Annotated in this window: 52 protein-coding genes and 1 pseudogene (1 of these 53 running past the window's edge); 32 read left to right on the forward strand and 21 right to left on the reverse strand. The window is 38.7% G+C overall.

From position 1 onward, the window contains the following. Positions 1 to 24: 24 nt before the first annotated feature. The 4 genes from KP713_RS01190 to pepN all read right to left on the reverse strand — a co-directional run bounded on the left by KP713_RS01190 (position 25) and on the right by pepN (position 6,727). Complete coding sequence (locus KP713_RS01190; protein ID WP_215769611.1) at positions 25 to 1,101, reverse strand: YadA family autotransporter adhesin; 1,077 nt, start codon at positions 1,099 to 1,101, stop codon at positions 25 to 27. A gap of 221 nt (positions 1,102 to 1,322) precedes the next feature. Beyond that, complete coding sequence (locus KP713_RS01195) at positions 1,323 to 1,472, reverse strand: ESPR domain-containing protein (RefSeq protein WP_215769612.1); 150 nt, start codon at positions 1,470 to 1,472, stop codon at positions 1,323 to 1,325. A gap of 176 nt (positions 1,473 to 1,648) precedes the next feature. Continuing rightward, a complete protein-coding gene (gene metE / locus KP713_RS01200) occupies positions 1,649 to 3,919 on the reverse strand; it encodes a 5-methyltetrahydropteroyltriglutamate--homocysteine S-methyltransferase (protein ID WP_215769613.1) in 2,271 nt (756 codons plus the stop codon). A gap of 198 nt (positions 3,920 to 4,117) precedes the next feature. Continuing rightward, complete coding sequence (pepN, locus tag KP713_RS01205; RefSeq protein ID WP_215769614.1) at positions 4,118 to 6,727, reverse strand: aminopeptidase N; 2,610 nt, start codon at positions 6,725 to 6,727, stop codon at positions 4,118 to 4,120. A 160-nt stretch (positions 6,728 to 6,887) separates the two neighbouring features. Between pepN and purE the strand changes: the two genes are divergently transcribed. From purE to hybG, 19 genes are all read left to right on the forward strand, one after another. Continuing rightward, positions 6,888 to 7,382, forward strand: a complete 495-nt coding sequence (purE, locus tag KP713_RS01210; RefSeq protein WP_215769615.1) for a 5-(carboxyamino)imidazole ribonucleotide mutase — start codon at positions 6,888 to 6,890, stop codon at positions 7,380 to 7,382. Positions 7,383 to 7,451: 69 nt separating this feature from the next. After that, positions 7,452 to 8,540: a 5-(carboxyamino)imidazole ribonucleotide synthase gene (gene purK / locus KP713_RS01215; RefSeq protein ID WP_215769616.1), complete on the forward strand. Its 1,089-nt coding sequence runs from the start codon at positions 7,452 to 7,454 to the stop codon at positions 8,538 to 8,540. Positions 8,541 to 8,679: 139 nt separating this feature from the next. Further along, entirely contained in the window at positions 8,680 to 9,870 is a 1,191-nt protein-coding gene (locus KP713_RS01220) for an amino acid aminotransferase (RefSeq protein WP_215769617.1), read from the forward strand. Between the two features lie 257 nt (positions 9,871 to 10,127). Further along, positions 10,128 to 10,901: a fumarate/nitrate reduction transcriptional regulator Fnr gene (fnr, locus tag KP713_RS01225; protein WP_048953226.1), complete on the forward strand. Its 774-nt coding sequence runs from the start codon at positions 10,128 to 10,130 to the stop codon at positions 10,899 to 10,901. Positions 10,902 to 11,036: 135 nt separating this feature from the next. Next, positions 11,037 to 11,966: a universal stress protein UspE gene (gene uspE, locus KP713_RS01230; RefSeq protein WP_215769618.1), complete on the forward strand. Its 930-nt coding sequence runs from the start codon at positions 11,037 to 11,039 to the stop codon at positions 11,964 to 11,966. A 155-nt stretch (positions 11,967 to 12,121) separates the two neighbouring features. Then, positions 12,122 to 12,958, forward strand: a complete 837-nt coding sequence (locus tag KP713_RS01235) for a DUF4198 domain-containing protein (protein WP_215769619.1) — start codon at positions 12,122 to 12,124, stop codon at positions 12,956 to 12,958. A gap of 188 nt (positions 12,959 to 13,146) precedes the next feature. Next, a complete protein-coding gene (locus tag KP713_RS01240; RefSeq protein ID WP_215769892.1) occupies positions 13,147 to 13,911 on the forward strand; it encodes a glycosyltransferase family 2 protein in 765 nt (254 codons plus the stop codon). A gap of 104 nt (positions 13,912 to 14,015) precedes the next feature. Further along, the gene (gene trpE, locus KP713_RS01245) at positions 14,016 to 15,566 is read left to right on the forward strand and encodes an anthranilate synthase component I (protein ID WP_215769620.1); all 1,551 of its coding nucleotides are present in this window, start codon (positions 14,016 to 14,018) and stop codon (positions 15,564 to 15,566) included. A 12-nt stretch (positions 15,567 to 15,578) separates the two neighbouring features. After that, positions 15,579 to 16,160 (forward strand): aminodeoxychorismate/anthranilate synthase component II, encoded by a 582-nt coding sequence (locus KP713_RS01250; protein ID WP_140536689.1) that lies wholly within the window; start codon positions 15,579 to 15,581, stop codon positions 16,158 to 16,160. Between the two features lie 48 nt (positions 16,161 to 16,208). Next, positions 16,209 to 16,595 (forward strand): tautomerase family protein, encoded by a 387-nt coding sequence (locus KP713_RS01255; protein ID WP_005636019.1) that lies wholly within the window; start codon positions 16,209 to 16,211, stop codon positions 16,593 to 16,595. A gap of 52 nt (positions 16,596 to 16,647) precedes the next feature. Next, positions 16,648 to 17,649, forward strand: coding sequence for an anthranilate phosphoribosyltransferase (gene trpD / locus KP713_RS01260; protein WP_215769621.1), 1,002 nt, complete (start codon positions 16,648 to 16,650; stop codon positions 17,647 to 17,649). Between the two features lie 40 nt (positions 17,650 to 17,689). Further along, positions 17,690 to 19,123, forward strand: coding sequence for a bifunctional indole-3-glycerol-phosphate synthase TrpC/phosphoribosylanthranilate isomerase TrpF (trpCF, locus tag KP713_RS01265; protein ID WP_215769893.1), 1,434 nt, complete (start codon positions 17,690 to 17,692; stop codon positions 19,121 to 19,123). 209 nt (positions 19,124 to 19,332) lie between these two features. Then, positions 19,333 to 20,478, forward strand: coding sequence for a hydrogenase 2 small subunit (gene hybO / locus KP713_RS01270; RefSeq protein ID WP_215769622.1), 1,146 nt, complete (start codon positions 19,333 to 19,335; stop codon positions 20,476 to 20,478). Between the two features lie 2 nt (positions 20,479 to 20,480). Further along, positions 20,481 to 21,521 carry a hydrogenase 2 operon protein HybA gene (gene hybA / locus KP713_RS01275; RefSeq protein ID WP_215769623.1) on the forward strand — a complete coding sequence of 347 codons (1,041 nt, stop codon included), beginning with the start codon at positions 20,481 to 20,483 and terminating at the stop codon, positions 21,519 to 21,521. Further along, on the forward strand, positions 21,514 to 22,740 hold the full coding sequence (gene hybB, locus KP713_RS01280; protein ID WP_005629305.1) for a Ni/Fe-hydrogenase cytochrome b subunit: 1,227 nt from the start codon (positions 21,514 to 21,516) through the stop codon (positions 22,738 to 22,740). Before hybA ends, hybB begins: the two co-directional genes overlap by 8 nt. After that, the gene (gene hybC / locus KP713_RS01285; protein WP_106013229.1) at positions 22,740 to 24,449 is read left to right on the forward strand and encodes a hydrogenase 2 large subunit; all 1,710 of its coding nucleotides are present in this window, start codon (positions 22,740 to 22,742) and stop codon (positions 24,447 to 24,449) included. The genes hybB and hybC overlap by 1 nt, the downstream gene beginning before the upstream one ends. Continuing rightward, entirely contained in the window at positions 24,449 to 24,922 is a 474-nt protein-coding gene (locus KP713_RS01290) for a HyaD/HybD family hydrogenase maturation endopeptidase (protein WP_215769624.1), read from the forward strand. Before hybC ends, KP713_RS01290 begins: the two co-directional genes overlap by 1 nt. 91 nt (positions 24,923 to 25,013) lie before the next feature. Further along, positions 25,014 to 25,523 (forward strand): hydrogenase-2 assembly chaperone, encoded by a 510-nt coding sequence (gene hybE / locus KP713_RS01295; RefSeq protein WP_215769625.1) that lies wholly within the window; start codon positions 25,014 to 25,016, stop codon positions 25,521 to 25,523. A gap of 29 nt (positions 25,524 to 25,552) precedes the next feature. Then, positions 25,553 to 25,828: a hydrogenase maturation factor HybG gene (hybG, locus tag KP713_RS01300; RefSeq protein ID WP_215769626.1), complete on the forward strand. Its 276-nt coding sequence runs from the start codon at positions 25,553 to 25,555 to the stop codon at positions 25,826 to 25,828. A gap of 84 nt (positions 25,829 to 25,912) precedes the next feature. Here hybG and fabA read toward each other — a convergent pair whose 3' ends face one another. After that, positions 25,913 to 26,446, reverse strand: coding sequence for a bifunctional 3-hydroxydecanoyl-ACP dehydratase/trans-2-decenoyl-ACP isomerase (gene fabA, locus KP713_RS01305; RefSeq protein WP_048952668.1), 534 nt, complete (start codon positions 26,444 to 26,446; stop codon positions 25,913 to 25,915). A gap of 164 nt (positions 26,447 to 26,610) precedes the next feature. Next, positions 26,611 to 28,377 carry an AAA family ATPase gene (locus KP713_RS01310; protein ID WP_179855774.1) on the reverse strand — a complete coding sequence of 589 codons (1,767 nt, stop codon included), beginning with the start codon at positions 28,375 to 28,377 and terminating at the stop codon, positions 26,611 to 26,613. A 121-nt stretch (positions 28,378 to 28,498) separates the two neighbouring features. Here KP713_RS01310 and matP point away from each other — a divergent pair, with 121 nt between their 5' ends. Then, positions 28,499 to 28,945: a macrodomain Ter protein MatP gene (matP, locus tag KP713_RS01315; RefSeq protein ID WP_048952670.1), complete on the forward strand. Its 447-nt coding sequence runs from the start codon at positions 28,499 to 28,501 to the stop codon at positions 28,943 to 28,945. A 65-nt stretch (positions 28,946 to 29,010) separates the two neighbouring features. Here the strand turns inward: matP and cspD are convergent, their stop codons facing one another. The 4 genes from cspD to KP713_RS01335 form a co-directional block, all read right to left on the reverse strand. After that, entirely contained in the window at positions 29,011 to 29,229 is a 219-nt protein-coding gene (gene cspD, locus KP713_RS01320; RefSeq protein WP_048952671.1) for a cold shock domain-containing protein CspD, read from the reverse strand. A gap of 149 nt (positions 29,230 to 29,378) precedes the next feature. Then, positions 29,379 to 29,531, reverse strand: coding sequence for a YoaH family protein (locus KP713_RS01325; RefSeq protein ID WP_048952672.1), 153 nt, complete (start codon positions 29,529 to 29,531; stop codon positions 29,379 to 29,381). Then, positions 29,524 to 30,243 carry a tRNA pseudouridine(65) synthase TruC gene (truC, locus tag KP713_RS01330; protein WP_048952690.1) on the reverse strand — a complete coding sequence of 240 codons (720 nt, stop codon included), beginning with the start codon at positions 30,241 to 30,243 and terminating at the stop codon, positions 29,524 to 29,526. The genes KP713_RS01325 and truC overlap by 8 nt, the downstream gene beginning before the upstream one ends. Beyond that, a complete protein-coding gene (locus KP713_RS01335) occupies positions 30,243 to 30,557 on the reverse strand; it encodes a YqcC family protein (RefSeq protein WP_048952673.1) in 315 nt (104 codons plus the stop codon). The genes truC and KP713_RS01335 overlap by 1 nt, the downstream gene beginning before the upstream one ends. A gap of 241 nt (positions 30,558 to 30,798) precedes the next feature. Here KP713_RS01335 and ytfE point away from each other — a divergent pair, with 241 nt between their 5' ends. Next, positions 30,799 to 31,470, forward strand: coding sequence for an iron-sulfur cluster repair protein YtfE (gene ytfE, locus KP713_RS01340; RefSeq protein ID WP_065264783.1), 672 nt, complete (start codon positions 30,799 to 30,801; stop codon positions 31,468 to 31,470). Positions 31,471 to 31,532: 62 nt separating this feature from the next. Here ytfE and KP713_RS01345 read toward each other — a convergent pair whose 3' ends face one another. Beyond that, on the reverse strand, positions 31,533 to 32,387 hold the full coding sequence (locus KP713_RS01345; RefSeq protein ID WP_048952675.1) for an OmpA family protein: 855 nt from the start codon (positions 32,385 to 32,387) through the stop codon (positions 31,533 to 31,535). 191 nt (positions 32,388 to 32,578) lie between these two features. Further along, positions 32,579 to 33,640 carry a protease SohB gene (sohB, locus tag KP713_RS01350; RefSeq protein WP_065264782.1) on the reverse strand — a complete coding sequence of 354 codons (1,062 nt, stop codon included), beginning with the start codon at positions 33,638 to 33,640 and terminating at the stop codon, positions 32,579 to 32,581. 118 nt (positions 33,641 to 33,758) lie between these two features. On the opposite strand from sohB, the gene asnS reads away from it, so the two are divergent. Both asnS and can read left to right on the forward strand, forming a co-directional pair. After that, positions 33,759 to 35,162 carry an asparagine--tRNA ligase gene (gene asnS / locus KP713_RS01355; RefSeq protein ID WP_140449917.1) on the forward strand — a complete coding sequence of 468 codons (1,404 nt, stop codon included), beginning with the start codon at positions 33,759 to 33,761 and terminating at the stop codon, positions 35,160 to 35,162. A 75-nt stretch (positions 35,163 to 35,237) separates the two neighbouring features. Then, a complete protein-coding gene (gene can / locus KP713_RS01360; RefSeq protein WP_215769627.1) occupies positions 35,238 to 35,927 on the forward strand; it encodes a carbonate dehydratase in 690 nt (229 codons plus the stop codon). A gap of 28 nt (positions 35,928 to 35,955) precedes the next feature. Here the strand turns inward: can and KP713_RS01365 are convergent, their stop codons facing one another. The 4 genes from KP713_RS01365 to KP713_RS01380 all read right to left on the reverse strand — a co-directional run bounded on the left by KP713_RS01365 (position 35,956) and on the right by KP713_RS01380 (position 40,618). Continuing rightward, positions 35,956 to 37,899, reverse strand: a complete 1,944-nt coding sequence (locus KP713_RS01365; protein ID WP_215767740.1) for an ABC transporter ATP-binding protein — start codon at positions 37,897 to 37,899, stop codon at positions 35,956 to 35,958. A 93-nt stretch (positions 37,900 to 37,992) separates the two neighbouring features. Continuing rightward, the gene (locus KP713_RS01370) at positions 37,993 to 39,378 is read right to left on the reverse strand and encodes an anti-phage deoxyguanosine triphosphatase (protein ID WP_502793465.1); all 1,386 of its coding nucleotides are present in this window, start codon (positions 39,376 to 39,378) and stop codon (positions 37,993 to 37,995) included. Positions 39,379 to 39,470: 92 nt separating this feature from the next. Further along, positions 39,471 to 40,166, reverse strand: a complete 696-nt coding sequence (locus tag KP713_RS01375; protein WP_065264778.1) for a CidB/LrgB family autolysis modulator — start codon at positions 40,164 to 40,166, stop codon at positions 39,471 to 39,473. Between the two features lie 20 nt (positions 40,167 to 40,186). Further along, the gene (locus tag KP713_RS01380; protein WP_048952682.1) at positions 40,187 to 40,618 is read right to left on the reverse strand and encodes a CidA/LrgA family protein; all 432 of its coding nucleotides are present in this window, start codon (positions 40,616 to 40,618) and stop codon (positions 40,187 to 40,189) included. A gap of 318 nt (positions 40,619 to 40,936) precedes the next feature. On the opposite strand from KP713_RS01380, the gene KP713_RS01385 reads away from it, so the two are divergent. The 5 genes and pseudogenes from KP713_RS01385 (at position 40,937) to queF (ending at position 44,661) form a co-directional block, all read left to right on the forward strand. Then, positions 40,937 to 41,425 carry a thermonuclease family protein gene (locus tag KP713_RS01385; RefSeq protein ID WP_502793466.1) on the forward strand — a complete coding sequence of 163 codons (489 nt, stop codon included), beginning with the start codon at positions 40,937 to 40,939 and terminating at the stop codon, positions 41,423 to 41,425. Continuing rightward, on the forward strand, positions 41,415 to 42,614 hold the full coding sequence (locus tag KP713_RS01390; protein ID WP_215769630.1) for a cysteine desulfurase: 1,200 nt from the start codon (positions 41,415 to 41,417) through the stop codon (positions 42,612 to 42,614). The genes KP713_RS01385 and KP713_RS01390 overlap by 11 nt, the downstream gene beginning before the upstream one ends. Then, complete coding sequence (locus KP713_RS01395) at positions 42,611 to 42,991, forward strand: SufE family protein (RefSeq protein WP_215769631.1); 381 nt, start codon at positions 42,611 to 42,613, stop codon at positions 42,989 to 42,991. The genes KP713_RS01390 and KP713_RS01395 overlap by 4 nt, the downstream gene beginning before the upstream one ends. After that, positions 42,982 to 43,767: pseudogene (locus KP713_RS01400) on the forward strand (Zn-ribbon-containing protein). Before KP713_RS01395 ends, KP713_RS01400 begins: the two are co-directional and overlap by 10 nt. 54 nt (positions 43,768 to 43,821) lie before the next feature. Then, on the forward strand, positions 43,822 to 44,661 hold the full coding sequence (queF, locus tag KP713_RS01405) for an NADPH-dependent 7-cyano-7-deazaguanine reductase QueF (protein WP_215769632.1): 840 nt from the start codon (positions 43,822 to 43,824) through the stop codon (positions 44,659 to 44,661). A gap of 29 nt (positions 44,662 to 44,690) precedes the next feature. Here queF and tyrA read toward each other — a convergent pair whose 3' ends face one another. The 3 genes from tyrA to rbfA all read right to left on the reverse strand — a co-directional run bounded on the left by tyrA (position 44,691) and on the right by rbfA (position 47,211). Next, on the reverse strand, positions 44,691 to 45,815 hold the full coding sequence (tyrA, locus tag KP713_RS01410) for a bifunctional chorismate mutase/prephenate dehydrogenase (protein WP_215769633.1): 1,125 nt from the start codon (positions 45,813 to 45,815) through the stop codon (positions 44,691 to 44,693). Between the two features lie 89 nt (positions 45,816 to 45,904). Continuing rightward, the gene (gene truB / locus KP713_RS01415) at positions 45,905 to 46,825 is read right to left on the reverse strand and encodes a tRNA pseudouridine(55) synthase TruB (RefSeq protein ID WP_215769634.1); all 921 of its coding nucleotides are present in this window, start codon (positions 46,823 to 46,825) and stop codon (positions 45,905 to 45,907) included. Beyond that, positions 46,825 to 47,211, reverse strand: coding sequence for a 30S ribosome-binding factor RbfA (gene rbfA / locus KP713_RS01420; RefSeq protein ID WP_005628626.1), 387 nt, complete (start codon positions 47,209 to 47,211; stop codon positions 46,825 to 46,827). The genes truB and rbfA overlap by 1 nt, the downstream gene beginning before the upstream one ends. A gap of 164 nt (positions 47,212 to 47,375) precedes the next feature. Here rbfA and KP713_RS01425 point away from each other — a divergent pair, with 164 nt between their 5' ends. The 4 genes from KP713_RS01425 to KP713_RS01440 are packed head-to-tail and all read left to right on the forward strand — an operon-like array spanning position 47,376 to position 54,641. Further along, entirely contained in the window at positions 47,376 to 49,055 is a 1,680-nt protein-coding gene (locus KP713_RS01425) for a class I SAM-dependent DNA methyltransferase (protein ID WP_215767749.1), read from the forward strand. Next, the gene (locus KP713_RS01430) at positions 49,045 to 50,442 is read left to right on the forward strand and encodes a restriction endonuclease subunit S (RefSeq protein WP_215769635.1); all 1,398 of its coding nucleotides are present in this window, start codon (positions 49,045 to 49,047) and stop codon (positions 50,440 to 50,442) included. Before KP713_RS01425 ends, KP713_RS01430 begins: the two co-directional genes overlap by 11 nt. After that, the gene (locus tag KP713_RS01435; RefSeq protein WP_111407363.1) at positions 50,435 to 51,472 is read left to right on the forward strand and encodes an SIR2 family protein; all 1,038 of its coding nucleotides are present in this window, start codon (positions 50,435 to 50,437) and stop codon (positions 51,470 to 51,472) included. Before KP713_RS01430 ends, KP713_RS01435 begins: the two co-directional genes overlap by 8 nt. Position 51,473: 1 nt before the next feature. Then, on the forward strand, positions 51,474 to 54,641 hold the full coding sequence (locus KP713_RS01440) for a type I restriction endonuclease subunit R (protein ID WP_215769636.1): 3,168 nt from the start codon (positions 51,474 to 51,476) through the stop codon (positions 54,639 to 54,641). Between the two features lie 131 nt (positions 54,642 to 54,772). On the opposite strand, the gene valS is transcribed toward KP713_RS01440, so the two are convergent. Together valS and KP713_RS01450 are read right to left on the reverse strand one after the other, a co-directional pair. Continuing rightward, positions 54,773 to 57,637 carry a valine--tRNA ligase gene (valS, locus tag KP713_RS01445; RefSeq protein WP_215769637.1) on the reverse strand — a complete coding sequence of 955 codons (2,865 nt, stop codon included), beginning with the start codon at positions 57,635 to 57,637 and terminating at the stop codon, positions 54,773 to 54,775. Between the two features lie 15 nt (positions 57,638 to 57,652). Further along, positions 57,653 to 57,671, reverse strand: partial view of a hypothetical protein gene (locus KP713_RS01450; RefSeq protein ID WP_215769638.1) — the 3' end only. Its footprint extends 884 nt past the window's final position; 19 of the gene's 903 nt are visible here — the last part of the coding sequence; its start codon lies beyond the right edge, outside the window; it ends in the stop codon at positions 57,653 to 57,655.

Consider the following 57,671-nt stretch of genomic DNA (forward strand, 5'->3'; position numbering starts at 1 on the left):
GAAAGTTAAAGGAAAATCAGGTTATTACCAGAAATATGCTACACCAGCACCAGCACCAACATTACCTTGTGTATTAGCACCTAGTGAGAATTTAACCCCATATTTTCCATTATCAGAAAGGCGACTATAACCAACAGCAACCGCAGATTGACCACGATATTGACCTACTGCAGCAGTAGCAGCTGACAAACCAGGGCGATAAGATTGGAGCAAGTTTGCCGTAGCAATTGCACTTGCCGTACCAGCATCTGCACGTTTGCCCATTTTATCGATGCGATGGTTTAACTTATCCATATTGACACTCAAACGGCGTTCAACGGCATGTAACTGACCACCATTCACAGCATCTTTACTGTCTTTAGCAACACGCCCATTAGCCACATTACGGATTACACCTTCCTCATTTAAGCTAATTGACTTATCTGCATTTTTAGTAAACGGTAAGTCGGCAGAAACAATATATTCATTGCCACTAGACGTGACTTTAATGCCACTACCAGCAACTACTTTAGTTTTCGCAGCCTTAATCGCTTCCGCTACTTCGCCAGCTTTCGCCAGTTTATTCGCATCAGCTGTAGCAACAGATGGAGTCTCTCCAGCTGTAATTGTACCCGTTACCGCTGAAACTTTACCTGACTTCAATGTGATTGTTGTGCCATCAGTATCGATAGAAAGACCTTCGCTTTGCGCGCTAATACCACCGTTTGGTTTGGTTTTTGCTGCAATCGTTAATGTATCATTTGCACTATCTACTGTAGCAGTAATACCGTGACCCTCAATTACTTGACGGCCAGGATCACCTTTTTCACCTTTGTCACCTTTTGCGCCTTGCTCGCCCGCAGCACCACCAGCAGTATCACCACCCGCCCAGCTAATTATGGTTTCACCATTTTTAGATTCCACTTTTATTTTGGAATCACCAGATTTGATCACAGATTTAATAATTGTATGACCTGCTTTCTCACCTTCCACAGGTTGTTCTATTGATATCGCACCGCTACCCTCAGCAGCCTCAACTGGCGCATCAAAGGTGATTTTATGAGCCGTATGTGTATCGTTATTTCTTGTAAGTCTAATCCCTTTATTCCCTTCTAAAACCAATCTGGAATGCTCGCTATTCTATGCTGTTGGAGCCGAATCTGCCCCTAATATGCCTATATTCATCTCTGTATCTGGGCACGCAATCTCTACATTTCCATTTTGGCATCCATTATAATGCTTAAGATCATCTGGCTCACCAGTGTTAGTAGTCGTAACACGAAAATAATAGTCTGTTCCCAACGCAGAAGGTTCAGGATTCGTAAGAGGTTCCGAATTAGTAGTTACAGCCTGAGGCCCGTAGACAACACCGTCGCCAATACGGCTGTTGCCACGGTTGCAGAAGCACGTTTTTTGTGTGTTTTAGTCAGTTCAGATACGGCGACCCAGGCTTGAGCTGCTTCGTTCCATACAATTCTAAAAATTTTATTCATAATTTTCCTCTTTAAATAGTCACATTAAAAATTGAGCACGGATTGTACACAATAAAAACAACAACATAATTATAACAATCATCTATTTTATTTATGTTTCACCATAAACATAAAGGACTGAATTTGTAAGATACAACTTCAGTCCTTAAGTTACAGTTAAGTAATAAACTTAAAATTTATGCTAATTCCGCACGTAATTTTTTCGTTACATCCACCATCACTTTTAATTGATCGATAGTTTCTGTCCAACCACGTGTTTTTAAACCGCAGTCTGGATTTACCCATAAGCGTTCTTTTGGAATGACATTTAACGCTTTGCGTAATAAGTGTTCAATTTCACCTGCGGTTGGTACACGTGGGCTGTGGATATCATATACGCCTGGACCGATGTCATTCGGGTAGTTGAATTTCACGAAGGCATCTAATAATTCCATATCTGAACGTGAAGTTTCGATGGTAATCACGTCCGCATCTAATGCAGCAATTGCTGGTAAGATGTCGTTAAATTCGGAATAACACATATGAGTGTGAATTTGCGTATCATCTTGCACGCCCATTGAGCTTAAACGGAATGCTTCGCCTGCCCATTGTAAATATGCATCCCAATCTGCGCGTTTAAGTGGTAAACCTTCACGAATTGCTGGCTCATCGATTTGGATAACTTTAATGCCCGCAGCTTCTAAATCTAACACTTCATCAGATAACGCTACGCCGATTTGTTTACATACGGTTGAACGTGGAATGTCGTTACGTACGAATGACCATTGTAAAATAGTTACAGGGCCTGTAAGCATTCCTTTCATTACACGGTTTGTGAGGCTTTGTGCATATTGAGACCAACGCACCGTCATTGGCTCTGGGCGAGTCACATCACCGTAAATCACTGGTGGTTTTACACAACGTGAACCGTAGCTTTGTACCCAACCAAACTTGGTGAACGCGAAACCGTCTAATAATTCCCCAAAGTATTCCACCATGTCGTTACGTTCTGCTTCACCGTGAACTAACACATCTAAATCTAATTCTTCCTGGCGACGCACTACATATTCGATCTCTTTTTTCATCGCTGCTTCGTAATCTGCAAGAGATAATTCACCTTTTTTGAAGCTTGCACGAGCATGACGAATTTCAGTCGTTTGCGGGAATGAACCAATGTTTGTGGTTGGCAGAAGCGGTAAATTTAACCATGCATTTTGCTTAACAATACGTTCTGCAAATGGCGATTTACGTTGATCCGCACCTTTTGGCAAGTTTGCTAAACGTTCTGCCACTTCTGGGCGATGAATTTCTTTTGAGGTTGCACGTGCATCTGCTGCCGCTTGGCTTGCATCTAATGCCGCTTGAACAGAGGCTCTGCCATTATTTAAGGCTTGTTTTAATACATTTAATTCTTCTACTTTTTGTAGTGTGAAAGATAACCAGCTATAAAGTGCGGTATTTTTTTCTTTTAATTGTACTTCCACTTCTAAATCAAATGGGGTGTGCAATAATGAACAGCTTGGCGCAATCCATAAACGCTCGCCTAATTTTGCTTTTAATGGCTCTAATACATCTAACACTTTATTTAAGTTTGCACGCCAGATATTACGGCCTTCAATCACGCCTGCTGAAAGCACTTTGCTGTAATCTTCAAATACTGCAAGTTGTTCTGGTGCACGCACTAAATCTAAATGCAAGCCCGCAACAGGTAAAGCTTTTAATAACTCAGCGTGTTCAGCAACTGAACCAAAATAAGTGGCTAACAATAATTTTGCGTTCACTTTGCTTAATTCAGCGTAAACAGATTTATAAGCTTCAACCCACTCTGCAGGTAAATCTAATGCTAATGCAGGTTCATCAATTTGAATCCACTCTGCACCTTCAGCCACTAATGCGTTTAAGATTTCAACATAAACAGGCACTAATTGATTTAACAAATCGAAACGGTTAAAAGCTTCGCCTTTTTCTTTACCTAACCATAAGAATGTTAATGGCCCAACAATCACCGGTTTGAAGTTTAAACCTAATGCTTTTGCTTCACGGATTTGGTTTACATAATGTGCTGGATTAGCCTTGAATTGTGTATTTTTATGAAATTCTGGCACGAGATAGTGATAGTTCGTATCGAACCATTTAGTCATTTCAATTGCGAATTGATCTTTGTTACCACGTGCAAGTTGGAAATATTGATCAAGGGTTAAATTTTGACTATCAAAACCAAAACGAGCAGGAATTGCCCCTGTTGCCACTTGTAAATCTAAAATATGATCGTAGAACGTGAAATCGCCCACTGCAACGAAATCCGCATTCGCCGCTGCTTGATGTTTCCAGTTTTTTTCACGCAACGCTTTCGCTAAATCTAATAAATCTTGCTCTGCTAATTCTTTACGCCAATAACGTTCCTGTGCAAATTTTAATTCACGTTTCGCACCCACACGAGGAAAGCCTAAAATATGTGATGTTGTCATAATAACTCCCGTTTTAAAGTAATCTTCTTAATCATTTAGACGGCTAAACGTCTATGCGGGTATAGAATGCGTCATCTCAGTGTATTATGCAAACTTATTATTTTCAGGATTTGTATGAAATTAATTAATATTAAAACCTCGTATAAAACGAAGGGGCATACTAAATGCCCCAAAACTATTGCAAAATTTACCGCACTTTTACTGCAATGCTTTCTCAATTTTTTCAAATAAGTCTTTTGAAAGATTTTCTACAATACTTAGGCGTTCTAAAGCTCGTTTCATGAGCGTTTGGCGTTGAGCATCAAAACGAGAAAAACGAATTAATGGCTCGATTAAGCGCGCAGCCACTTGTGGATTACTTTCATTTAAACGGATTAACACATCCGTTAAGAAACGATAGCCAGAACCGCTGACGTTGTGGAATGCTTTTAAGTTATGGTTAGCAAAACTACCCACTAATGCACGTAAACGGTTTGGATTATTAAAGTTAAAACTTGGGTGATCCATTAATAACTGAATAATTTCCAACACATTTTCATCTGGGCGAGTGGCTTGTAATGCAAACCATTTATCCATCACTAATCCATCATGTTGCCATTTTTGTTCAAAATCAGCTAATAACGCATCTCTGCAAGGTAATGCCGCTTTAGTCGCAACACTTAATGCAGCCAATGTATCTGTCATATTATTCGCATTATTGTAGTGTTTTTGGACTAAGTTATTACCCAAATTGGTGTAAGCCAAATAAGTTAAGCAAAGATTACGCATTGCACGCAAGGCGATGTCTTGTTGAGTAACTTGATAATCATCAAGACGAATATGGGTGTAAACGCGCAAGAAATCATCTTTTAAAGATTCTGCAATTTGCGCTTGCATAAATGCTCTTGCGGCTGAAATACCATCAGGATCGATGGTTTTGAAACCTTCAGCAAATTCCATTTCTTTCGGCAGCGTGAGAATTAACGTTGCCAGTTCAATATCCTTCTCATAATTGTTCAAAACATGAGAAAGTGCGGTCAACATTTCAGGCGAAATTGCTAGCGCCTCGCCTTGTTGGAAACGCACAACATTACGACGTAATTCTTGCGCAAATAACATCTGAGCCGCATCCCAACGGATAAATTGATTATCTGCAAATTTCAGCAAGCCTAATAACTGCTCAGTTTTATAATCATAATCCAGTTTGACTGGCGCAGAAAAATCACATAGCAATGCGGGAATAGGGCGACCATAAATGCCATGAAACTCGAAGACTTGATCTTTTTCAGTAACATTTAATACGTCACTCAACAATTCGCCATTATGTTGTAGCATTTGTTTCGTGCCGTTCGCATCATAAAGCGCCACTTTTAATGGAATATGTAAATTCACTTTTTCCATTTGATCGGCGGTTGGCTGTGTGGATTGTGAAACTGTTAAACGATAAGTATGCGTTTTTTCGTCATAAGCATCACTAATTAATAATTCTGGTGTACCTGATTGGCTATACCAACGGCGGAATTGGTTTAAATCGAGGTTATTTGCACGTTCCATAGCAGAAACAAAATCTTCACAGGTTGCGGCTTTGCCATCATTTTCAGCAATATAAAGCTGCATCCCTTTTTGGAAACCTTGCTCGCCTAATAAAGTGTGCAACATACGAATGACTTCTGCCCCTTTTTCATATACCGTCACGGTATAGAAGTTATTCATTTCAATCACTTTCTCAGGGCGAATTGGGTGCGACATTGGGCTTGAATCTTCGGCAAATTGTACGGTGCGTAAAAATTTCACATTATTAATGCGATTCACCGCACGCGAACCTGTATCTGAAGAAAATTCTTGATCACGGAAAACCGTTAAACCTTCTTTCAAACTTAATTGGAACCAATCACGGCAGGTTACACGGTTGCCTGTCCAGTTATGGAAATATTCGTGTGCGAGCACACTTTCAATGGTAAGATAATCTTCATCTGTTGCCGTTTGTGGATTGGCTAATACAAATTTAGAGTTAAAGATATTTAACCCTTTATTTTCCATGGCGCCCATATTGAAAAAATCGACGGCAACGATCATGTAAATATCTAAGTCATATTCTAAATTAAAGCGATCCTCATCCCATTTCATCGCTTTTTTCAGACTTTCCATTGCCCAAGTTGCACGATCAAGATTGCCTCTATCAACATAAAGCTCTAAGGCTACTTCACGACCACTTTTAGTAATAAATTTATCTTGTAATAAATCAAAATCCCCTGCCACTAAAGCGAATAAATAGCTTGGTTTTGGGAAAGGATCGTTCCATTCCACCCAATGGCGACCATCTTCTAATTCACCACTTGCAATGCGGTTACCATTCGAAAGTAAGAATGGATATTTAGTTTTATCTGCGGTAATTTTGGTTGTGTAACGCGCCAGCACATCAGGGCGATCAAGCATATAAGTGATTTGACGGAAACCCTCCGCCTCGCATTGCGTACAAATGCCCTCACCAGACTGATATAGCCCCTGTAATGAAGTGTTTTCTGCTGGTACAAGGAAGGTCACAATTTCAAGTTCAAATTCTTCCGCACTTTTACCTTTTAAATCGAGCGTTAAACTCTCACCATCTTGTTGATAGTCCGAAAATGGCTCACCATTAAATTTAATAGAGGAAAACTGGAAACTATGCCCATCTAAACGTAAAGAAGTCGCTTCATTATTTAAGCGTTGGAATTTTGTGGTTGCCGTCACCACAGTATGTTTTGGATCGAGTTGAAAATCTAAATAAATGTCAGTGACCGTAAAATCTGGTTGTTTGTAATCTTTTCTATATTTTGCTTTGGCTAACATAATTTGCCCTATTCTTATAAAAATTATGCTTAGGATAAAATTTTATCCTTAAAGTTGCAATGGTATTTTCCTATAAAACCGATTTAGCAAACGTTTGCTTGATATGCCCAAGATGTGCTATTCTACGCCACGTTTTTAATTAAAAAATTGAGAAAATAGCATGTCAAACACTGCACAAATTGCCGTTGTAATGGGTTCCAAAAGCGATTGGGCTACCATGCAAGAGGCAACTCAGATTTTAGATGAGTTAAAAGTACCTTATCATGTGGAAATCGTCTCTGCCCATCGTACGCCTGATAAACTTTTTGAATTTGCCGAAAATGCACAAAAAAATGGCTACAAAGTAATTATTGCTGGTGCTGGCGGTGCGGCACATTTACCCGGTATGATCGCAGCGAAAACACTTGTGCCAGTGCTGGGTGTGCCAGTAAAAAGTTCTATGTTAAGTGGTGTAGATAGTCTTTATTCGATTGTGCAAATGCCAAAAGGAATCCCAGTCGGAACATTAGCTATTGGCCCTGCTGGCTCGGCAAATGCGGGGTTGTTAGCTGCACAAATTCTAGCAGGTTGGGATTTAGAATTGCTTTCACGCTTGCAATCTTTCCGTGAAAGCCAAACTCATGCTGTACTGGATAACCCCGATCCACGCACATAAAAATATCTTCAGATCTGACCGCACTTTTAAAGTGCGGTTGTTTTTTTCGTAAATTTAACGAGAAATATTATGCAAAACTCCACCTTATATCCAACCGTTTATGTACTCGGCAACGGACAACTTGGCAGAATGTTACGTTACGCTGGTGCACCTTTAGATATTTATGTTGAACCGCTTGAGTTCAATGCGCCAGTTTTTGACTTACCTGAAAATGCAATCATCACGGCGGAAATTGAACGCTGGGAAAAAACGCCTTTGACTGAATTACTCGGCAATCATAAAAACTTCGTTAATCAACATGTATTTGGATTATTGGCCGATCGTTTTACTCAAAAATCCTTGCTTGATGAACTGAATCTTTCGACATCGCCTTGGTGTTTATTAAAAGATAAAAATCAATGGAATGATCTTTTCCAAACTGTTGGCGAGAAAGTCGTCGTTAAACGCAGAACAGGCGGATATGATGGACGTGGTCAATGGATTATCAGCGATGAAAACAAAGCGGACATCACCGATGATTTATTTGGTGAAGTGATCGCAGAAAAATTTATTCCTTTCGATTATGAGGTTTCGATTGTAGGCGCAAGATTTAAAAATGGCGAAAAACGTTTTTATCCCGTTACGCATAACCTGCAACAAAATGGTATTTTGCGTTACAGTGTGGTTGATATTGCGTTTCCTCAACAATCCGAACAACAAAAACAAGCAGAAACAATGCTCGGCAAAATTATGGATAAATTAGGCTATGTGGGAGTCATGGCAATGGAATGTTTTGTTGTAGGCGACAAATTACTGATTAACGAACTTGCGCCTCGCGTACATAACAGTGGACATTGGACACAACTAGGATGCTCGATTAGCCAATTTGAATTACATTTACGTGCGCTACTCAATTTGCCAACACCTGAATTACAAACATTCGCCCCAAGTGTGATGGTGAATTTAATCGGCACAAACCATAATCCCAAATGGCTTAATACACCGTTTGCACAACTTCATTGGTATGGTAAAGAAGTGAGAACTGGACGTAAGGTTGGGCATATCAATCTTTCTCATCCTAATAAAGCGGTCATTGTTCAACAATTAGAAAAACTCCGCGCTGAGTTACCAGAAGATTATCAATCGGGATTAAATTGGGCGATTGAAAAACTAAAATAATATAAAAAATAACCGCACTTTTTGATGAATATTTAAAAATATCAAAGTGCGGTTAATTTTTATAAAAATCTTTCTTGATAAAATAAAACGGCTGAAGTATAAAATTATCCACCACACAACACATACATAAGGAAAAGCTATGTTTGAACATATCAAAGCGGCACCAGCCGATCCAATCTTAGGCTTAGGCGAAGCATTCAAATCCGAAACTCGCGAAAATAAAATCAACTTGGGTATTGGCGTTTATAAAGATGCGCAAGGCACAACCCCAATTATGCGTGCAGTGAAAGAAGCCGAAAAACGCTTATTTGATAAGGAAAAAACGAAGAATTATCTGACTATTGATGGTATTGCTGATTATAACGAACGAACAAAAGCACTACTTTTCGGTAAAGATTCTGAAGTCATCCAATCTAATCGAGCAAGAACAGTACAAAGTTTAGGTGGAACAGGCGCATTACGCATTGCGGCAGAATTTATTAAACGTCAAACCAAAGCACAAAATGTTTGGATCAGCACACCAACATGGCCAAACCACAATGCCATTTTCAATGCGGTGGGTATGACAATTCGTGAATATCGTTATTATGATGCTGAACGTAAAGCCCTTGATTGGGAACATTTACTCGAAGATTTAAGCCAAGCAAGCGAAGGTGATGTGGTGCTTTTACACGGTTGCTGCCACAATCCAACCGGTATTGACCCAACCCCTGAACAATGGCAAGAATTAGCCGCACTTTCGGCTAAAAATGGTTGGTTGCCACTCTTTGACTTTGCTTATCAAGGTTTAGCCAATGGCTTAGACCAAGATGCTTACGGTTTACGTGCTTTTGCGGCAAACCACAAAGAATTATTAGTCGCGAGTTCATTCTCTAAAAACTTTGGTTTATACAATGAGCGTGTCGGTGCCTTTACCCTTGTGGCTGAAAATGCAGAAATTGCTTCAACTGCATTAACACAAGTGAAATCAATTATTCGTACACTCTACTCTAACCCTGCATCTCACGGTGGGGCGACCGTAGCAACAGTATTAAATGATGCTCAACTTCGCCAAGAATGGGAAAATGAATTAACTGAAATGCGTGAGCGCATCAAAAAAATGCGTCATTTATTCGTTCAGTTATTAAAAGAATATGGTGCAGAACAAGATTTCAGCTTTATCATGGAACAAAATGGTATGTTCTCTTTCAGTGGCTTATCACCTGAACAAGTAGATCATTTAAAAGATGAGTTTGCGATTTATGCTGTTCGTTCTGGTCGAATCAATGTAGCAGGTATCACAGAAGATAATATTCGTTATTTATGTGAAAGTATTGTAAAAGTGCTTTAATCATCTTGAGTTTAAGAGGGCTAAAATTTAAAAAATTTTAGCCCTTATTCTTTACCAATATCCCTCAATGTCAAAAATATCGACAAACAAATGCGATTATAAGAATGCATAACATAATCAAAATTTGAATCAAACGTTTTTTGGTTAATTTCTCAGCAGGCATTGATGATTTACTCTTCTTTATATGACTAATTAGTGGTATACTTTTTTGCGTTAGATCAATTTTACACTAATTTCTCGAAATATTTGAGGTTTACATGAAGAATTTCGTTGCAGAAACCAAGGCAGGACGCCGGATTCAATCGGGAGGTTGTGCTATTCATTGCCAGGATTGCAGTATTAGCCAACTTTGTATTCCTTTTACGCTGAACGAACACGAATTAGATCAGCTTGATAATATTATCGAACGAAAAAAACCCATTCAAAAATCTCAAGTACTTTATAAAGCCGGTGACACACTCAATTCTATTTACGCTATTCGTTCTGGCACCATAAAAACCTATACCATTAGTGAATCTGGTGAAGAACAAATTACCTCTTTTCACTTACCTGGTGATTTAGTTGGTTTTGATGCAATTACTCAAATGCAACACCCAAGTTTTGCTCAAGCATTAGAAACGGCAATGGTATGCGAAATTCCTTATGATATTTTGGATGACTTAGCCGGTAAAATGCCAAAATTACGCCAACAAATTTTACGCCTAATGAGTAATGAAATTAAAAGTGATCAAGAAATGATTTTATTACTGTCTAAAATGAATGCAGAAGAACGCTTGGCTGCTTTTATTCATAATCTTTCTAAACGATACTCTGCTCGCGGTTTTTCAGCTAAAGAATTCCGTTTAACCATGACTCGAGGCGATATAGGAAATTATCTTGGTTTAACTGTTGAAACTATTAGTCGTTTATTAGGTCGTTTCCAAAAATTAGGTATCCTCACCGTACAAGGAAAATATATTACTATTAATGATATTGACGGTTTGATTGAGTTAACTGGAACAAATAAAACCAAAATTACAATGGTTGAATAATGAAAAAAAGGCGTGCAAATTCACGCCTTTTTTACATAGATAAAAATAATCTTAGAATAAGCTCACCTTTTTATCTCTCACACCTTGCCATTCTAAAGATTCTTTTTTATTCTATGAAAAGCTTCGGAGGTTATGATGAAATTTAAAAATATCCTAGTTGTTCTTAATCCTGAAAACGAAAAACAATATGCTCTTGCTCGTGCTGTTCGTTTAGCGAAAGAACAAAAAAATGAAACAAAAGTAAAAATTACCGCCCTTTTATCTGTATATGATTTATCTTATGAAATGTCTGCCTTACTTTCTTCAGAAGAACGTTCTGAAATGCATCGTCAGGTGATTGAAAAGCATCATCATGCTGTACAATATTACTTAGATAAATATGCTGATCCAGAAATTGAATTACAATCTCACATTGTTTGGCACAGTAATGAGACAGAGGCGATAAAAGAAGAAGTTGAAAATAATGATTATGATCTTGTAGTGAAATATACCAAAGATCAAGAAAGTTTTACTTCTCTAATTTTCACGCCAGTTGATTGGCAATTACTACGTAAATGCCCGATTCCTGTATTAATGGTACGCGATGGCGACTGGAAACATCAACGCCGTATTTTAGTAGCGGTAAATGTTTCAGGCGAACAAGAATACCAAAATGAATTTAATCTAGAACTTGTTGAAACTGGTATGTCATTAGCTGAAAACTTAAATCGTGGCAATGTGCATTTAGTTGCAGCCTACCCTTCAACACCAATCAACATGGCCATTGACTTACCTGAATTTAACACATCAGGTTATGAAAATGGTATTCGAGGCCAACATCTTATTAATATGAAAGCCTTACGACAACAATTTGGTATAGCAGAAGATCATACTCATGTATGTGAAGGTTTCCCTGAGGAGGTTATTCCTACTGTAGCTAAAGAAATTGAAGCAGAACTAGTTATCCTTGGCACTGTTGGTCGTACAGGGCTATCTGCCGCCTTACTTGGTAATACTGCAGAACATGTTATAAGTAAATTAAGTTGTAATCTCTTAGGTATCAAACCATCTAAAAAGGATGAATAATTCATCTCACACATAAAAGTGCGGAAAATATTACCGCACTTTTGTGATTTAGATCACAAATCCACACTTTTCCTACAACCCCCTTTAAATGAGATTCGTTTTTATTTAAAATCCATGAAATTATTTCTCCCTCATTTTTAATTTAAGGACAAAAAATGAAAAAAACACTTATTGCAAGCTTACTTGCATTTGCAAGTATCGCCCAAGCACATGATCTTTGGGTTGATGTTCCTGCTCAAATTCCATCAGATAGTATATTAAAGGCTAATATGGGATATGGTCACTATCCTTATGTAGAAAAAATTCCTGAAGCTCGTTTAAAAATTTTTGCGCCAATGGAAGTTATCAGCCAAGATGGCGAAAAACAAATACTGGTTCAAAAAGGAGAAAATTACCAATATCAATCAAGTAAATCTTTAACTAATGGCTCTTACTGGGTAACAGCAACATACAAACCAACATTCTGGTCACAAAATGCAGAAGGTTGGAAAATGGAAAATTTAAAAGGTTTACCGAATGCGACCTATTGCGAAGAAACCCAAATGTTTGCTAAAAAACTTATTACTGTAGGCAAACAAAAATTAAATGCTGAAATGGCAAAAACACGTATTGGTTTGCCACTTGAAATTGTACTATTAGAAGATCCAAGTAAAGTAAAAGCAGGCGAACCGTTCCCTGTTCAAATCTTCTATAATGATCAGCCTTTAGCGGGAGAAACCGTCATTGCGACATCCGATACCATCGCAATGAAAGATTTTGAGGCCGTTGATGGACATCGTGAACCACAAGGATTCTCAGGGAAAACCGATGAACAAGGTCGTGTAAATATTATTCCTCTTATTGAGGGAATTTGGAAAATCAAAGTTATTCATAAAACTTCATTTCCAGAACAACAAATTTGCCAACAATCGGCAAACTACTCAACATTGATTCTTCCAATTGGAAAAGGTTTAGATAAACTGCCGCCACGACCAGAGCATCACCATCATTAATTTCTATACACCATAAAATAGTGGTGATAGAATGCAAAAACGCTATCAATAAAATGGATATTTTTCTTACGAAAAATATCCATTTTTATTCAATATAGCAAAATAAAAAGAGATGTATATCGATGAACAAACAAAATAGTAAAACCGTTGCGGTAGTCACTTCAACAATTGGTCGTCCAGAATTAGCTTTGGCTATTAAAAGCGTGCAAAATCAAACTTATCCATGTAAGCATTATGTATTTGTCGATGGCAATATATTTTGCGATAAAGCCAACTCCATATTGGCACAATTCCCCAATGTCGTACCAATTTATTTACCGATGAATACCGGTAAAAATCGTATTCTCAATGGAGCCATTAATGCTGCTGCAGCTTTTCTTGTTGAAGAAGATATTATTTGTTACTTAGATGATGACAATCAGCTACGAGAAGATCACGTGGAAAGCTTAGTAAACGTGCTTGAACAAGGTGCTGATTTTGCTTATTCCTTACGAGCTTTTTACGACTTAAATCATCAATTTATTTGCCATGATGATTTTGAATCTCTAGGAAATTGGAATACAAAAAGCGATATTTTCGTAGATGTTAAAATAGAAGATATTCAAAAACAAATACATTTTAACTTTAATGGCATCAATGCTCATATCGATACCAATTGTTATGCCGTACCTCGTGAAATAGCCCAGAAAGCAGCGTATGGCTGGTATACCCTATCTATCGGTGACCGAGGATTTTTATCAGCCCTAAAAGATTTAGGTTTAATGGGACAAACCTCTGGAAAATATACTGTCAAATATACCATTGATTTTAATAAATTAATCGTTGCTCGTAGTTTCTTCCCTCAATTAACACTATCAGATGAATTAAATGATCATATTTCTGCCGGCATATTAAAGCTAATTAATCAGCAAAATATTGAATATTACGACGGCCGTCCTTGGGCAAAGGAATAAAAGTAAAGATTTTTCATCAAAAAACATAAAAAATCTTAATTCAGGCTTGACTTATTTCTCATGTACTAGTTTAATAGTACAAAAGTTTCCAAAAGGATATCAATATGCAAACTCAAGCCTTTATTGCAGTGACAGCTCAACCCGTTCCTTATTATGCCGACACCACTGCTATTTTTAATACACTTTGCCAACCTAATTCAAATTCTCTTCTACTCGACTCTGCCGAAATCGGGAGTAAAAACAGTTTACAAAGCCTTATCTTAGTCAATGCTGCGGTTAAAATAACGTGCTTAGGTCACAACGTCATATTTAAAGCATTAAATGAGAATGGAAAACAAGTTTTAAAAGAAATTCATCCAAAATTAACCGTACTTGGAAAAATAAATGCGGTCAATTTTGATAATGAATTTTCTGTACAATTTTCTCCGCTTGATAATCAACTCGATGAAGATAGCAAATTACAGTCTGCTACTATTTTTGATGGACTACGTGTTGTTTCTACTCTTTATCAACATAGCCAAACGCCCATTTTCTTAGGTGGATTGTTTGCTTACGATCTCGTTGCAAATTTCATTCCAATGGATGGCATTACATTGCAAAATGATGGTATTAACTGCCCTGATTACAGTTTCTATCTTGCCGAACATCTCATTACTATCGACCATCAAAATCAACAAGCAACACTAAAAAGTTTCTGTTTTGCCCAAGAAGAACAAGTTAATATTGCGAAAACCTCGCTTTCCATTGCACAAAAACTAAAAAATATTGATAACGTTCTTTCTATTAAAGCGGCAAGTGATGAAGTTAAAACAAACTTTGACGATCCTGAATTTACTGGCATTGTGAAAGCCTTAAAACACCATATTAACATTGGTGATGTATTCCAAATTGTGCCCTCTCGCCGTTTCTCCCTTGCTTGCCCGAATACATTAGCCAGTTATGCCCAACTCAAACAAAATAATCCAAGCCCTTATATGTTCTATATGAATGATGAAGACTTTATTTTGTTTGGTGCATCGCCAGAAAGTGCGCTGAAATATGAGCCAGAAAATCGTCAGTTAGAAATTTACCCAATCGCAGGTTCACGCCCTCGTGGTTTTGATGCTCACGGCAACATTGATCCTGAATTAGATGTACGTTTAGAACTAGAACTTCGTCTTGATCACAAAGAACAAGCAGAACATTTAATGTTGGTTGATTTAGCGCGTAACGATATTGCTCGAGTTTGCCAAAGCGGCACCCGTAAAGTGGCAGAATTAATGCAAGTGGATCGCTATTCTCACATCATGCATTTGGTCTCTCGCGTAGTGGGTAAATTACGCCCTGAGTTAGATGCGCTTCACGCCTATCAAGCCTGTATGAATATGGGTACATTAACTGGCGCGCCCAAAATCAAAGCAATGCAGCTTATTTATCAATTTGAGCAGCAAAAACGTCATAGTTACGGTGGTGCAGTGGGTTATCTCACTTCCGATGGACATTTTGATACCTGTATAGTAATCCGTTCTGCTTTCGTACAAAATGGGGTTGCCCATATTCAAGCAGGTTGCGGCGAGGTGTTAGATTCTGATCCACAAATGGAAGCCGATGAAACACGCCACAAAGCAGCGGCTGTCTTAAAAGCTATTCGTCAAGTTAATACACAAGCAAAATAAGGAAGAATTATTATGGCTAATATTTTATTTTTAGATAACTTCGATTCCTTTACTTACAATCTTGTGGATCAATTCCGTGTATTGGGTCACAACGTCACAATTTACCGCAATGATTGTGATTTAGAAAAACTGGTAGAAACCGCACTCAATACACCTGATACCATTCTTGCACTCTCTCCAGGGCCAGGAACACCATCAGAAGCGGGGATTTTGCTGCCATTGATCGAACGCTTAAAAAATCATATTCCAATTATTGGAATTTGTTTAGGCCATCAAGCATTGATTCAAGCCTTTGGCGGGAAGGTTGTTCACGCTGGCGAAGTATTGCATGGTAAAGTTTCTCGTATCACCCATGATAACGAAGCCATGTTTAAAGATCTTACTAATCCAATGCCTGTGGCGCGTTATCATTCTTTAATGGGACAAGATTTACCAAAAGAATTTATCGTCAATGCGGAATATAATGGCATTATCATGGCAATTCGTCATCGCGATTTACCCATTTGCGCATTCCAATTTCACCCTGAAAGTATTTTAACAGTGCAAGGTTCGCAATTATTACAACAATCCATTGAATGGTTGTTAAATAGATAAGACATCAAAAAATGCGGTGATTTTTAACCGCACTTTAAAGGAGAAAAAATGATCACCGTATTCGGACTTAAATCCAAACTCGCACCACGTCGTGAACAACTGGCAGAAGTCATTTATAACAGCCTATATCTTGGCTTAGATATTCCAAAAGGCAAACACGCGATTCGCTTTCTGTGTTTAGAAAAAGAAGATTTTTACTACCCTTTCGACCGTAGCGATGATTACACAGTCATCGAAATTAACCTGATGGCTGGTCGTATGGAAGGCACGAAAAAACGCTTGATAAAAATGCTGTTTAGCGAATTGGAGTACAAGCTCGGCATCCGAGCTCACGATGTGGAGATTACGATTAAAGAACAACCTGCGCATTGCTGGGGTTTCCGCGGAATGACAGGCGATGAAGCGCGCGATTTAGATTACGATATTTATGTTTAATAAAATATAGAAAATTAACAAATCCATATATAAAGAAAAACAGGAATAGACTATGCAACACAACCAATTATTAGAACAACTTTATAGCGGACATTCACTTTCGACTTCAGAAAGCACCGCACTTTTTAATGCAGTCATCCAAGGTGAGCTTTCCAATGAACAAATTGCTGCAATGCTGATTGCGTTAAAAGTGCGGGGAGTAAATACTGAAGAAATTACGGGTGCGGTTGCCGCCTCATTACAAAATGCCAAAGTATTTCCACGTCCAGATTATCCTTTTGCGGATATTGTAGGAACGGGGGGTGATGGGCAAAACACCATTAATATTTCCACCGCCAGTGCGATTGTGGCAGCATCAATGGGAGCAAAAGTAGCAAAACACGGTAACCGCAGTGTATCAAGCAAATCAGGTGCTAGCGATGTGTTAACCGCACTTGGCGTGAATGTGAATGTCACACCAGAGCAAGCTCGACAAGCATTAGATGAAATTGGTGTCTGCTTTTTATTTGCTCAACAATATCATTCTGGTTTCCGCCACGTTGCGCCAGTCCGTGCCGCTTTAAAAACCCGCACTATCTTTAATATTTTAGGGCCGCTTATCAATCCTGCCCGTCCAACTTATCATTTGCTTGGCGTATATGCACCTGAATTAGTGAAAACCTATGCTGAAACCGCCGTTGCCTTAGAACATCAACATTCCTTTGTTGTGCATGGTTCTGGCTTAGATGAAGTCGCATTACACGGTGAAACGCAAGTGGCAAAAATTAAAAATGGCAAAATTGAATATTTCACTTTAACGCCTGAAGATTTTGGCTTAAAAGCACAATCCCTCGAAAGCCTTCGTGGTGGTGAACCACAAGAAAATGCCCAAATGCTCACCGCACTTTTACAAGGCAAAGGAAAAGCTGAACACGCAAATGCTGTCGCAGCAAACACGGCATTATTATTGAAATTATTCGGGCACGATGACTTAAAACAAAATGTGCAAAATGTATTGGCGCACCTTGCATCAGGTAAAGCCTTTGAAACATTACAGAAATTAACCACATATTAATAAAAAGCTAATTTAATACGCCATAATAAGAATAAAAATGATGATCACTCAAGATTTTACCAAACCCATTGATTCCGCTACGGTGTTACAAAAAATTGTACTTGATAAAGCACAATGGGTTAAAGCAAAGGAAACTGAATTTCCACTTTCTCAGTTTAAACAAAACGTTCAAAAATCTGACCGCTCTTTTTACGCTGCATTATCAAAAGGCACACATCAAAAGCCAGCCTATATTTTGGAATGTAAAAAAGCCTCTCCTTCCAAGGGATTAATTCGTGCTGAATTTAATTTGGAAGATATCGCCAATGTCTATAAACACTATGCCTCTGCTGTATCTGTGCTAACTGACGAAAAATACTTCCAAGGTAATTTTGAGTTCTTGCCTTTAGTTCGCGATATCGTGAGCCAACCTGTGCTTTGCAAAGATTTTATGATCAGCGAATATCAAGTTTACCTTGCACGCTACTATCAAGCGGATGCAATTTTATTAATGCTTTCTGTGGTAAACGATGAGACTTATCGTGTGCTGGCAGATCTTGCGCATTCTCTTGGTATGGGCGTATTGACAGAAACTAGTAATGAAGAAGAATTTGAACGCGCCCTTGCGCTTGGTGCGAAAATTATTGGTGTCAATAATCGTAACTTGCACGATTTAACTGTGGATTTAAATCGTGTTGTTGAACTCACTGAAAAATATTCCGACCGTATCCCTACTGATGTACGTATTATTAGCGAATCAGGCATTTACAACCACAAGCAAATTCGTCAATTACAAAAAGTGGCGCATGGTTTCTTAATTGGGAGTAGCTTAATGGGCAACCAAGATTTGAACAATGCGGTGCGTGAAGTGATTTTTGGAGAAAATAAAGTATGCGGTTTAACACGCGCGCAAGATGTCAAAATCGTTTACGAAAACGGTGCACTTTACGGAGGATTAATCTTCGCCGAACATTCAAAACGTTGTATGAGTTTACGCCAGGCGCAAGAATTGGTAACCACTGCTCCACTTCGATTTGTTGGTGTGTTTCAGAATCAAGAAATTGACTTTATCGTAAAAATAGCCAACCAGTTACAGCTTTATGCAGTGCAATTACACGGTGCAGAAACTGCAGCATTTATTACCGCACTTCGTCATCAACTACCCGAAAGTACACAAATCTGGAAAGCGATTTCGGTCAATACTGAATCCCAAAGTGTGGTCGATTTTACAGATGATTTGAATGTGGATCGTTATATTTTTGATAGTCAAACAGCTAACCAACAAGGTGGCACAGGAAAAACTTTTGATTGGTCATTAATTCCTGAAAACCTTAAACATAAGATTATTTTAGCCGGAGGTATCTCACCAAATAATGTGGAACAAGCCATTCAACAAAATTGCTTAGGCTTAGATCTTAATTCTGGCGTAGAGAGTGCTGCGGGCGTAAAAGATCAAGAAAAAGTGCGGTTAGTTTTTGAAAAAATTTGTTCTTAATCCAATCTAAGGCTGTATTCTACAGCCTTTATTTTTATTCTTTTTCAATCAAATAAGAACTCCTCTCAAATACAATAACATTCCGTTCACAATCTGGACATATTTTTGCTATAAATTCTTCATTTCATGATTATGATCAAATTTTTTTTGAAGAAAACATTTATCATTGGCCAATTCCCACAATAAATGTGTGTCTTTGGAGTGATACTATGAATAATCCAGATGGCGTTTTTTCTGCGTTGGCAGATGTTTCTCGCCGAGATTTTATGAAATTATGTACCGCACTTGCGGCTACGATGGGGCTAAATTCTAAAGCAGGCGCTGAAATAACGGCAGCAATGACCAGCCCTGCACGCCCACCAGTGCTTTGGATTGGTGCGCAAGAATGTACTGGCTGTACCGAATCTTTACTGCGTGCAACCCACCCAACTGTTGAAAATCTCGTGCTCGATTTAATTTCCCTAGAATATCATGAGGTGCTTTCTGCCGCATTTGGTGAACAAGCGGAAGAAAATAAACATAATGCTATCCATAACTATTACGGCAAATATGTGCTTGTGGTGGATGGTTCCATTCCAATAAAAGACAGCGGTGTGTACTGCATGGTGGCAGGCAAACCAATTGTGGAACATATTCGTGAAGCCGCAAAAGGTGCTGCAGCCATTATTGCGATTGGATCCTGCTCATCTTGGGGCGGTGTTCCATCTTGCGGTGGCAACCCAACAGGTGCGGTCAGTCTTTCTGAAGTTTTACCAAAAGGCACACCAATTATTAACATTCCTGGTTGCCCTCCTAACCCACATAATTTCTTAGCAACCGTTGCCTATATCATCACTTATAAAAAATTACCAGCAATGGATAAATTAAATCGCCCATTGTTTGCTTATGACCGTCTAATCCATGAAAACTGTTATCGCCGACCGCACTTTGATGCAGGCCGTTTCGCAAAAGAATTTGGCGATTATGGTCATCGTCATGGTTGGTGTTTATATCATTTAGGCTGTAAAGGACCAGAAACTTACGGCAACTGCTCTACACTAGAATTCTGTGATGTTGGTGGCAATAACTGGCCTGTGGGTATCGGACATCCTTGCTATGGCTGTAACGATCAAGGTATCGGCTTTACCAAAGGCATTTTCCAATTAGCGAACGTCGAAAATCCAACGCCACGCGTGGAAAAACCAGATGTAAACAATGTTGAAGGCGAAGGTGCCTCAATGACGGCGATTGGCTTATTAGGCGGTGCTGCAGCCATTTTAGCAGGTGTCAGCGTGATGACCTTGAAAGAATTGAGCAAACAACATAAAGCGAACAAAGCTGCAGACAATCAAGCCAATCAAGATCAAGGACACTAAAGATGGATAGACGAAATTTCCTTAAAGCAGGTCTGCTGGGAACAGTCACATCAGGTCTGCCCGTTGCAAAAGCAGAAGCGGTGGAAAACCTTCCGCCCATTCCTGGCGCACTTGGGATGCTTTATGACTCCACACTTTGCGTTGGCTGTCAGGCTTGCGTTGCAGAATGTCAGCAAGTGAACAAAACACCTGTCAATCCAAAAGGTGAGCAAACTTGGGCAAACAATGACAAACTCACTCCGTTCACACGCAATGTGATTCAAGTATGGAGCGATGGCGACGGCAAAAATAAAGATAAAACAGAAAACGGTTATGCTTATGTTAAAAAACAATGCATGCACTGTGTTGATCCAAACTGCGTTTCTGTTTGCCCAGTACAGGCTTTAACCAAAGATCCTAAAACAGGTATTGTTAAATACGATCCTGATATTTGTACTGGTTGCCGTTATTGCATGGTGGGTTGCCCATTTGATGTGCCAAAATATGATTACGACAATCCATTTGGTCAAATCAGCAAATGTGAACTTTGTAACCAAAAAGGTGTGGAACGCGTAGATAAAGGTGAATTACCAGGTTGTTGTCATGTTTGTCCAACTGGGGCAATTATTTTTGGTACCCGTGAAGAACTTTTAGCGGAAGCAAAACGTCGTTTAAGTTTATTACGAGGCACTGAATATGACTATCCTCGCCAACATGTAAACAGTAAAGACACTTATCGCGCAACCGTGCCAGCCTATCAATATCGTATTTACGGTGAAAAAGAAGGGGGCGGGACACAAGTATTAGTATTAAGTGCGGTTCCGCAAGAAAATTTAGGTTTCCCTGAGTTAGATGATATTGCTACAGGTGCACGCGCAGCGCATTTACAACACTTCTTGTATCGCGGTTTGGCATTGCCACTGGTGGCGTTAGCTGGTTTAACAATGATGACTTATAAGAATATGCACGGCGATAAGATTCGTGAACGAATTGAAGCGCAAAAAGAAGCAATGCGCCAAGCGCGTAAAGAAATGGAAGAAGCGGAGGATGAACATCATGGGTAATCCACGTCCGGTGGGCGGTCGATTAGTTTCCGCCAGTATTCTCTTTTTTGCACCTTTAGCTGTAATTTGTATCTTATTAATTATCAAACGTTTGTTCTTAGGTATCGGTTCCGTCACCGCACTTAACGGCGGTTATCCTTGGGGCTTATGGATTTCCTTTGACTTACTTGTAGGTACAGGTTTTGCCTGTGGTGGTTGGGCATTAGCTTGGACAGTATATATTTTCAACAAAGGGAAATATCACCCTCTTGTGCGTCCCGCATTGCTTGCCAGCTTATTCGGCTATTCATTAGGTGGTCTTTCCATCACGATTGATATGGGACGTTACTGGCACTTGCCTTACTTCTATATTCCAGGTCAATTCAATACAAACTCGGTGTTATTTGAAACCGCATTTTGTATGACGATTTACATCATTGTCGTCACCCTTGAATTTGCGCCAGTTTGGCTCGGGTTCTTAGGATTGAAAAAATGGTTTAATAAGCTCAACAAAATTATGTTCTTTGTCATCGCACTTGGCGCACTATTGCCGATGATGCACCAATCATCTATGGGATCATTAATGATCGCCGCTGGTCATAAAGTTCATCAAGTATGGCAAAGCTATGAAGCATTACCAATCCTATCATTGCTTACAGCATTTATTATGGGCTTTTCTATCGTAATTTTTGAAGGTTCTTTAGTGCGTGCAGGTTTAGCAGGAAAAACACCTGATGAACGTTCACTCTTTACCCAGCTTGCGAAAGTGACAGCTGGATTAATCGCACTTTTCCTTGCTGTACGCTTTGGCGAATTGATTTACCATGACAAACTCCATTATGTATTCGGATTCGATAAACTTGGTAAATTTGAAGCTTGGATGTTTTGGATGGAAGTATGGTTAATGACATTACCATTACTCACTTTATTCCTTGGTGAGAAAAAATCTGATTCACGTTGGCTATTTATCTCAGCCTTGAGCATGTTACTCGGCGCAGCCCTATGGCGTTTAAATTATTCAATGATTATGTACGATCCAGGTAATGGCTATCGTTACTTCCCATCAGCAGAAGAATTACTAATTTCTATTGGTTTCGTTTCCATCGAAATTTGCGCCTATATTTTAATAATTCGTCTATTCCCTGTCTTACCAGTGTTGAAAGAAAAACATCATGAAGACTCGGAACAAATTATTGCCGAAAAAGCACAATTCAGTAAAAAAATGAGCGGAGCAGAATAATGACTGAAAAAAAACGTATCTCAATCGACCCTATCACACGCATTGAAGGCCATTTGCGTATCGATTGTGAAATTGAAAATGGCGTAGTAACAAACGCTTGGTCATCAGGTACAATGTGGCGTGGTATGGAAAATATCGTGAAAGGTTCAGATCCGCGTGATGCTTGGATGATTATGCAACGTATTTGTGGCGTTTGTACAACCGTTCACGCCATTATGAGTGTGCGTGCAGTAGAAGATGCTCTCGGGGCCAAAGTGCCAGTGAATGCACAATATATCCGCAATATGATTCTTTCTGCTCATAGTATGCACGACCATATCGTTCATTTTTATCAACTTTCTGCGATGGACTGGGTGGATATCACTGCGGCACTGAATGCTGATCCCGATAAAGCCGCAGAAATGCTTAAAGGTGTTTCAACATGGGGATTAAACAGTGCAAATGAATTTCGCAATGTACAAAATAAAATTAAATCTTTAGTTGAAAGCGGTCAGCTTGGTATTTTTGCCAATGGTTATTTCGGTCACCCTGCCATGAAATTACCGCCAGAAGTAAACTTAATTGCGGTGGCTCACTATTTGCAAGCACTTGAATGTCAGCGCGATTGTAACCGTATTGTGGCATTACTCGGCGGAAAAACACCGCACATTCAAAATTTAGCAATTGGCGGCGTAGCAAACCCAATCAACTTAGACTCTCAATCAGTATTAAACTTAGAACGTTTAATGTTTGTAAAATCCTGTATTGATCGTTTAAATGACTTTGTTACCCAAGTTTATCGTGTTGATGCGGCGATCATTGCGGCTTATTACCCTGAATGGCTCAATCTTGGTAAAACATCGGGCAACTACCTTTCTGTGCCTGAATATCCAATTGATGGCGATAATTCTAAATTTGTTCTAACGGGTGGCTATATTGAAAACTTCGATATTTCAACCTTCCGTCCAATTACCCAACAGAAAGATGAATTTGTTGTGAAAGGCATTAAAGAAAGTGGTAAACATGCTTGGTATGAAGACGATGAACCGCTTGAACCTTGGGCTGGCTTAACACGTCCGAAATATACAGGCTGGCAAGATGAAGGCAAATATTCATGGGTTAAAGCACCAAGTTTCTACGGAAAAGTTGTTGAAGTCGGCCCTCTTGCCTATTTAATGTGTAACTTGGCAAACCAAAATAAAGATACATTACATCACTTTAACCATATTAAAGGGCTGTATGAAAAACTGAGCGACAATACCTTATCCGTTGACCATTTACATTCAACCTTAGGGCGTATTATTGCTCGTACCGTACATTGTTGCGTGCTAAATAATATTCTTGAACAACAATGGAAATTACTTGTTGATAATATTGGCACAGGTGATACCGTTGCTTATCTCAAAACAGACATTCCACAAACTGGTGAGTTTAAAGGTGTTGGATTTGGTGAAGTACCTCGTGGCATGCTCTCTCACTGGGTTGTCGTTAAAAATGGCAAAATCGAAAATTATCAAGCCGTTGTCCCATCGACTTGGAATGCAGGCCCTCGTAACCAAAATGATGAAATGGGCCCTTATGAGCTTTCCATCATCGGTACACCCATAGCAGATCCGACAAAACCATTAGAAGTTGTGCGTACCATCCACTCTTTCGACCCTTGTATGTCATGTGCAGTGCATGTTGTGAACACAGAAAATGGTGAAGTCACACAAGTGAAGGTGCTCTAATGAGACCATTAATCTTAGGCGTTGGTAATATTTTACTCGGCGATGAAGGGGTGGGCGTACGAATCGCCCAAGCCCTAGAAAATCGCCCTGAAATTTTACCGCACTTTGATGTGGTTGACGGTGGCACTTGCGGCATGGAATTACTGGATGAAATGGCAAATCGTGAGCATATCATCATCATTGATGCTGTACTTGCTAATAAACAACCAGGAGAAATCATTGTGCTTTATGACGAGCAAGTGCCTGTGTTTTTCTCGCGTAAAATTTCACCACATCAACTTGGTATTTGTGATGTGCTTTCTGCGTTAAAATTAACGGATGAATTCCCTAAAAACCTATGCTTAATAGGGGTTCAACCAGAAACTTTTGAGCCACAAATTGCATTAAGTGAAACAATTCAAAAACAATTTCCAGAAATTTTTAAAACATTAGAAAACGTTTTGGAAGAGTATGGATTTCACGTTCAAATGTAGATGAGAAATAACAGATTTCACGCACGCCATAATTTGCTCTTATGGTATGCGTGAATTGTTGAAATTCCCCTAGCTGTAAATTTTAATAATTATGTATCGACACGAAAAAACACCAGAAAATACCACCGCACTTGAAGGAGTTATTCAAGGCTTCTCCGAAGAGCCATCTTCAATCTTCCAAAACGAAATGCGAAAAGTTGCAGAAGAAATGAAAGATCTTCCTTTCTATCGAAAAGGTATCAACTGCTATTGTCCCAAATTTGTACTTTTTGAAAACCAATGGATAGGTACGGTTGTGACACCTTGGATGTTGAGTATTGTCATTTTGCCAGGCAAAGATCAAGAATGGGAACCGCGCGAAATTGGCGATAAACTTTCAGTACAACTACCCTATAAAACCTTCACCTTCACAGTGAGTAGTTTAGAAAATATTCCACAATATCTTAGTTGCTCTCTTCATTCTCCGATTGATCCTGCAATGACAAATACTCAAGCAGTTCAACTCGCACAAGATTGCCTCAGAATGATTTTATCAATGCCAACAAAAGCAACAACTTTTGATCCAGATCGACGTAACTTATTCCGCGCGATAGTAAAATAAGCACAAATTTCAATAGGAGTGAAAGTATTATGTGTTTAGGTGTTCCAGGCCAAATTGTTAAGATTGGCAAAAGCGCTCTTCAACTTGCCACCGTGGATGTATGTGGCGTACAACGTGACGTGAATATTTCACTAGTCTGCACGGGAGATCCTGCCGATTTACTTGGCAAATGGGTTCTCGTTCATGTAGGCTTTGCAATGAGTGTTATTGATGAAGATGAAGCCAAGAAAACCCAAGAAGCTTTACTTGCAATGAGTCAACTAGAGCACGAAGTTGGGGATTTTTTAGGATTGAATCAAAAATAAAGATAACATACTGATCCGATGTAATTTATCTCATCGCTTAATCCTATAAGAGCAGGACAGGATATACCTGTCCGCTCTATAAAACTAAAATGCTGAAGTATCTTGAAATAAACCTACTTTTAAATCTGTAGCGGTATAAATGATACGTCCATCAACTTCAACTTCACCATCAGCCATACCCATCACAAGCTTACGATTAATAACACGTTTCATATTAATTCGATAGATCACTTTTTTAGCCGTTGGCAAAATCTGTCCAGTAAATTTTACTTCACCAACTCCTAATGCCCTACCTTTTCCTTTGCCACCAATCCAGCCTAAGTAGAATCCTACAAGTTGCCACATAGCATCTAACCCTAAACACCCAGGCATAACTGGATCACCAATAAAATGACAGCCAAAAAAAGGTAAATTAGGGGTAATATCAAGCTCTGCTTCAATATAGCCTTTACCAAATGCGCCTTTTTCTTCATTCATTTCGATAATTCTGTCCATCATTAACATCGTTGGTGCAGGCAATTGAGGCCCATCGTTACCAAATAACTCACCACGACCTGATGCAAGCAAATCATCATATGAATAACTGCTTTTTTTATTAGGTGTACAAGTGTTTTGCATTTTACCTTCCTATATACATGATAATTTCAGTACTATACTGATTAAGTATATTCTAGAAAGAATAAATAAATCTGTAAATAGCGAACACTTGTTAGCAGAACTAGTCGGATCAGTGCCGTTTAATTATAACTAAAAGAAAAGCGAACAAATGTTCGCTTTTTTAATTAAGATTTAAAAAAATCCCAAAATCCTTTTTTTTCAGAATCGAGCCGATTTTCAATCCTACGTTGAATTAAACGAGAAATAGGCATTGTTTTTTCTGAATATTCTTTATTTTCATCTAATAAATCACGTTCAAATAAGTACTCACAGGCTTGATAAATATCTTCTACTGGATAAATAAAAAATTCATTATTTTTTACCGCACTTTTAACTTCATCAGATAGGCTCAGTTGCTGTATAGTTGTCATAGGAATAATCACACCTTGCTTGCCTGTTAATCCACGACGCTGACAAATTGTGAAAAACCCTTCAATTTTATCATTTACACCGCCTACTGAATGAACCAAACCAAATTGATCGATAGAACCTGTAATCGCAATGTTTTGAGGTAGTGGTAAATCAGATAAAGCACTCACCAATACACAGAAAATTGCAAGCGATGCACTGTCACCATCAATTTCACCGTAAGACTGTTCAAACACCAATGATGCAGAAAAAGGCAATTGAGAAGGGAGATCAAGAATATTAGAAAGACAAGCTTGAGCAATCATCATACCTTTACTATGAATATTTCCTGCAAGCTCATTTTTTCTTTCAACATCAATAACTTCCCCTTCACCAAACTGGACAATACAACTAATACGTGAGGGTTCACCAAAACTCACCGGCGTGCCTGGATATTCAATCACTGAAAGCCCATTTATCTGTCCAACAATTTCCCCTTGGGTCTCTACATAGACTTGTTCATTTAAAATATCAGCATAAGTTTGCTCTTTCAAAAAGCCATATTGTATAGATTTTCTTTGAAAAACAGCTTCAAAATCATCCGCACTTAATATTGAATTACCCGTTAATGTCACTACATCTTGTAACATTTCTTTAAGTTTAAGAGGTGAAATATTAATGAGAAATCGATCTTCACTTTCTCGTACTAATAATTTATATAATTTATTGAGTGCAGAAAAATTCATTTCAACATTAAGTGTTTGTGCTATTTTATTCACATAACCAGCCCACATCTTTTGAGATTCAACTTCTGCCACTGAAATATAACTCTCAATTTCAGCATAATCAGCAAAAGAATATAATGATTCTTCTAACTCACCTAAAGTTGCCAATTCTGTGCGATTTCCAAGCACAATAACTTTCAAATTAAGCTTATAACTAGGCACATCGCAGGGCAAGTGTTTAAAAGGATGAGCTGAATACCAATCAAAAGTTTGTGTTTGTAAAATTTGCTTTAGTCGTAACCATAAGTCAAACTGAGATAATAGCATTGCTGCACTTAAAATTAATACTCCTCCATTTGCACGATGAACTAATCCAGGATTTAGTTGAATATCATGCGAACTAGGATGAACACGAAGAGAACCAAACAATTGAAATTGATCACAATAAAGTGCGTTCACCACCTCACCTAGCGTAGCAAAATTATCGTCTAGGGAATGGGCCATCTCTGTATAAACACGTGGAAAAGAAAAAGCGTCTCCTTGCTCAACAACATAATTTACGCCAAAAACCGATTGTTCACGATGATGATGCAACTTAGTAAAGGATTCCAATAACGAAGCATATTCAGCTTGATCATCAGCTTTAAGCATTAGCAAAAAACGACTAGGATGACGTAAAAATACAGATAGAGCCTGTTTAGCATTAGGTTGTAATGACCAAAAATCAACCGTCTCTGGTGGGAATTCAGTTATAGCTAGATCTGGTTGCAACGCTTGCCAATCCAAGGCTTGTTGAGGAAAAAATGAACTCACAGTCACTCTCTTTTTGAAAAAATTAGGGCTATTATCGCATATTTCATACGCTTGTAAAAATCTGCTAGAAAATTCATTTAAAAAGACTTACACTAGTCGAGTTACCACGTCACTGAATAGTTAAAACATGAAATATCAAAAACTTGAAAATCAAGAAGCTAATTGGAAATGGATTTACCTCATTCGAAAATACCGTGAAGGAGAAAATATTACATGTTATGAAGAACGCAGTCTACAAGAGGCAAAATCACAAGAATTATTAGCCTGTCAACATTATCCCGAAAAAATAGAAGCATGGATAAAAAACCATCTTTCTCCAGCACTTCCAATTAAATTAGATCAGGCTATTCGGGCGCGCCGTAAACGCTTTTTTAATGGTGAAAAACAGCATACAAAAAAGAAGTCTATTGATTTAGAATATGCTGTATGGCAACGTCTTTCAAGATATTCTCGCAAAATGAAAATGACATTATCAGAAACTATTACCTATATGATTGATGAACGAGAAAGTAAAGCACAATTTGAAAATCAAATGGCTGCAATGAAAAACAGCTTGAAGAATTTACTCAAATAAAAAAGACAAGCTGCAATTCTTGTCTTTTTACTTAGGACTAAATAGAGAAAATCAGAGCAATATAATTACTCCTGGTTATCCACTATAGGGATAATTTTCGTGGCATGAGAGCCTTTGTCTCCATGAATCACTTCAAATTGTACTTTTTGCCCTGCTTTTAAAGAGCGATACCCTTCCATTTCAATAACAGAATAATGAGCAAAAATATCGGCATCTACCCCCTCAGCGGAAATGAAACCAAATCCCTTTGCATTATTAAACCATTTCACTACACCAATTTCCATAAAAGACCTCTCTAGGCTTTGCCTATTAAAACAAAATACCAATAAGGCGATTGCCTTATCACCTCGTCTGGTTAATATGTTCAGTTATTTTATGAAATAATGCAATGAGAAATCTTCAAAAATGATAACTAGATCACAAAAAATTAGTTTTATGATGCCTTTTTATTATGATTATGTGCTTCTCGTATCGCCTTTGCTACAATTTGGATAGCCTCACCACTACTTACACCTTTAGCCATCAACGCTTGAATTTGTTCTACTGCTTTTTGTTGTTGTTCATGCGTTAAAATAATATCAAACATTCTCCCATCCTAATTTATTCATTAATTTTAACCATTGTTCATCTAAACCTGCAGTGAGCTTTATCTCTATTTGTGTTATAGGGTGAATAAATATTAATTCATAAGCATGCAAAAATAATCGTTGACAACCTGTATGAGTAGTTAATGCTCGATTCTGATGTAAATCGCCATATTGAGTATCCCCTAAAATTGGATGAAAAATATGTTTCATATGTCGCCGCAATTGATGTTTTCGCCCCGTATAAGGAATCAATTTCACTAAAGAATAACGTGCAGTTTGGTAACGTCCAACTGGATAAGGCATTTCTGCAGTTCTTATCCCTTCATATTTAGTTATGGCATCTTGAGGAGGTTTATCTTCTTGGGATAATTTATCTGCAATTTTATCTAACTGAATTTTTAATGGATAGTCAATGATGTCCCTTCCCTCTAAATATCCTCTTACGACGGCTAAATAAGATTTCTCCACACATCGCTGTTCAAATTGCTGACATAATATATTGGCAATTTCGCTATTTAATGCAAACAATAAGACACCTGATGTAGGACGATCGAGGCGATGAACAGGAAATACATGCTGACCAATTTGATCTCGTAAAGTTTGCATAACAAATTGTGTTTCGTGAGGATCAAGCCAGCTACGATGTACCATCATTCCTGCAGGTTTATTCACCGCAATCAATACATCATCTTGATATAGAATCTCTAATATCATTGATTTTTCAATAATTCTTCTAAGGCTATTAAAGGAGACAATAATTGTTCTAATTCATCAAACTCTTTCATTGCCTCTTCAATATAAGGGGAAATTGCAATCTGATTTGGCAATGGTGCACCACTTTCCAGCAATGCTAGCATACGTGGAATAAATACCCATTGTAACCATTCTTGAGCAGACATCGTATCAATGGAAAACGGTTCTTCACTGAGAAAAGCATCAGCTGCGGGAGGAATACTTTGCCATAATGACAAAGAATGCATAACATTTTGTAATTGCTGGATATACTTTTTTGTTTGATTACGCATAATAATTCCTCTAAAAAATATAATGCTTATTCTACAAAAAATCATATTATTTCGCAAAAACACTATAGTTTTAATCGTTAATCATCATCTTCCTTACTACTTAATCTCACTATTATGAAGTATTTTTCTTGATTTAAGTCATCATTTTATCAAGAAATGAATATAAACACTTTCCATCACGAAGAAAATATCCTACTATTTTAATAGGTTTTATTCTATTTCATTTAAGAAGGAGTGATTTATGTCTTTTGCCCAACAAAAACTTAGCGAATTAGCAGTTTCTATCCCGGGAGCAACAAAAATTTTTCGTGAATATGATTTAGATTTTTGTTGCGGTGGTTCTATCTTACTAGAAGTTGCCGCACAGCAAAAAAATCTTAATCTCTCTGAGATTGAAACGCGCTTAGCTCATTTACAACAAAGTAAATCAGAAAATAATGATAAAGATTGGAACGTTGCACATTATGACGAAATTATCGATCATATTATTACACGCTACCATAATCGCCATCGAGAGCAGCTACCTGAATTAATTACCTTGGCTCAAAAAGTTGAAAATGTACATGGTGATCGTGAAGATTGCCCAATTGGTGTAGCCGCACAACTAGAAAAAATTTACATAGAATTAAGTCAACATTTAATGAAAGAAGAACAAATTCTTTTCCCAATGATTAAGGCCAAAAATTATATGATGGCAGCTATGCCAATCCGTGTAATGGAAATGGAGCATGATGAAGCAGGGCAAGATGTAGAAGTCGTTAAATCTCTCACTAATCATTGTACAGCGCCTTCTGATGCTTGTTTTAGTTGGAAAGCTCTATACAGTGGGATTAATGAGTTTATTGATGACCTTATGCATCATATTCATTTAGAGAATAATATTTTATTCCCTAGAGTATTAAAAGAAAAATAATTTATGTAAAAAGGGCTAGATAAAATATCTAGCCCTATTTTTTAATGACGTAAATACCTAAATTATTTTTGGTATAAAGGAGCAGGTCCTTGAGTACCGCCATTAGATTGACTACCTTCCTGTAATTTTAATACAGAACCAGAAGCCGTCACTTCTACACGACGGTTAGGTCTTAAACACTCTCTTAACGCTTGTTTATCTGTTACATCATCACAAGCCTTAACTTGTGGATTTTTACCATATCCAACTGCGTTAATCTGAGCAACAACACCATCTTCTAATAAACGTGCTTTAACACGATTTGCACGACGTTGAGAAAGATTTAAGTTATAAGAATCTGAACCTAAACGGTCAGTATAACCTGCAACTTTAACATCTTTTGCACCAGTTGCCTTTAATTGATTTGCAACGTTATCAACGACTTCTTTACCACGCGCAGTTAAAGTATCTTTATCAAAATCAAATAAGAAATCACCGCTTAAACTGAATGCAGAATTACCGTTACAGCCATTAGGGAACCAAAAGAAAGATTGTGCATTATGGTTTTTATCAAATAACACTTTATACTGACAAACTTTGTGAACCCCATTTTCGCGATAATTAAATACATAATCCCATTCTTCTACGCCATATAAACCTTCAGCAAAATGAGGATCACCGATTAATTGACGAATTTGATCTTTATTTTGACCACGTTCGATCAAACGAACATTAGACCAATTTGGCCATGTACCAAATTGACTACCATCATGATTAAAACCTGATGTATCAATTTTTGGCCATACTAATTGTGGTACTTGCTCACCATTTACATCTTTATATTCAGGTGTACCAGCATCTGTTACTTTGCTTAAGTTACCACAAGCTGTCACAGTTGCGATTGCAACAGTAGATAATAAAATACGAGATAATTTCATTTGTTTTACCTTTTAATTTGTAAAATCCCTAAATTAAAGGGATAACTAAACTTTATAAATTTCAAAGAACAAAACTTTCAAAGTTTCGGCGCATATACTAATGGCAAAACTTTACCTTGTAAATAACAAATTACTTGATTTTGCCTAAATCAACCGTTTTTTTTGTAAAGATAATGTAAAGAAATTAAAGTTTATTGAATAAAATTATTTACCTTCTTCATCATATAACTATAAATAATATTCGCTAAACTTTCTTCTGCTTGGCGACCTAATTTTTTTATTAACGATTTTTTCAATCGATATTTTACCGCTAGAACTCGTTTTTCTTTCATCTTATCTAAAATCAAATCATCACTTGTAGTGATTTCATCAACTAATTTCAATTCTAGCGCTTGCGTCCCAAACCAATGCTCTCCTGTTGCTATTTTATCTATATCTAAGTGAGGACGGTTTTGTAAAACAAATTGTTTAAATAATTGATGTGTTTCTTCTAATTCTTGTTGGAATTTTTGTTTACCTTTTTCGGTATTTTCCCCCAACATTGTTACAGTTCGCTTAAACTCTCCAGCGGTCATTACATCTACATCCACATCATATTTTTTCAATAAACGATGAATATTAGGAATTTGTGCAACCACACCTATCGACCCAATGATAGCAAACGGAGCTGATACAATTTTATCAGCAATACAAGCCATCATATAACCTCCACTTGCTGCTACTTTATCCACCGCAATCGTTAACTTAATTCCTTTTTGTTTTAAACGAGCTAATTGAGATGCGGCAAACCCATAATCATGAACAATACCGCCAGGGCTTTCTAAACGTAGTAATACTTCGTCTTCTGGTTTTGCTACACTTAAGATTGCTGAAATTTCTTCTCTAAGTGCGGTTGTTTCTGACGCTGAAATATCACCATGAAAATCTAAGATATATACACACCCTTTCTTTTCGTCATCTACGGTTTCACCTTTTTTTAATTTCTCTTTACGTTTTTTGGCTTTTTGTTTTTCAGCTTTTTTCTCTGCTTTAGCTTGTTGTTTTAGCTCTTCTTCAGAAAAATTAAAATCGCGCAACACTCGAACTTGACTATCAAATTCTTCCAATAAATCCTTAATTTCCAGCTCGCCTACTTTCACTTTATTGTGCTGACGATGTGAAATAATTAAGCTCACAATGACTAAAATCACTAATAAAACCGTCAAAATTTCTAAAACAAAAATTCCATAGCCCGTTAAAATATCGTTTAACATTGTTTCTCCTCACGATGAATAATCCACCCCATTCTATACTTTTTTATGGAAAAAATTCCATACTCAGGTAGAATATCTCCATTTTTACGTAAAATTACATTTAGTTATAGAGGTTTATATGTCTAACGTAGCATCAATTGTTGATGTATTACAAGGGAAAGTGGCGATTGGTGAAACCGTCACTGTACGAGGTTGGGTACGTACCCGTCGCGATTCTAAAGCTGGCTTATCTTTCTTAGCGGTTTATGACGGTTCTTGCTTTGATCCAATTCAAGCGATTATTAATAACGATATTGAAAATTACGAAAGCGAAATTTTACGTTTAACAACAGGCTGTTCTGTGATTGTAACGGGTAAAGTTGTTGAATCGCCTGCAGAAGGACAAGCTGTTGAGTTACAAGCAGAAAAAGTAGAAGTGACAGGGTTTGTTGAAGATCCAGATACTTACCCAATGGCAGCAAAACGCCACTCTATTGAATATTTACGAGAAGTAGCTCACTTACGCCCTCGTACCAATATTATTGGTGCGGTCGCACGTGTTCGCCATTGTTTATCTCAAGCAATTCACCGTTTCTTCCATGAGCAAGGCTTCTACTGGGTGGCAACCCCATTAATTACTGCATCAGATACTGAAGGTGCGGGTGAAATGTTCCGTGTTTCTACACTTGATTTAGAAAATCTTCCGCGTGGTGAAAATGGAAAAGTTGATTTCAGCCAAGATTTCTTCGGTAAAGAATCATTTTTAACGGTTTCAGGTCAGTTAAACGGCGAAACCTATGCTTGTGCATTAAGCAAAATTTATACCTTCGGTCCAACATTCCGCGCAGAAAACTCAAATACCACCCGTCACTTAGCTGAGTTCTGGATGGTTGAACCAGAAGTAGCATTTGCAACGTTAGCGGATAACGCAAAACTTGCAGAAGATATGTTGAAATACGTATTCCGTGCAGTATTGTCTGAGCGTAAAGATGACTTACAATTCTTTGAAAAACACGTAGATAAAGATGTTATTACGCGTCTAGAAAACTTTGTAAACTCAGATTTTGCGCAAATTGACTATACTGACGCCATTGATGTGTTATTAAAATCTGGTAAGAAATTTGAATTCCCTGTTTCTTGGGGTATCGATCTTTCTTCTGAACACGAACGTTTCTTGGCGGAAGAATATTTTAAATCACCAGTTGTAGTGAAAAACTATCCAAAAGACATTAAAGCATTCTATATGCGTTTAAATGATGATGGAAAAACTGTAGCGGCAATGGACGTGTTAGCACCAGGAATTGGTGAAATCATCGGTGGTTCACAACGTGAAGAACGTTTAGACGTGCTTGATAAACGCATGGAAGAAATGGGATTAAATCCAGATGATTATTGGTGGTATCGAGATCTTCGTAAATACGGTAGCGTTCCACACTCTGGTTTTGGTCTTGGTTTTGAACGTTTAATCGTCTATGTAACTGGCGTGCAGAATATTCGTGATGTAATTCCATTCCCACGCGCGCCAAGAAATGCGAATTTCTAATTCAATTTAGATTTAATATTGACCGCACTTACGCCAAAGTGCGGTCAATTTTTTCAGAATTTTAAGGAAAGCAAAATGGATAAAATTAAACAACTCTTCGCCAACAATTACAGTTGGGCACAAAGAATGAAAGAAGAAAATTCGACTTACTTCCAAGAGCTGGCGGATCATCAAACGCCACATTACCTTTGGATTGGTTGCTCAGATAGCCGTGTACCCGCTGAGAAATTGACGAATCTTGAACCAGGTGAATTATTTGTTCATCGTAATGTTGCTAACCAAGTAATTCACACAGATTTTAATTGCCTTTCTGTTGTGCAATATGCCGTCGATGTACTTAAAATTGAACATATTATTATCTGTGGCCACACCAACTGCGGTGGTATTCATGCTGCTATGGCTGATAAAGATTTAGGGCTTATCAACAACTGGCTTCTTCATATTCGTGATATTTGGTTTAAACACGGTCATCTTCTCGGTAAACTTTCCCCAGAAAAACGAGCGGATATGTTGACTAAAATTAACGTAGCGGAACAGGTTTACAATCTTGGGCGCACTTCAATTGTAAAAAGTGCTTGGGAACGCGGACAAAAACTCTCATTGCACGGCTGGGTATATGATGTAAATGATGGATTTTTAGTGGATCAAGGCGTAATGGCAACCAGTAGAGAAACACTTGAAATTTCTTACCGTAACGCTATCTCACGCTTATCAACGCTTGATGAAGAAAGTATTTTGAAAAAAGATCATCTTGAAAATATCTAAAGAAAACGCCCTTTCGGGCGTTATTTTTTTAAGCTTTACCTTCAGCCAAATTTTTCTTTTCTTCCAATTCTTCCCAGCGTAAAAATGCTGTTTCTAATTCGGCTTCAGTATCCGCCAATGCTTTTAATTTAGCGTCGGTAATATCATGAGCCTGTTGGAAAAATGCTGGTTCGGCTATTTCAGCTTGAAGTTCAGTGATTTTATTTTCTAATTCTTCTAATAGTTGTGGAAGCTGTTCTAGCTCACGTTGTTCTTTATAAGAGAGTTTCACTGATTTCGGCTTAGAAGTGCGGTCATTTTTCACCGCACTTTCTTCTTTTAGCGCTTCAGTTTTCTTCGCTTTAGCCTGTTCTTCCACTGCTTTGCTTGCCCTGAAATTGGCTTGTTGCTGTTTAGCATCAAAGAATCCACCCACATACTTATTCAAATGCCCTTCACCTTCGAATAAATAGCATTCTGTCGCAGTATTATCGATAAATTGACGGTCATGACTCACAATTAATAATGTGCCTTGATAATCAGTCAAAATTTCTTCTAAAAGCTCCAATGTTTCTACATCGAGGTCATTGGTTGGTTCGTCAAGAATCAATAAATTGTTTGGTTTGAGCAACAATTTTGCAAGCAATAAACGATTTCGTTCTCCCCCCGATAAGGCTTTAACTGGAGTCATTGCACGTTTTGGCGGGAACAAGAAATCTTGTAAATACCCCAGTACATGGCGTTTTACACCATTAACTTCAATATCTTGTTTACCATCCGCCACATTATCCATTACGGTTTTTTCAGGATCTAAATCAGCACGATATTGGTCAAAATAAGCAATGTCTAATTTGGTACCACAACGAATTTTGCCTGATGTTGGCTGAATTTCCCCCAGCAATAATTTAATGAACGTGGTTTTCCCACAGCCATTTGGCCCAACAAGCGCAATTTTATCTCCACGTAAAATCGTTGTTGAAAAATCTTTTAACAAGGTTTTTCCTGCGATTTCATAGCTCACGTCTTCCATTTCAAAGACAATTTTGCCTGAACGGCTTGAGGTATCTAATTGTAATTTAGCTGTTCCCATTACGTCACGGCGTTGGCGGCGTTCCTCACGCATCGCTTTTAATGCTCGCACTCGTCCTTCATTTCTTGTACGGCGAGCCTTGATACCTTGGCGAATCCACACTTCTTCCTGTGCAAGACGTTTATCAAATAATTCATTCTGCAAGGCTTCAACGCGTAGATTTTCTTCTTTTGTGGTTAAATATAAATCGTAATTGCCCGGATAAGACACTAATTGACCGCGATCTAAATCCACAATCCGTGTTGCCATTTTGCGAATAAAAGAACGGTCATGGGAAATAAATACAATGCTACCTTGGAAATCCAGTAAGAAATTTTCTAACCATTCAATGGCTTCCACATCCAAGTGGTTGGTAGGTTCATCAAGTAATAATACGTCAGGATCGCACACCAATGTGCGTGCTAGTGCCGCTTTGCGTAACCAACCGCCCGAAAGTGCGGATAATTTTGTGTTTGGATTTAAGCCCAGTTTTAACAACACTTCATTGATTTTATTTTCAAATCTCCAGCCATCAGCGTGTTCTAATTTAGCCTGAACTTGCTCTAATTGACTTAAAATTTGATCACTGTAATTTTCTTCCAATTGAACAGAAATATGATGGTATTCTTTCAATAAATCCGTTAAATGCCCTACACCTTCCGCGACATAATCAAAAATATTACCTTGCGCATTGCGCGGTGGATCTTGCTCTAAACGAGAAACAACAAGATCTTTTTCGTATTGGATTTTGCCATCATCCATGAGCACATCGCCTGCGATGATTTTCAATAAAGTTGATTTACCTGCGCCGTTACGCCCAACTAAACAAACACGTTCATTCGGTTCGATATGTAGTTCTGCGTGATCTAACAAAGGTGCATCACTAAAGGAAAGATATCCATTGGTTAAACTAATTAATGCCACAACTGCCCCATAAAAATTCAGTGAAAATTAACCGCACTATTCTATACGGTTTGCATAAAAAATCCCATCAATTCGATGGGATTCTCTCTTAAATCAAAGTTGTTGATATACCCGCAATGCGTGTGCATCTGACATGCCTGCAATATAATCGCAAATAATCCGTTTCTTCCTTTCTTCTGGTGCATTACGCCAACGATTTGCAGTATTTCTTGGTAATAAACGCTCCGGATCAGATTCAAAAATCTGGAACATTTCAGTCAACATTCTCTGCCCTTTATATTCAATTCGTTGGGTATCCACATTACGGATAACATAATCCCAAACGAATTTTTTAAATACACCAAGTGCAGCAATCACTTCAGGTGGCAACTCTGCGTTATAACGTAACAAAGGTTCATCAAAATTTGCCGTTAATTTCCACCGCACATTGGTAATAAAAAAGTTCACCAATGCGCCAATAGCTTGTTTTCGCTCAAAATGTTTATCAGAGAAAAGTCGTTGGCTAATTGAATCAATATTTTCATGCAACCAAGCTGACGGAATTTGTTTTAATGCGAAATGTGCTGCTTGCCATTGATGAGGGTTTACCACGCCAGTCACAATCGCATCTTCTAAATCATGCACACCATAGGCAATATCATCCGCTAATTCCATAATGCTGCAATCCAGCGATTTAAACCGAGTATGTAAAGATTCAGCTGGATTTTCCCGAACTTTTTTAAATTGACAGAATAAAATACGGTCATTTTCAGAAAGATTTTCGAGCAACCAATTAAACATTTTTAAATCATCTCGGAAAATGCCTTTTCCTGGAATCCAATCGTGAATACGCACAAAACGAGGATCAATATTGCGAGAAAAATTAAGTTCTGCATATTGAGGCGAGGCCACATCTAACAACGCGGGATATTTCACTACACCCAATAGTGTTCGACGCGTTAGATTCATCCCTGCATTTTCAGTGTAAGGCTCAAGTTTCGTTAAAATTCTAAAGGTTTGTGCATTGCCTTCAAAACCGCCCTGCTCTGCCATCATATAATTTAATGCCGTTTCGCCACCATGCCCAAAAGGCGGATGTCCTATATCATGCGCAAAACACAAACTTTCAATAAGATCATTACTCGGCAATAAAGGTTTCAGCTGCTTTTGTAATTCATTTTTATCAATATTTAATGTTTGCGAAAGGCTTTCAAAGGTTTCTAAAAATTTAAGCTGTGCAACGAGACTACTGCCAATCTGTGCGACTTCCAAAGAATGAGTTAAACGAGTACGGTAAAAATCATTTTCACCAATCGCGTGTATTTGAGTTTTCGCTTGTAAGCAACGAAAGGCGGCAGAATGTAAAATTCGCCCCCGATCACGACGAAATGGTGGACGATTATCTTTTTCGCGTGGAGGATCGGGAAGAAAACGTTCTGTCCAAGAAGAATCAATGATAAGTGGTTTCATATCGCTTTGTTTTATTTCATTTTTCTGCATTATCTAATCATTTAGCACAAAAAACAACCGCACTTTATCTGGAACAAACAAAATCTAGAATAAATAAAGTGCGGTTGAATTTTTATTGATATTTAAACAAAGAAATAAATGAGCTTAAATACAAATGGGGCAAGAATAGAACTAATAATCCCACAAAGCACGAGAGAAATAGAACTATAACTTCCTGCTGTTGAGTTAGTTTCCATACAACTTACGGTACCAAGTGCATGAGAAACAGAACCAACGGAAAGTCCTATAGCTTCTTGATGTTTAATACCTAATTTTTTTAATACAAGGTAACCAAAAACAGAGCCTTGCAAACCTGCAACAACAACCCCTACGGCGGTAACAGCAGGAATTCCGCCTAAATGGCGAGAAACCTCCATCGCGATAGGCGTTGTAATAGATTTAGGTAAAACTGTTGCGACCATTTCAGGTGTTGCACCTAAAAGAAATGCTAAAAGTGCACCACTTAACATTGCTAAAAAAGAGGCAATGAAAACCGTTGAAAGAATGATTTTCCATTGTTTGGCAATTTGGCGAAGTTGCTCATAAAGCGGCAAAGCAAGAGCAACGATACTTAATGAAAGCAAATTGTTTATTGGTGCATTCCCAGCCATATAATCATCATATGGAATTTTACCTACAACTAAAATTACCACAAGAATCAATACGGTTAAGATAAATGAATTGAAAATGACTGATTTCCAACGTTTACTAATTTGTAATGCAAGCCAAAATCCGAAAATTGTTAAAAATGTATAAAGATAAATTGCGTACTGCTGCATAATTGACATCCAAATAAAGACTACATGTTTTCAGTTATTTGTTTCTCTTGAACTTGGCGACGTTTTATTACTTTTTTCCGTTTATGTGTAAAAGATTGGAGTTGATATAAATGATTGGCAAAAAAACCAATCACAACTAATGTAATACATGTGCTTACAATATTGGGAAGTAATAAAATATTAACCTGTTCTCTTAATAAATCAGAATATTTAATAATACCTACGCTTACAGGCACAAAAAGCACCGCCATAAAACGAATCAATAAGCTCGCGCCTAAATAAATCCAATCTAAATGAATTAATCGTGTCGTTAAACCTAAAAAGAGCAATAACAATCCCCAAATACTCCCAGGTACACCTACAGGTACATAATGTGCAATAAGATTTCCGAGATATAACATAATGTATAAAATGACCAAAGAACGGGCCAATAAAAACACCTTTTGAACCATATTCGACCTTTTCAACTTTTTTGATAATGTTTAAAAAAGATTTTACGCCTTTTAAGAGAAAATTGACCACCTATTTTTAAATAAAGTCGGGCGTAATCTGAAAAAAATGTGAGCTCGATCAAATTTTGATATCAAATTACAAAAAGTTAAACACAATCAAATCACCAGCTATTATTCATCAGGCTTAAGATTTGTTACAATGTTCCACCTTATTAACCATGAATCTTAAACAATCTGTCTCCACATTTATATCACCTATAAAATGGAATACTCTACACGCTTATTGGCACCAATAGCGCCAATTTACCAAGGTTAATGATGAAAAACTGCTTAATTTTAATTTCTTTACTTTTTTTAACCGTACTTTCCGCTTGCTCCAGTGAGAAAGGTAATTGTCGTGTTATGGGTATCAGCGATGGCGACACTTTAACTTGCCTTACAAAAGGCAATAAGCAAATCAAAGTGCGACTAGCCGAAATTGATGCGCCAGAGAAAAAACAAGCTTTTGGACAAAAATCTAAAAAAGCGTTATCTGATATGGTTTATCTTCGTGATGTACGCCTTTCTTTAAAAGGCCAAGATCGCTATCAACGCACATTGGCGATTGTTTATTATCAAGATAAAAATATTAATTTAGAAATGGTTAAACAAGGTATGGCATGGGCTTATAAGCAATATTCCCATGATCCGATTTATCTTCAAGCGCAAGAAAATACACAAGCCAAACGAATTGGTCTTTGGGCGGACAATAATCCAATTGAACCAAGTCAATGGCGCAGACAAGAGAAAAATCAATATGGATTTTGATTATCAAACGTTCCGTCAAGAATTTCCCTATTTCCAACGTGAAGATGCGGTTGTTTATTTAGATAACGCCGCCACCGCGTTGAAACCTCAAGTGTTAATTGATCGCACCGCTGAATTTTATGCTTCTGCGGGTTCAGTGCATCGTAGCCAATATGATGCGGCGCAAACGGCACAATATGAACAGGCTCGCACACAAGTTAAAGAATGGGTTAATGCTGAAGATAAACGAGCTGTTATTTGGACGTCGGGTACAACTCACGCAATAAACTTAGTGGCAAATGGATTGATGCCGCAATTAAACGCAGAAGATGAAATTCTGATTAGCCAAGCAGATCATCATGCTAATTTTGTCACTTGGCACGAAACGGCGAAAAAGTGCGGTGCAAAAATTCGAGTTTTACCAATTTTAGATAATTGGCTAATTGATGAAAATGCGCTTATTTCTGCCCTTTCTGAAAAAACAAAACTCGTTGCGCTGAATTTTGTTTCAAATGTCACGGGCACAGAACAGCCGATTAAACGCCTAATTCAACTTATTAGAAAACATAGTAATGCGTTGGTTTTAGTGGATGCAGCACAAGCGATTAGTCATATTAAAATCGATTTACAAGATTTAGATGCAGATTTCCTCGCATTTTCTGCCCATAAAATTTATGGCCCAAATGGGCTTGGCGTTTTAACAGGAAAATTGACCGCACTTTCTCAACTTCAACCACTCTTTTTCGGTGGGAAAATGGTTGATCGTGTATCAAATGATCGAATTACTTTTGCCGAATTGCCTTATCGTTTAGAAGCGGGCACACCCAATATTGCTGGGGTTATCGGATTTAATGCCATACTGGATTGGTTACAAAAATGGGATTTTACCGCAGCAGAACAGCACGCTATATCCTTGGCTGAATCCGTCAAAGTGCGGTTAAAATCTTACGAGAATTGCCGATTATTCAATTCTCCTCAACCAAGCACCGTCGCTTGCTTTGTATTTGACGGCATTGACTGTTCTGATCTTTCAACGCTCTTAAGCGAACAAAATATTGCGCTTCGTGTGGGCGAACATTGTGCCCAGCCTTATTTAGCACGCTTAGGCGAACGAACAACATTGCGCCTGTCTTTTGCCCCTTATAATACGCAGGAAGATGTAGAGGCATTTTTTACAGCTTTAGATAAAGCACTGGATTTATTACAATGATAGAACAATTAAAACAAGCTAAAAATTGGGAAGATCGCTATCGCCTGATTATTCAAGCTGGCAAAAATTTACCTCGCCCAAGCGATGATGAACTTGCTCAAATGCAACCCATTACTGGCTGCGAAGCACAAATGTGGTTTCAAATTATTCCTAAAAATGACCGCACTTTTCAATTCAAAGGGTTTAGCGAAGCCAGAATAATGAATGGCTTGCTTTGGATTTTATTCAATCAAATCAATGGCAAAACAGCAGATGAATTGAATACATTTGATATTACTGCATTTTTTAGCGAACTCGGCATTTCACAACGTTTAAGCGAAACGCGTTTAAACGGCTTAAACCAAATCGGACAGCAATTAAAAAATTTATGTATTTAATCGAAACCTATTTTCGCCTAACTGCCCTTGAAAATAACATTGAATTGCAAAGCCGTTTACTTAATGCAGTGATCGATCAATGGCGGTATAACGGGCAAATTATCGGACGTGAAATTCCTTTATACTTAGCAGAAGAAGATGGCGCACAAGGTTTTGCTATGCGTGTCATTTGCCCTGAGCAAGATAGTCTTTTCCCGCAAAATAATAACGCAGAAGTGAATCGTACATTACAAGAAGCCGAAAAGTGCGGCCTAATTTTTGATGGTTTTCAACTTGTGGGCGATGATTTCAATTCAGATCAAACGGCAGAAAATGCCTCGCCAGATTGGCAAGTGCTTTACACAACCCATTTACAAAGTTGATCGCCAATTCATAGCGGAGAAAATTTCGCACCAATCCCGTTGTATAAACAACTAAAAAATCAACCGCACTTAAGCCAAGATCTGATTAAATGGCAAGAAAATTGGCAAGCCTGCGATCAGCTACAAATGAATGGTGCGGTATTAGAACAACAATCTTTGGCAGAAATTTCTGAGTATCAAAGCACGCTTTCAAAACACGGACGCTATTTAGCACAAGAAATAGAAAAAGAAACGGGCATACCGACTTACTATTATTTATATCGTGTAGGTGGTCAATCTTTAGAATCTGAAAAATCCCGTTTCTGCCCTTCTTGTGGTGAAAACTGGGCGTTAAAAGACGCGATTTTTGATACCTTTCATTTTAAATGCGATACCTGTCGATTAGTTTCGAATATATCGTGGAATTTTTTGTAATTAATTTATAAAGTGTCGAAATTTGCAAAATTCGAACACCTAATCGGAGAAAAAATGAATTACCAAGACAACAGCTTAAAATCCTTAAAACTCGGTCAAAAAACAGAATACGCCTCTCAATATGACCGCACTTTATTACAGCCTGTGCCACGCGCGTTAAATCGTGATGGATTGGGCATTACTCAAAACCAGCCTTTTACCATTGGTGCCGATATTTGGACGGCTTATGAAATCTCGTGGCTCAACGAAAAAGGCTTACCGCAAGTAGCTATCGCAGATATTTATCTGGATTATCAAAGCCAAAATTTGATTGAGTCAAAAAGTTTTAAACTTTATTTAAATAGCTTCAACCAAAGCAAATTTGCCAACTTCAATGCCGTTCAACAAACTATGCAACGCGATTTAAGCGAATGTGCGCAAGGTGATGTAAAAGTGCGGTTAAATCCAGTGGCAGTTTACGATTCTCAAAAAATTGATCACTTACAAGGTGATTGCATTGATGAACAAGATATTGAAATTACCAGCTACGAATTTAACGCTGATTGGCTGAAAGATTGCGTATCTGATGAAATTGTCGAAGAAAAATTGGTCAGCCATTTATTGAAATCTAACTGCCTCATCACTAATCAACCAGACTGGGGTAGCTTGTATATTCACTATGTTGGTAAAAAAATCGATCACGAAAAATTATTACATTACGTTGTATCATTCCGTCAACACAATGAATTCCACGAACAATGTGTCGAACGTATTTTTTGCGATTTAATGTACTACGCCAAACCAGAAAAACTCACTGTTTACGCACGCTATACTCGCCGTGGTGGATTAGACATCAACCCATTCCGTTCCAATTTTGAGAATTTACCTGAAAACTTAAGATTAGCGAGACAGTAAAAAATGCGGTGAGATTTCACCGCACTTTACTACCCTTGCTTCAAGTCATTTGCCTGCTGCAATAGCTGACGGCTTTCCTTTAAGAATTGTTCGGAATAATCGCCAAACCAGTTATGCACCTTATGGAAAGCCTCAATAAAACCTTGACGATCATTATTTTCAAAGAAAGTTAAGGCTTCTTCGTAAGTTTGTTTTAGCGTTTCAATTACTAATAAATTTTCTGGCTTATCCATAATAATATCTGCGTAAAGCTCTGCATCTTGCGCAAATAAGCGACCGATCATCGCAAGTTCTAAGCGATAAATAGGAGAAGAAAGCGCCAATAAATTAGCAAGATTAATGGGCTGTTTGGAAAGATGTAAACCATTCGCGAAAGTTGAAAAATGGCGCAAGGCTTGTATATAAGTCATATTATGATCGTGTTCTGTGGCATCGGTTTGATAAACCTTTGCGCCCCAAATTTGAATTTGCTCAAGTAACCATTCGTAACGTTCAGGAAAACGTCCATCACAACGCACAACCACTTGTTTTGCCATACTTGCAATATCTGGCCCAAACATTGGATGTAAACCTAAAACAGCACCAGAATGGATTTCAAGCATTTTCGCTAGCGGTTCACGCTTAACAGAGGTTAAATCTGCAAGTAGCATGTTTTCTCTTAAATAAGGTTTTAAGCGTTCAATTGTTTCTAAGGTGAGATTAATGGGGACGGAAACGATCACGACATCAGCATTCGCTAAAATACTTTCAGCTACCGCCCAATCTTCACGATCTAAAATAGAAATTGGATAGCCAGATGCACGTAAATAGCGGGCAAATAAGCCACCTAATTTACCATAGCCACCCACGATAACAATTTTGTGAATATCAGAATTGATGGTTTTAAAGCCAAATTGGTTTTCATTGGCATAGGATTCGCGCATAAAACGGCGTAGAACATCTTCAATCAGATCTGCTGAAATGCCTGCTTTTTCAGCTTCTAAACGACGCGCTTGGAGCATTGCTATTTCACGCTCTGGCGCATAAATAGGTAATCCATGCTGATGTTTAACTTTACCGACTTGAGAAACCAACTCAAGACGTTTAGCAAAAAGTTGGATAAGTTCGCGATCAAGCGAATCAATTTCAGAACGTAAATCCTTAAGGGCTTCCATAAAACTCACCTGCAAAATTTATTTTACACAATTTGTAAAAAATTAATTACAGATGAGATTACTAGAATTTTATAGGAAAGGCAATTAAGTTATACAGATTGCGTGATTAACCGTTGTGGGCGAATAATATTTCCATCGATTAAGGCTACGCCTAAGAATAAATTCTCCGCTGAAAATAACCGCACTTGACCGCTTAATCGCTGGTCGTTAGCAAATTTCACTCGCTGACCAAAACCAATAGCTTTACTCTGCTCTGCATCCAAACGTAAAACGGGCAATTTACTTACTGCGGTATCAGTTGGCAGTAATAGACGATCTAATTCACTTAACGGAAAACTTTCAGCAAGTAGTTGTAACTCATCAATTGGAATCATTTCTGCTACGGGGTAAGCCGCTACAGCTGTACGGCGTAACATTGTCACATGAGCGCCACAACCCAGCACTTCACCCAAATCATCTACTAAAGTGCGAATATAAGTGCCTTTTGAACAATGCACTTCTAAGGTTAAATAAGGCGCATTATATTCAATAAAATTGAGTTCAAAAATCTTAATTGGGCGTGCTTCACGCTCAACTGCAATACCTTGTCGAGCATATTCATAAAGCGGTTTACCGTTATGTTTTAGTGCGGAAAACATTGTCGGCACTTGCAAAATATCACCACGAAATTGTTCAAGTGCGGTCAAAATTTGCTGAGTTTCAACATGAACTTCACGCGTTTCCACGACTTGCCCTTCCGCATCGGAAGTATCGGTACGTTCGCCTAATTTTGCCGTAACAAGATAACGCTTATCTGCATCAAGCAAAAATTGTGAAAACTTAGTTGCCTCGCCCAGACAAATCGGCAACATTCCCGTAGCCAAGGGATCGAGCGCGCCAGTATGCCCCGCTTTGTTCGCTTGAAATAAACGCTTCACCTTTTGCATGATGTCATTTGATGACATGCCTTGTGGTTTATCCAACAAAAACACACCATCAACATCGCGCCAGCGTTTACGAGGTCTAGACATTAGTTGCTTTCCTCAACGTGTTTTTTCTCATCTTCACGCACAACATTTGTCACAAGATTTGACATACGCATCCCTTCCACTAAGGATTGATCGTAAATAAAGCGAATCTCTGGCACGATACGTAAACGCATCGCTTTGCCTAGTAATGAACGAATATAAGGCGATGCCTTTTCTAAGCCTTTCATGCCTTGCTCAATTGCCGTTTCATCGTGATCGAATAAAAAAGTCACGAAGATTTTTGCGTAAGATAAATCACTCGACACTTCCACATCAGAAACCGTCACCATCCCAATACGGGGATCTTTCACTTCGCGTTGTAAAATGACTGCTATTTCTTTTTGTATTTCTTGAGCGACGCGATCGCTACGTTTAAATTCTCTTGCCATAGTTATTCCTTATTTATAAAAGCGCCCCATTCTACTGGAAATCATTGGATTTAGCACGCAAAAATCCCTTTCAACCTGATACTGTTTTTCGATAAAATGACACCTGATAATTTGTTTGAATATTCAAACTTCCGATAAAAATCACTTTACAGAGGGCATAATTTATGCAAGCGAGACGAGACGAGACGACCAAGATTGTCGATGAAAATCATGCATTACAACAAGCATTTTTAAATGAATTAGATGAAAAACTTTGGTCATCTGCGGATAAACTCCGCCAACAACTTGATGCCGCTAACTATAAACATATCGTTCTTGGTCTTATCTTTTTAAAATACATTTCTGATAGTTTCACTCATCAACAGGAAAAAATTCAGGCGGAACTTTTCGATGCTGAAAATCCCCTCTATCTTGACCGCACTTTTTTTGATACTGAAGAAGAGTATCAAGAAGCCTTAACTGCAGAACTAGAAAACCGTGATTATTACACCGCGGATAACGTATTTTGGGTGCCAGCTTCTGCACGTTGGCAAGCCTTACAAGAAGTCTCTATTCTCAACACTGGGGCAGAATTGCCTTGGGGTGGAAAATTTTCTGGCGTGGCGAAACTCATTGACGATGCCTTCGATGCCATTGAAAAAGACAACGAAAAACTCAAAGGCGTACTCCAACGCATTAGCGGCTATGCCGTAAACGAAGACACCCTGCGCGGGCTGATTATCCTCTTCTCCGATACCAACTTTACCCGTCCGACTTACAACGGCGAGCCCGTGCATTTAGGCGCAAAAGACATTCTAGGCCACGTTTACGAATACTTCCTCGGCAGATTTGCCCAAGCCGAAGGCAAACGAGGCGGCCAATATTTTACGCCGAAATCCATTGTTTCTCTGATTGTCGAAATGCTAGAGCCATACTCCGGCCGCGTGTATGACCCTGCCATGGGCAGCGGCGGCTTTTTCGTGCAAACCGAACGCTTTATCACCGCCCATCAAGTCAACATCAACAACGTTTCCATCTACGGGCAAGAATTCAACCCAACCACTTGGAAACTCGCGGCGATGAATATGGCGATTCGTGGCATTGATTACGACTTCGGCGAACATAACGCCGACAGCTTCACGCAGCCGCAACACATCGATAAAAAGATGGATTTCATCATGGCAAACCCGCCATTCAATATCAGCGATTGGTGGAACGAATCCCTTTCCGACGACCCACGCTGGGCATACGGCACGCCACCCAAAGGCAACGCCAACTTCGCGTGGCTGCAACACATGATTTACCACCTCTCGCCAAACGGCAAAATGGCATTATTGCTTGCCAACGGGTCCATGAGCAGCCAAACCAATAACGAAGGCGAAATCCGCAAAGCCATCATCAATGCCGACTTGGTCGAATGTATGGTTGCCCTACCCGGCCAGCTCTTTACCAACACCCAAATCCCTGCCTGTATTTGGTTCTTAAACCGCAACAAAAAGTGCAAAGGCGAAGTGTTATTTATCGATGCCCGCCAAATCGGCTATATGAAAGACCGCGTATTGCGTGATTTCACCGCTGACGACATCGCCAAAATCGCCGATACCCTCCACGCTTGGCAAAAATCAGACGGCTACGAAGACCAAGCCGCTTTCTGCAAATCCGCGACTTTAGAAGAGATTAAAGACAACGACTTCGTCCTCACACCGGGGCGCTACGTTGGCACTGCAGAACAAGAAGACGACGGCGTACCATTTGCAGAAAAAATGCAAAATCTGACCGCTCTTTTGAAGGAGCAATTTGCGAAAAGTGCGGAATTGGAAGCGGAGATTAAGAAGAATTTAGGGGGATTGGGGTATGATATTTAATATTTTAGCTTCGAATAAAAATTGGCATAAATATTCTTTAGAAGAAATTTGTTTAAAGGTAACATCAGGCGGAACACCCAGTAGAAAAAATCCCAAGTTATATGAAAACGGGAATATAAATTGGGTTAAAACTAAAGAACTTAACAATGGGTATATTTGGGAAAGCGAAGAAAAAATAACAGAAGAAGCTGTTAGAAAATCATCTGCAAAACTACTCCCTGTAAATACAATTCTTCTAGCTATGTATGGAGCTACTGTTGGAGAACTTGGAGTTTTAGGAAAAGAAATGGCTTGTAATCAAGCTTGCTGTGCATTGATTATAGATCCTAAAAAAGCTGATTATAGATTTATTTTCTATTTGCTACGTTTATATAAAAAAGAAATCCAAAGTCTTGCTACAGGTGCTGCACAACAAAATCTTAGTGCAAAAACAATTAAAGAATTTTGTTTCTACATTCCTAGTTTAGAAAAGCAAACAGAAATTGCAGATATACTTTCTGAATTAGATAAAAAAATCCAACTCAACACCCAAATCAACCAAACCTTGGAACAAATCGCCCAAGCCCTGTTTAAAAGCTGGTTTGTCGATTTCGATCCCGTGCGTGCCAAAGTCCAAGCCCTTTCAGACGGCCTTAGCCTTGAACAAGCGGAACTGGCAGTCATGCAGACAATCAGCGGAAAAACACCCGAAGAACTGACCGCACTTTCACAAACACAACCTGAACGCTACGCAGAATTAGCCGAAACCGCCAAAGCGTTTCCGTGTGAGATGGTGGAAGTTGATGGGGGGGAGGTGCCGAAGGGGTGGGAATTGAAAGCCTTATCAGATTTAGGTCAAATTATCTGCGGAAAAACACCATCAAAATCTAACAAAGAATTTTATGGTAATGATGTGCCATTTATTAAGATTCCAGATATGCACAATCAAGTATTTATTACTCAAACAACAGATAACTTGAGTGTAGCAGGTGCAAATTCCCAATCTAAAAAATATATTCCACCAAAAAGTATTTGTGTAAGTTGTATTGCTACGGTCGGATTGGTTTCAATGACATCTAAGCCGTCTCATACAAACCAGCAAATTAATTCAATTATTCCAAACGATGAACAAACCTCTGAGTTTTTATATTTATCGTTAAAACAGCCATCAATGACAAAATATCTAAAAGATTTGGCAAGTGGTGGCAGTGCAACTTTAAATTTAAATACAAGCACATTCTCTAAAATAGAGATAATGACACCATCAAAAGAAATTATTGATATTTTCCATAACAAGGTTGTTTATACTTTTGAAAAAGTTTTATCGAACTCTATTGAAAATAAGAGACTAGCTGAAATAAGAGATTTATTGTTGCCTAATTTGCTAAATGGAGAGAGTGATGAATAACAATTATTTAGAGCGCCTTTTCATTGAAGAATTAAATTCAGAAGGAGAAGAAATAGTTATCAGAGGAAGTGTTTTTCTTCGGGACCAAATTTTATCTAAACTAGAACCTGAAACTTATGAGTTAGCCTTTCAAGACTGGAAAAACCAACGTAAACAACAAGCAATTGACACTGCTAATCAGATTTTAGAAATTGCAGATAATAAACAACGGTTCAATAAGCTAAAAGAAATCTTTAGAAGAAATAAACTAACCCCATTTATTGGAGCTGGGCTTTCTATGCCTTCAGGATTTCCATCATGGAAAGGTTTTCTTTATGAAGTACAAAAAGAATCAGGAGCAGATTTCTCTATTTTTGAAGAACATATTCATAAAGGAGAATACGAAGAAGCTGCACAATTATTATTTGATGTAGATGAAGGTCATCTACAAGAACATTTAGAAAATCAATTTGGTAAATCTCCAAATCTCGGAGAGCTACAAGGAATTATATGTAGACTACCTGAATTTTTTAAGGAAACCATAATTACAACAAATTACGATGATTTACTTAAAAAAATATATGCAGATCAAGATATTCATTTTGATCAAGAACTATGTGGTATTGATGCTGAAGAGTTTAAAAAATTATTTGGAGAAGGCCATCGAATTCTTTTAAAGCTACACGGAACATTTATAAGTAAAAACAAAAGAGTACTTACCCAGGATGATTATCAAAGACATTATTCCGAACACAATATCCTCAAAACCTGTGTAATGGAATCATTATTTTCTCAATCTTTGCTATTTTTAGGTTGTAGCCTAGATAAAGATCGAACATTACAATGTATGGCAGAAATTGTTGAAGAACGAGGCAAAGATAATCTACCTAAACACTATGCTTTTTTATCTTGTGAAAATCTATCTGATAAAGAACGAACAACTCGCAGAAAAGTACTTCAAAAATCCAATATTTTTCCAATTTGGTATGATGGCGATCATGATGAAAGCATTGAAGCCTTATTGGAATTATTAAATGGTGGAGAATCATAAAATGCTCAACGAAAACGACATCGAACAACTCACCCTTCAACGCCTGCAATCCCTCGGTTGGGAATATCGCTATGGTAAAGATTTGCCTGTTCATGAAGGTGAGTTTGCCCGTGGCGATTTAAGCGGCGTAGTCTTTATTGAACAACTGCGTGCGGCGGTGCGTAAACTTAATCCGCAGCTGCCTGAAAGTGCGGTGGATTCTGTGGTCAAATCGGCGACGAAAAGCGATATTGGCGACTTGGTGGTGCGTAATCAGGCGTTTTATAAACTGTTGCGTGATGGCATGCGGGTAGAATATCAGACTGACGGTGAGCAGAAAATCGAGATGGCGCGCTTGGTGGATTTCGAGCATTGGGAAAACAACCGCTTTGTTGCCGTCAATCAGCTGGAAATCCGCAGCCGTAAAGGGGGAAAACGGATTCCTGATATTATCGGCTTTGTAAATGGTCTGCCGTTAGTGGTATTTGAACTCAAAAATCCGTTGCGTGAATCGGCGGATTTATTGCAGGCGTTTAATCAGTTTGAAACCTATAAAGATGAAATTGCCGAGCTGTTTGTTTACAACCAAGCCCTGATTATTTCAGACGGCATTGCCGCACGTTTGGGCTCGCTTTCGGCAGATTTTCAACGCTTTACGCCGTGGAAAGTGGTCGATGAAAAAAATAAAAGCGAGCGCTTATATTTTGATGATGAATTGCAAAGCCTGCTCAATGGCTTGATGAAGCCTGAGGATTTATTGGACTATATCCGCTATTTCGTTTTATTTGAGCGAGACTCCACCGGTAAAATCATTAAAAAAATCGCGGCGTACCATCAATATTACGGCGTAAATGAAGCGGTAGATTCCACCCTTTTTGCGACTTCAGAAAAAGGCGACCGCCGCATTGGCGTGATGTGGCATACGCAGGGCTCGGGTAAATCAATTTCCATGTTGTTTTATGCCGGCAAACTACTTGCACAGCCTGAATTGAAAAATCCGACGATTGTGGTGGTTACCGACCGCAACGATTTGGACGGTCAGCTTTTCCAAACCTTTTCTTCAGGCAAAGATTTAATCAAACAAACACCGCAGCAAGTAGAAGATCGCGATCAACTGCGCCAACTGCTTGCGCAAAATGAAGTCGGCGGCGTGTTTTTTACTACGATTCAAAAATTCGCCCTCAATGAGGAAGAAAGTCGCTTCCCTGTTTTAAATGAGCGCAGCAATATTATTGTGATCAGCGATGAAGCACACCGTAGTCAATATGGCTTTACGCAAAAATTGCATAACGGCAAATTTCAGGCAGGCTACGCCCGCCATTTACGCGATGCGCTGCCTAATGCTTCGTTTATTGGCTTCACGGGTACACCGATTAGCCTAGAAGATAGAGATACGCAAGATGTGTTCGGGCGCTATGTGTCCATTTATGACTTGCAAGATGCCGTGGAAGATGGCGCAACTGTACCGATTGTGTTTGATGATGCTCGCCAAATCCGCTTAAATAAAAAAGACCATGATGCTTTGTTTGCAGAAATTGATGCTCTACTAGAAGAGGAGCCATCGACTTCCCTGCGTTTGCAGGAAAAATTACTAGGCTCGCAAGCTCGCTTAGTGGAGTTAGCCGCGGATTTTGTGCAGCATTTTGCCAAACGCAATGAAGTCGTCGATAGCAAAGCGATGATGGTGGTTTCCAGCCGTCAAATTTGCGTGGACTTATACAATGAAATCATCAAACTGCGCCCTGAATGGCATTCGGACAATATTAACGAAGGCGCGATTAAAATTGTGATGACAGGTTCGGCTTCCGATGCGCCGGAAATGCAGAAACACGTTTACAGTAAACAGGAAAAGCAAACGCTGGAACGCCGCTTTAAAGACCCGAACGATCCGTTGAAAGTAGTGATTGTGCGCGATATGTGGCTGACGGGCTTTGATGCGCCTTGTTGTAATACGATGTATATCGATAAGCCGATGCAGGGGCATAACCTGATGCAGGCGATTGCGCGGGTTAACCGCGTATTCCGTAATAAAAGCCGAGAAAATGGCGGCTTAATTGTGGATTATGTAGGCATTGCTGACAAGCTCAAAGAAGCCACTCAGCAATACACTAATTCACAAGGCAGGGGCAAACTGGCTGATAGCGTGATTGATGTATTCTTTAAAATGAAAGAGCATTTAGAAGTTATCCGCAGCCTGTTTGCAACGCCAGTTGAAGGAAAAACTTTTGATGTTCAGATTGCCTTAGAAAAAGATAATCCGAATGATCTTTTGATGGCGATTCGTTTTGCTGCCAACCATATTTTAAGCCTTGATCAATTACCGTTTGATGGTAAAGCACACGAGCAACATTGGTTTGATAAAAAAGAAACCGAGCCACGCAAAAAAGCCTTTTTGAAAGCAGCGGGATTGGTGAAAAAAGGCTATATGCTATGCGGCTCATTGGCTGAAGTTGAACCGTATAACCAAGAAATCGCCTTTTATGATGCCGTACGCGCTATTCTCACGAAGCGTGGACAAAATGGTACGGGTTCTAATGAAAGACAGATTTTATTGAAAAAATTGGTCAATCAAGCCGTCTATTCTGAAGGCGTGATTGATTTATTTGATCTGCTAGAAAAACCACAACCACAAATCAGTTTACTTTCCGAGGAATTTTTACAAACTGTTAAAAATAGTCCAACTAAAAATTTATGGCTTACGGCAATGGAACGTTATTTAGCAAGTGAAATTAAAGTTAAATCAGGCACAAACTTAACCTTGCAAAAAGATTTTGAACAGCGTTTGAAGGAAGCATTGAATCAATACCACAACCACAATTTGAGCGTATTAGAGATTTTGGAGGAACTCTTTAAAATGAGCCAAGATTTCCAAGAACGTTTAGCATTAGGGAAAAAACTAGGATTAACCAAGGAAGAACTTGCCTTCTATGAAGCCCTATCTCAAAATCAAAGTGCAAAAGATTTGATGGGCGATGATGTGCTTTCTAAACTGGCGAAAGAAATCACGGGAACACTTAGAAAATCGGTCACAATCGACTGGCAGTACAAAGAGGCGGTACGGGCAAAAATGCGTATTCTCGTTAAACGCGCCCTACAACGCTACAAATATCCACCCGATAAACAGGAAGAAGCGGTAACTTATGTGATTAAACAAGCTGAAGAAATTGCAGAGGATTTAACTAGATTCTAATCTATACAGTAAAATCACTTTAATTTGAACGAATAATAACCTTACGTCTTATATCGCTTAAATAAAATTTATTATGAATAAAAAAACAGCTAATCTATATTTAATAAATTAGCTGTTTTTAATATCAAAAACTACAACGCCTCAATCGCTTTATACTGCTCTTGGATTTTTTCTAATCCAGATTGGTATTCTGCTTGTTTTTCACGTTCTTTCGCAATCACCGCTTCTGGTGCTTTCGCTACGAAAGCTTCATTGCTGAGTTTACTTTCAATACGTTTAACTTCATTTTGATATTTTTCAATCTCTTTAGTTAAACGCGCTAGCTCTGCTTCTTTATTAATAAAGCCAGCCATTGGTACAAGCAATTCAGCATTGCCAACGAGTTTCGCTACCGCAAGCGGTGCTGTTTCGTTTGCAGCTAACACCTGAACGTTGTCTAATTTCGCCATGGCTTTTAAAAGAGCGGTCTGTTTTTCGAGAATTTTTGCGTTTTCTGCACTTAAATTACGGAATAACAGATCTAAGCCTTTACTTGGTGCGATGTTGCTTTCTGCACGAATATTACGTACAGCAACGATCACTTCTTTTAACCACTCAATTTCAGCTTCTGCTTCTGGATCAAAACCGTTCTCTTCCACTTGTGGGAAAGGTTGCAACATAATGCTATCAGCAGTGATGTCCACGAATCCTTTCACTTTTTGCCAAATTTCTTCGGTAATAAATGGAATGAGCGGATGTGCTAAACGTAATAATTTTTCCAACACATGAACCAAAGTTTGGCTTGCCGCACGGATTTGTGCGGCATTGCCGTTGGCAAATACTGGTTTAGTCAATTCTAAATACCAGTCGCAGAATTGGTTCCAAGTAAATTCATAAATCGCATTGGCACAAAGATCAAAACGATATTGGCTTAATGAATTACGGAAAGTTTCCACTGTGCGGTTGAATTCTGATTGAATCCAACGATCCGCTAATGAGAATTCGATCTCGCCTTCGCTTAAATCTAATTTTTCATTTGTTAATACAAAACGGCTTGCATTCCATAATTTGTTACAGAAGTTACGGTAGCCTTCTAAACGTTTCATATCCCAGTTGATATCGCGGCCGTTTGAAGCCAATGCAGCTAATGTGAAACGTAATGCATCTGTACCGTGAGCTGCAATACCTTCAGCGAATTCTTTGCGCGTTGCTTTAGCAATTTTCTCTGCCAATTGCGGCTGCATCATGTTGCCAGTACGTTTTTCAAGTAAATCTTCAAGGCTGATACCGTCAATCATATCGATTGGGTCAAGTACGTTACCTTTCGATTTCGACATTTTTTGGCCTTGCTCATCACGAATCAAGCCTGTTACATACACCGTTTTGAATGGTACTTGAGGTTTGCCGTTTTCATCTTTTACGAAGTGCATCGTAAACATAATCATACGCGCAACCCAGAAGAAGATGATGTCAAAGCCAGTGATTAACACATCCGTTGGATGGAACATTTTGAGTTCTTTAGTTTGCTCTGGCCAGCCTAAAGTGGAGAACGTCCATAAGCCTGATGAGAACCACGTGTCTAAAACGTCTTCATCTTGCTTGAGTTCAATCGCAAAATCTAAGTTGTATTTTGACCGCACTTCTGCTTCGTTACGCGCGACATAAACGTTTCCTTCTGCGTCATACCACGCCGGAATACGGTGTCCCCACCAAAGTTGGCGAGAAATACACCAGTCTTGAATATCACGCATCCAAGAGAAATAAAGGTTTTCGTATTGTTTCGGCACGAATTGGATTTCGCCGTCTTCCACCGCTTTAATCGCCACATCTGCAAGCGGTTTCACACACACATACCATTGGTCGGTTAGCATCGGCTCAATCGGCACGCCACCACGGTCGCCATAAGGCACTTTGAGATCGTGTGGTTTAATTTCATTTAATAAACCCAGCGCTTCAAAATCTGCCACGATTTTTTTACGTGCAGCAAAACGCTCTAAGCCACGGTAATCCGCAGGAATAGTTGCTTCATAGCCGGCAAGCGGTTTTCCATCAGTACCAATAATTTCGGCTTCATCACGAATATCCGCATTTAAAGTTAACACGTTAACCATCGGCAAGCTGTGACGTTTACCCACTTCGTAGTCGTTAAAGTCGTGCGCTGGGGTGATTTTCACTACACCGGTACCGAACTCACGATCCACATATTCATCAGCAATAATCGGAATTTCGCGATTAGCCAATGGTAGAACCACCGTTTTACCGATTAAAGATTGATAACGCTCATCTTCTGGATGCACCGCAACCGCCGTATCGCCCAACATGGTTTCCGGACGCGTGGTGGCGACGACTAAATAATCTTTACCATCTGCCGTTTTTGCACCGTTCGCTAACGGATAGCGGAAATGCCAAAGGGAACCTTTGCTCTCTTTATTTTCAACTTCTAAATCAGAAATCGCAGTGTGGAGCTTTGGATCCCAGTTTACTAAGCGTTTGCCACGGTAAATTAAACCTTCTTCGTGCAAGCGAACAAACACTTCTTTTACCGCATTGGATAAACCATCATCCATGGTAAAACGCTCACGTTCCCAATCGATGGAGTTGCCTAAGCGGCGCATTTGTTGGCTGATTGTGCCGCCTGAATAGGCTTTCCAATCCCAAATTTTGTTGATGAATGCTTCACGGCCATAATCGTGACGGGTTTTGCCTTCTTCTGCGGCAATTTTACGTTCCACCACCATTTGGGTCGCAATACCCGCGTGGTCTGTCCCCGCTTGCCATAAGGTGTTATGCCCTTCCATACGGTTAAAACGGATTAAGGTATCCATTAAGGTTTGTTGGAAAGCATGCCCCATATGTAAAGAACCCGTTACATTCGGTGGCGGAATCGCAATGCAATAGCTCGGTGCGTTTTCATTTTCAGACGGTTTAAAATAACCGCTCTCTTCCCAATGTTGATAAAGGGCTTGCTCTACCGCAGACGGATTAAAACGGTCTGCCATTTCGAATTTTTGTGTCATATTTTTCTCTGTTAGTTAAATTCCAGTTACTAAT

The organism is Haemophilus sp. SZY H36 (assembly GCF_018829625.1).
Lineage (GTDB): Bacteria > Pseudomonadota > Gammaproteobacteria > Enterobacterales > Pasteurellaceae > Haemophilus > Haemophilus haemolyticus_K.

Bases quoted from the DNA above. Each gene is read 5' to 3' on its own strand.
- KP713_RS01195 (WP_215769612.1), bottom strand. From the start codon at position 1,472: ATGAATAAAATTTTTAGAATTGTATGGAACGAAGCAGCTCAAGCCTGG.
- metE (WP_215769613.1), bottom strand. From the start codon at position 3,919: ATGACAACATCACATATTTTAGGCTTTCCTCGTGTGGGTGCGAAACGT.
- pepN (WP_215769614.1), bottom strand. From the start codon at position 6,727: ATGTTAGCCAAAGCAAAATATAGAAAAGATTACAAACAACCAGATTTT.
- purE (WP_215769615.1), top strand. From the start codon at position 6,888: ATGTCAAACACTGCACAAATTGCCGTTGTAATGGGTTCCAAAAGCGAT.
- purK (WP_215769616.1), top strand. From the start codon at position 7,452: ATGCAAAACTCCACCTTATATCCAACCGTTTATGTACTCGGCAACGGA.
- KP713_RS01220 (WP_215769617.1), top strand. From the start codon at position 8,680: ATGTTTGAACATATCAAAGCGGCACCAGCCGATCCAATCTTAGGCTTA.
- fnr (WP_048953226.1), top strand. From the start codon at position 10,128: ATGAAGAATTTCGTTGCAGAAACCAAGGCAGGACGCCGGATTCAATCG.
- uspE (WP_215769618.1), top strand. From the start codon at position 11,037: ATGAAATTTAAAAATATCCTAGTTGTTCTTAATCCTGAAAACGAAAAA.
- KP713_RS01235 (WP_215769619.1), top strand. From the start codon at position 12,122: ATGAAAAAAACACTTATTGCAAGCTTACTTGCATTTGCAAGTATCGCC.
- trpE (WP_215769620.1), top strand. From the start codon at position 14,016: ATGCAAACTCAAGCCTTTATTGCAGTGACAGCTCAACCCGTTCCTTAT.
- KP713_RS01250 (WP_140536689.1), top strand. From the start codon at position 15,579: ATGGCTAATATTTTATTTTTAGATAACTTCGATTCCTTTACTTACAAT.
- KP713_RS01255 (WP_005636019.1), top strand. From the start codon at position 16,209: ATGATCACCGTATTCGGACTTAAATCCAAACTCGCACCACGTCGTGAA.
- trpD (WP_215769621.1), top strand. From the start codon at position 16,648: ATGCAACACAACCAATTATTAGAACAACTTTATAGCGGACATTCACTT.
- trpCF (WP_215769893.1), top strand. From the start codon at position 17,690: ATGATCACTCAAGATTTTACCAAACCCATTGATTCCGCTACGGTGTTA.
- hybO (WP_215769622.1), top strand. From the start codon at position 19,333: ATGAATAATCCAGATGGCGTTTTTTCTGCGTTGGCAGATGTTTCTCGC.
- hybA (WP_215769623.1), top strand. From the start codon at position 20,481: ATGGATAGACGAAATTTCCTTAAAGCAGGTCTGCTGGGAACAGTCACA.
- hybB (WP_005629305.1), top strand. From the start codon at position 21,514: ATGGGTAATCCACGTCCGGTGGGCGGTCGATTAGTTTCCGCCAGTATT.
- hybC (WP_106013229.1), top strand. From the start codon at position 22,740: ATGACTGAAAAAAAACGTATCTCAATCGACCCTATCACACGCATTGAA.
- KP713_RS01290 (WP_215769624.1), top strand. From the start codon at position 24,449: ATGAGACCATTAATCTTAGGCGTTGGTAATATTTTACTCGGCGATGAA.
- hybE (WP_215769625.1), top strand. From the start codon at position 25,014: ATGTATCGACACGAAAAAACACCAGAAAATACCACCGCACTTGAAGGA.
- hybG (WP_215769626.1), top strand. From the start codon at position 25,553: ATGTGTTTAGGTGTTCCAGGCCAAATTGTTAAGATTGGCAAAAGCGCT.
- fabA (WP_048952668.1), bottom strand. From the start codon at position 26,446: ATGCAAAACACTTGTACACCTAATAAAAAAAGCAGTTATTCATATGAT.
- matP (WP_048952670.1), top strand. From the start codon at position 28,499: ATGAAATATCAAAAACTTGAAAATCAAGAAGCTAATTGGAAATGGATT.
- cspD (WP_048952671.1), bottom strand. From the start codon at position 29,229: ATGGAAATTGGTGTAGTGAAATGGTTTAATAATGCAAAGGGATTTGGT.
- KP713_RS01325 (WP_048952672.1), bottom strand. From the start codon at position 29,531: ATGTTTGATATTATTTTAACGCATGAACAACAACAAAAAGCAGTAGAA.
- KP713_RS01335 (WP_048952673.1), bottom strand. From the start codon at position 30,557: ATGCGTAATCAAACAAAAAAGTATATCCAGCAATTACAAAATGTTATG.
- ytfE (WP_065264783.1), top strand. From the start codon at position 30,799: ATGTCTTTTGCCCAACAAAAACTTAGCGAATTAGCAGTTTCTATCCCG.
- KP713_RS01345 (WP_048952675.1), bottom strand. From the start codon at position 32,387: ATGAAATTATCTCGTATTTTATTATCTACTGTTGCAATCGCAACTGTG.
- sohB (WP_065264782.1), bottom strand. From the start codon at position 33,640: ATGTTAAACGATATTTTAACGGGCTATGGAATTTTTGTTTTAGAAATT.
- asnS (WP_140449917.1), top strand. From the start codon at position 33,759: ATGTCTAACGTAGCATCAATTGTTGATGTATTACAAGGGAAAGTGGCG.
- can (WP_215769627.1), top strand. From the start codon at position 35,238: ATGGATAAAATTAAACAACTCTTCGCCAACAATTACAGTTGGGCACAA.
- KP713_RS01370 (WP_502793465.1), bottom strand. From the start codon at position 39,378: ATGCAGAAAAATGAAATAAAACAAAGCGATATGAAACCACTTATCATT.
- KP713_RS01375 (WP_065264778.1), bottom strand. From the start codon at position 40,166: ATGCAGCAGTACGCAATTTATCTTTATACATTTTTAACAATTTTCGGA.
- KP713_RS01380 (WP_048952682.1), bottom strand. From the start codon at position 40,618: ATGGTTCAAAAGGTGTTTTTATTGGCCCGTTCTTTGGTCATTTTATAC.
- KP713_RS01385 (WP_502793466.1), top strand. From the start codon at position 40,937: ATGAAAAACTGCTTAATTTTAATTTCTTTACTTTTTTTAACCGTACTT.
- KP713_RS01390 (WP_215769630.1), top strand. From the start codon at position 41,415: ATGGATTTTGATTATCAAACGTTCCGTCAAGAATTTCCCTATTTCCAA.
- KP713_RS01395 (WP_215769631.1), top strand. From the start codon at position 42,611: ATGATAGAACAATTAAAACAAGCTAAAAATTGGGAAGATCGCTATCGC.
- queF (WP_215769632.1), top strand. From the start codon at position 43,822: ATGAATTACCAAGACAACAGCTTAAAATCCTTAAAACTCGGTCAAAAA.
- tyrA (WP_215769633.1), bottom strand. From the start codon at position 45,815: ATGGAAGCCCTTAAGGATTTACGTTCTGAAATTGATTCGCTTGATCGC.
- truB (WP_215769634.1), bottom strand. From the start codon at position 46,825: ATGTCTAGACCTCGTAAACGCTGGCGCGATGTTGATGGTGTGTTTTTG.
- rbfA (WP_005628626.1), bottom strand. From the start codon at position 47,211: ATGGCAAGAGAATTTAAACGTAGCGATCGCGTCGCTCAAGAAATACAA.
- KP713_RS01425 (WP_215767749.1), top strand. From the start codon at position 47,376: ATGCAAGCGAGACGAGACGAGACGACCAAGATTGTCGATGAAAATCAT.
- KP713_RS01430 (WP_215769635.1), top strand. From the start codon at position 49,045: ATGATATTTAATATTTTAGCTTCGAATAAAAATTGGCATAAATATTCT.
- KP713_RS01435 (WP_111407363.1), top strand. From the start codon at position 50,435: ATGAATAACAATTATTTAGAGCGCCTTTTCATTGAAGAATTAAATTCA.
- KP713_RS01440 (WP_215769636.1), top strand. From the start codon at position 51,474: ATGCTCAACGAAAACGACATCGAACAACTCACCCTTCAACGCCTGCAA.
- valS (WP_215769637.1), bottom strand. From the start codon at position 57,637: ATGACACAAAAATTCGAAATGGCAGACCGTTTTAATCCGTCTGCGGTA.